The sequence below is a fragment of the Acinetobacter sp. YH12072 genome (assembly GCF_013419565.1).
Classification (GTDB): domain Bacteria; phylum Pseudomonadota; class Gammaproteobacteria; order Pseudomonadales; family Moraxellaceae; genus Acinetobacter.
In genome coordinates this window covers 57,672-112,255 of the sequence record NZ_VOZV01000005.1, presented here as the reverse complement: position 1 = coordinate 112,255, position 54,584 = coordinate 57,672, and the positions used below count along the sequence as shown (strand labels likewise).

Below are 54,584 nucleotides of genomic sequence, written 5' to 3'. Positions count from 1 at the left end.
CCAGTACAACCAGTACAACCAGTACAACCAGTACAACCAGTACAACCAGTACAACCAGTACAACCAGTACAACCAGTACAACCAGTACAACCAGTACAACCAGTACAACCAGTACAACCAGTACAACCAGTACAACCAACTAAACACGTTGAGTCTAGATTACCGCAGCACTTACCACCAGTGACACAGCTTCAAACCCCTGAACCTGTCATTCAGGCAGTACCTGATCCTGTTCAAAAACAGGGTTTCAGTCAGATTGAAGGGGTGGAATATGTGGATAGTGAATATCTGGAAAATAAAGAATTTAATCTGGAAGGTAAAAAACGTTTCTATAGTATGCCTGAAGGGATAGTTGATAAAAATATTGGGTCAACACGTGTACAGACGATTGAGCGTGAAAAAGGAGTTGGACAGTCGATTATAAAATCCTTGTTTCAACAACCTGTCATAGATTCTGGTCCTGTTGTACTGGCCCAAACCTACTACCGTATTTCTCAGCCTGAATCTGTAGAAAGCTTAGGTAAGCAGTGTTTTAAAGATAAAAAAGTTAAGAATGCGAAAGAGATTAGTGCAGGTAAATCCATTAATCTGTGGCCACGGGCACCGCTGAAATCAGATGAGTTTGATTATGAAATTGTGAAGCTAAAATCTGATATTAAAAATATTCAGATTCAGTCTTATGCTTCCCGTCAGAATAATCCTGCCTATTACTGGCCATTTGTTGTATTTCTGGATGAACGAGGCTGTGTTTTAGAAGGGGCGGGCGGTTTTAAAAATCAGGAAGCACAAGCCAATATTATTCAACATGAGAAGATACAGGGAATTATTCAGATTCCTGCGCAAAGCCAATATGTATTAATGACCCCACTCGCTTCAGCCATAGATGTTGAAGACAAGATGCTGACAAATTATGGACAACTAAAACTAGTCGCCATTCGATAAGGACGATTCGAGTAGAATAAGATGAAAAATAAAATATTATATCCATTTGCTTTCACTGCTTTATTTGCCGCCCTCAGCGGATGCGGAGGTGAAAGTGCGAATGTCATACCAGAACAAAATGATGAAGCCACCACGAACGGTTCATGCTCTGCTACTGCAACGAATTGTCTGGAATGGGGGCTTGAATATCCAATTGATGGTCTTAACTTTAATTGTAGTGGTGATAAAGAAAATACCTTTATTACTTTATTTGACCAAAATGATGGGGTGGCGTCAGGTACTTGTCAAAAAGCAGATAGTATTGAATTTTATCTAAAAAGTTTTAGTGATACCAAAATCAAATTGGGTACTGTAAAGCTTTCAGAATATATGAACCTCAGTACATCGAGCCAATTACCCCGACTCAGTGTACTTGATATTGCCAAGGGGATTACTGGTCGTAACATTGCCAGAATCGAACAGACAGATCCAACCGTACAGGTGGCGATGAAACTGGTCAAAATCTGGCAGACCTTGGCACTGGAAAAAGGTCGTATCTATAATCCGACAGATGTACAGCCCTTGTATATCACAGAGGATATGCGAAAGAATCTGGGCAAAATTAATAAAGATATCAGCCTGACAGATGCAAATTTAGCAGAAACCCTTAAACCTTTTATTGATATTAGCCAGATTAGTGATGATCAGGCCTTTGAAGTCGTAAAAAAACTGGCCAATATTGCCAGTGCAGCAGTATATCAACCAGAATTTTCTCTGTTCTCAACCTCAGGCATTATTAGCAGTAACTTGACTGGTTCCGATGGTCTGGCGGGTTGTAATAAATCTGTATGTGACATTAAAGATAAAACGACTAAATATTTATTTGGACATTTTATCCTGATTACAGACCGCCAAGGTTATACCTTCGGTAGTGGACTACAGTGGCGTGATACTCAGCTAAAACTGGGCTCCAATAATCTGGGATCTTTGGGTGGCATTAATGCGGAATTGATCCGTAAGGTCAAACCACAGCAAATTACTGCAGTACCGCAAACCAGCTGGATTAGCCCTGCCACGAGAATGCTTTCATCAAATGCACCATATAAAATGAATGTGGCTAACAACAGCAATCCATTAGAAATTTACCAAGGCCGTTTGCTGAGCGATTATGTGATTGCTGGTAAAGAAGCATTTTATAAGTTGGCCACAGGTAAAACTGAACTCAGCGATGCTGATCGTGCCAGTCTTGGCTTATGGCGTTTTAATGCCGATGATGACAACTATAGTGGCTCAATTGATCTTTATAAAATTTTCCCGATTAGCTATCTGGATCGTCAAGTCTTTAGAACAGCTGAAAATGTAGAGCCAGGTGAAGAATATATTTTCCCAATGTATGGCAACATGGAGTTTAAATTTAGCGAAAACTCAATTAGCCCTGTTACAGTGGGTGTTGTGATTGATAGTAATGGTGATGTGCGTACCAATATGCAGTCCGCGAGCAATCTTGCAACTGATAGTATTAATGGTTGCCAGGGAGATATCTTACCGGCTGGACTTAAAGACAATAACGGCGTTCAACAATATCGTCTGGGTACATTAGGCCGTGCATTTATAGATGAAAAAACAGTATCTATGCGACTGGTCTTCGCTGATCCTGTATTTGGTTCATTAAATGGTGCCTTGGTAGGTATGAACTCCACTATTCAGGCTTCAACCAATACAGATGATAAGATTGTGATTGGTGGAGCATTACTCAATTTATCTAATGTACTGAATGGAACCAGTCGTGTGGGCTTTACCAACTCAGCTGGAGAAAGCGTAGGTTGGGCGAATACTTATGCCAGCTTCCAGAAAATCTATAACAACAATAATACTGATGAAACGACGGAGGAGACCAATCTGGCCAAGCTAAGTGGCGGAAGTGTTTCGTTTAAATTAGCGGATTGTTATAGCATCAAAACCAAATAATAAAAAAAAGCCCATCAAATGATGGGCTTTTTTATAAAAAGACATTTTAACCTGTGTGATCCAAACGGGTTCCCAAGGTCTCTAGGTGCATCGGGAAGTTATTGGTTTTACGGTCTTCAAAATAATGACGAAGCGTATGCTCTACACTCGGGAAAGCCAGTTCACTCCAGGGAATTTCATCTTCGTTAAATAAACGTGCTTCAATGGTTTCTTCACCTGCACCAAATTTTCCATCAATCAGTTGAGATTTGAACAGGACATAAATCTGGCCAATCCGCGGAATATTGTACATGCAGTACAGCTGTTCAATATCCACTTCAGCTTCGGCTTCTTCACGGGTTTCACGTGCCGCGCCCTGTTCCATGGTTTCAAACAGTTCCATATAACCGGCAGGTAAAGTCCACAGTCCATAACGTGGTTCAATTGCACGGCGGCAGAGCAGGACCTTATCTTCCCAGAGCACCAATGCACCGCAAATCACTTTTGGATTAATGTAATGAATATATCCGCATGTAGTACAAACCTTGCGAACCTTCTGATCGCCTAAAGGAATTTTCTCTGTTGTTTTATGTCCACAGTTCACACAGAAGTTCATATTCATCATCAATGATAACAGTAAGGTCAGGATAACTGAAAAATCAAAATTTGGCATCATTTCTATCCCGCCAAATCAAAAATCAGCTATGATGAAATTACAGTCGCATAGGGAGCTGAATGAATGGATGAGCTGGGATTAATACAACGCTTGCAGAAACATTTACGATTTTCCAAACGGATTCAAACTGCACAGGCTGCTGTATTAATTGCGATCACAGATGAAGCTGATCCCAAAGTTTTGCTGACACGCCGTTCAGCTTATATGAATAATCATGCAGGAGAAGTCTCTTTTCCAGGTGGTAAACGCGATCCGCAAGATACCAGTAATATTGTAGTGGCTTTGAGAGAGGCGTATGAGGAAACGGCGCTTAATCCATTTGATGTGCATCTGATCGGGGATCTGCCGATGCAAAAGGCACGTAATGGAATGCTGGTCAAACCTGTGGTAGGTATAATTCCGCCTACCATTCAACTCATTCCTCAGCCGACGGAAATTGACCGGATTTTCTTTGCTTCCTTGCAGCATTTGCTGGAAGCCCAGCCGATGCCTTATGAAGTGCGGTTTGCCCAGCAGTCTTTATATTTTCCAAGTATGCGGGTGGAAAATGAGATTGTCTGGGGACTGACCGCACGTATGCTAATTTCATTATTTCAGTACGGGCTTGACTATAAAAAAGACTGGCCATTTTTACTTAATTCACCTGCGTTTAAACGCTCAAAATTTTTTAACCGTTGAACAGGATTTCAGCCATGTTATATCAGTTTCAGGGACATTCACCAAAAGTAACGCATCAGCCATGGGATGGTTGGGTGGCACCTACAGCGACGGTCATTGGGCAGGTTGAATTAGGTAAGCAGGTGAGTGTCTGGTTTGGCGCCGTTATTCGTGCCGATAACAGTAAAATCCGTTTAGGTGACTTCACCAATGTTCAGGAAAATGCGGTGCTACATACCGATGCTGGAATTGAAATGAACATCGGGAATTATGTGACCATTGGTCATCAGGCCATGCTGCATGGCTGTACCATTGGCGATAATAGCCTGATTGGAATTCAGGCAGTGATCTTGAATCATGCCGTGATTGGCAAGAATTGTATTATTGGTGCCAATGCTCTGATTCCAGAAGGGAAGGTGATTCCTGATAATTCGGTGGTAATGGGCTCACCAGGCAAAGTCGTGAAAACTTTAGATGAAGCCAGTATTCAGAAACTGAAAATGAGTGCCATGCACTATGCCGAGCATTTCCAGAAATTTCAAAATCTGGAAGAAGTACAGCTTTAGGCTGTTATCTGAATAATGTCCTCAGTTAAGCCTAGAATTTTCTAGGCATTTTTGTATCTGGCTTGGGAAAATCTCGCCTAGAAGATATGAGTGGAGTATTATATTCGACGTTTTTTATATTCTCTGAATTAAGGTTGTGCATGAAAGTGCTGGCATTGGAGACTGCCAATGAGCAGTGTTCCGTCTCTGTGATCGATGATACTCAAGAACTATTTTTTCAGCTTGATGCGCGCGCCAAGGCACAAACGCAAACCATTCTCCCAATGATTGAACAAGGTCTCAATGATCTGGGCTGGGCTGTATCTGATCTGACAGCGATTGCCTTTAGTCGTGGCCCGGGATCGTTTAGTGGTGTTCGCATCAATGCGGCTGTGACCCAAGCTTTGGCTTGGTCAAATGATCTGCCTGTAATTCCGGTATCCACTTTACAAGCTTTGGCGCAAGCGGCATATCGTTTGCATGGTTTAACTACAGTAACTGCCGTACTGGATGCACGGATGAATGAAGTCTACGTGGCCAGTTATCAGTTAGATGCTCAAGGGATTATGCAGGCTGTTGATGAAGAACAGCTTTTGAGTTATGAACAAGGTGCTGAAGCAGTCAAATTTACTGTGGTGGGTTCAGGTGCCAATCTAGTTCAAGAAACAGCATCTGAATATAAAAATGTCAGTGCAACAGCGCAGGATATTGCCATGATTGCGCGTGCAGCAGCAAAAACAGAAAATTGGGTCAGTGCAGAATTGGCACTTCCGGTATATTTACGTGATAACGCATGGAAAAAAATTCCAGAACAAGGCAAAGCATAATTAATCAGGATTAAGCATGGATCTTTTACTGCTGCTGAAAGCAGCAATTATGGGTATTGTTGAAGGTATTACTGAGTTTTTGCCTATTTCCAGTACTGGGCATCTGATTTTGGCTTCAGAATTAATGAATTTCTGGACTAAACAAAAAAGCGATGTTTTTGTCGTCGCAATTCAGATGGGGGCAATTGCCGCGGTTATTTATGAATATTGGGCACGGCTTTGGGGTGCAGCAACCGGGATCGTAAGTGGTGAACCGCAAGGACGCCGTTTAGGGATTGGCCTGATTCTGGCCTCTATTCCCATTGTGCTGATTGGTCTGACCCTAGGGCAAACTGTAAAAGAACTGCTATTCAATAATATTGCAATTGCCATTGGCTTGATCGTCGGTGGTCTGATCATTATCTGGATTGAAAAGAATCCACCTAAGGTACGTGCCCAGGAAGTTGAAGATCTGACCGTAAAAGATGCGATCTGGATTGGTCTGATTCAGGTCTTATCCCTGATACCGGGAACTTCACGTTCAGGTGCGACCATTATCGGGGCGATGTTCCTTGGCGTATCACGTAAGGCTGCAACTGAATTTTCATTCTTCTTGGGGATTCCGGTTATTATCGGTGCAGGCCTGCTCGATCTGTATCAAAGCTATGATGTTTACAGTACCACAGAAGACTGGACGGTTCTGGCAGTCGGTATCATCGTATCGTTCATCTCGGCGCTTTTATTAATCCGTGCCTTGGTAGCCTATGTGGCAAAACGTGATTTCATGGTTTTTGCCTGGTATCGCATAGCCTCAGGTTTACTGATTTTATTATTTGCCTTTACAGGTTGGAGATTATGGTAAGCACGATTCGCTTATATACCGAATCTGAGTATCAAGAGAAAGCACAGCACTTCGAGGCTGTGCTTTCTTCTCGTGGTGTAGAGGTTAGTATTGAGGTTATTGAAAAGCTGAATGCACGTTTCTTGCGTTTACATCCCGAACTGGCCCTGTGTGTTGATGCTGACGGCCTATGGCTCTGTGCCAATGGCATGAAAATGCAACCAGATTGGCAAGCAGAAGTAGGGCGTTTAAAACGTGCCTCTTTAAAATCGGAAATGATTGCTCGTGCTTGTAACCTCGGAGAAAAGCCGACTCTTATCGATGCGACAGCTGGGCTAGGTCATGACAGTCTGTTGATGGCACATTTGGGTGCTCAGGTGACCTTGGTCGAACGACATCCTATTTTATTTACCCTGCTTGAAGACAGTCATCACCGAGCCAAAAAGGATGCTTTCCTAAGTCCGGTGGTTAACCGGATTCACCTGGTTTTTTCCGATTCTGCGGATTATCTAAAATTACAAGCTGAGCAGAATGCGGTCGTCGATGTGGTTTATCTGGACCCGATGTTTCCACAACGTGACCAGAATCAGCAGGCACCGAAAAAGCAGGCACAGGTGAAAAAACAAATGCAGTTATTACATTTGCTTTTACCGGAAGATGGTGAAATGGATCTGGGGGATAATCTCTTAGAATTAGCACAAAAAATTGGCAAGCGGGTGGTGGTGAAACGTCCTCGTCTGGCCGTATTTTTAGCTGGAAAAGAGCCAAATCATCAATGGTCTGGTGATGCTTGCCGTTTTGATGCCTATTTTCAGCATGAACTGGTTACTTAATATGAGAATTGCTTCAAAATAGATCAAGGATTTGTTATATATTTAAAAATTGGCATTGATAAAACTTATATCAAGCATAAACTTATTGGGCACATTAGCGAGCCACTCATCTCCCTGAAATCATATGATCGACTTTAAACCCTCCATCAATTTTTGGCACGATTTTAAAAGCAACCAAATTGCCGGGATGTGGTTATTTCTGGGATCTCGGCGTTCGCTGCAACTGGTGCGTCCCTCTATTCTGCAACTGGTATTCTGGGGGATTTTGGGCGGCTGTGCTAACAGTCTCTTTAGCTGGCTCAGTTCTGGTCGTATGGGAGATTTCAACTCTCAGGGTCTGATCAGTTATGCGCTTTGGCCCTTTATTGCCTTGATTGTCGGGATCTTTTTGTCCCAACGGGTGAATAATCCTCGTCTGATGCTGGTACCCGCATTGCTCTGGCTGGTGCTGGATACGCATATCATGCTGTTCCAGAGCTTGATCCAGTATCTGGGTGATCTGGATTATCTACCCTATATTTTCTATGCCTATATTCCGACCCTGTTTGTCATGCTGTTTGTCTGGCAAAGTCTGGCTGTGGTCTGGGTGATTTCACGTGAATTAAAATGGCCGTGGTGGGAACGGGCACTGATTATGCTGGCCACCTTGTTTACCTTGGTGGTGTGGCAGATTTCGGTGAAAGATCAGCCCATCTGGAAAGTTGAAGAAATTCCACCAAGTTTTGCTGAAGATGCTTTCTATGCTCAGCCGATCTTGCTGAATAAGGCGCTGGATGCAATTGAATATGGTGAATTTGCACAGTCGCATTGGTACTTTATGGGTGTGGCTGGCGCGAGTTATCAGGATGTGTTCTATTCAGAAATAGAGCGGATTAAAAAGCAGTTTGATACCCGGTTTGGGACTTTTGGCCGTTCGATTATGCTGGTGAATCATCCGGCAACACGGACTGAGATTCCACTTGCTTCCAAAACCAGCATGGAATTGGCCTTGCGCCGTATTGGCCAGCAGATGAACCGGGAAAGTGATGTGCTGTTCCTGTATATGACCTCACATGGCTTGCCAAATGAATTTGAAATGGAAAATGCCCCGCTAGACCTGGCATCAGTTGATCCAAAATGGTTGCGTGATACTCTGGATGCCTCAGGTGTACGCTGGCGAGTGATTGTTATTTCTGCCTGTTTCTCAGGTAGTTTCGCTTCGGCTTTGCAGAATGATAATACTTTAATTATCACAGCCTCTGCTGCTGACCGTCAGTCTTTCGGTTGTTCAAACGAAGCTGATTATACCTATTTCGGCCGTGCTTTCTTTGATGAGGCCATGCGTGAAAATAACAGCCTGAAAGCCTCTTTTGAGCAGGCCAAGACTACAGTGGCTAAATGGGAAGCAGCTCAGGGATTTGAACCGTCAGAACCACAATGGGTGATTGGCAAAAACATGGAATTGATGTTGCCACAACTGGAACAGCGTCTTTTCCCTCCAGCGACGACCACTTCAGCATCTCCGTCTGTCGCTTTGACTCCATAAACCAATCTACAACTTTAGAAAATAGAAAAAGGAATGATGATGGAACTGGTACAGAATAATCGAAGCTTTGAGGGTGAACAGCGGATTTATAGCTTTGAGTCTAAAATATTAAAAAAACCAACCAGATTTGGAATCTTCCTGCCGCCACAAGCTCTGGAAGGCCAAAGTTGTCCTGCTTTGTTCTATTTAGCTGGCCTGACCTGTACTGAAGAAACTTTTGCAATCAAGGCACATGCCCAGCGTCTGGCGGCCCAGCTTGGTCTTATTCTGATTACACCAGACACTTCTCCGCGTGGAGATGATGTTGCCAAAGGGGATCACTGGGATATTGGGCAAGGTGCCGGATTCTATATTAATGCCACTCAAGCACCGTGGGCTGAACATTATCAGATGGAAAGCTTTATCGTCGATGAGTTGTATGAACTGGTGTGTGAAGAGTTCGTAGTTCAGGCAGATAAGATCGGGATTTTCGGTCATTCCATGGGTGGACATGGCGCTTTAACTTTGGCTTTTAAATATCCGGAAAAATTCTGTTCAGTTTCGGCATTTGCACCGATTTGTGCACCAAGCCAATGTCCATGGGGTGAAAAAGCATTCTCAAATTATCTGGGCGAAAACCGCAAAGAATGGTTGAAGCATGATGCAACTGCGCTGGTTCAGGAAAAAGGTGCACTGTTTAGCGATATCCTGATTGATCAGGGCTTTTCTGACCAGTTCTATAGCCAGCTGAATCCGGCTTTATTTCAGCAAGCCTGCGATGCTGTGAACCAGAAATTAACCTTACGTGAACATCAAGGTTATGATCATGGTTACTATTTTATTCAAAGCTTTGTAGATGACCATCTACAATTCCATGCTGTGCAATTAAATCCATAAGCCAAGCAGCAAAAGCCAAGCAAACTTAAAAGTACAATGAAACTCCAAGAATAGGTCATATTTTTGGAGTTTTTTATATGAATATCAAATAAATATAATAAAAATGGCATATAAGTTGCTATTCAAAAATCAGGTAGAACCAGTTGCAGTTAAGAACACGATGCACAATAAGCCTGAACCAGAGATTGACCAACCATCACCTCCACTAGAAAAACACAGCTTCCGATTTCATGGCAGTGCCACTGAATATTTTGGAATCTGGATGGTGAATCTGATGTTAACCATCATTACGCTATACTTTGTATAGCCCTTGGGCAAAGGCACGCCGTATCCGCTATTTCTACGGTAATACCCAATTGTTAAAACATCGCTTTGACTTCATCGCCATGCCAAGCCGAATTCTGCTAGGTCGTCTATTGGCATTGGAGTTGTATGTGGTGACACTGATCTTGACCAATTACTCCATTCTTGTCACCAGTTCATTATTTCTGATTGCTGCGATCTCTCTATCTTGGTTAATTCGGATGACCCTGAAATTTAAGGCCCGGAATAGTAAATATGGCAATGTCCGGTTTCATTTTAGTGGAAGCAATCGGGAAGCCTATAGGGTTTTATGGCTCGCGATATTGGTCAATATTTTCACCCTGTTTCTTTTCAGCCCAGTGGTGATCTGGCTATACAAACGTTACTGCTTTAATCATTTATCGATCGGCCAACTTCAGTTCAGCTTGGGGATCAAATGGTCTAAATTTATGTCAGCAGTCTATGTTCCCTTATGTCTGTGTCTGCTAATTGGTATCGCATGGATCGCAGCAATCGTTTACTGGGTCGATTTGATCGGTACAAACCTGTTTACCTTGGGTGTTGTATTGAGCTATCTGTTTTGTCTGGCCTTGGTCTGGCCGATGATATCTGCACGCTTATATATGTATACCTGGAATCATGTAGAGCTTGGTCAAAGCTACTTTAAAACCCGGGTAACGACATGGCGTTATAGCTGGATTGTACTGAGTAACTGGATTGTGCGTGCACTCAGTTTGGGACTCATGACCCCTTGGGCGAGCATTCGTTTATATGAATATCAACTGGCTAACCTGGAGCTTTATCTAGCAGAGGACGAAACTAATCTAAAAAATATCTTGCAGCGTGATCCAAATGCTATAGCCAATGAAGTACTGGATATCTTTGATTTCAATGCATCGTTATAGAGGCAAGTAGGATGAAGCGACCTGTTGAAGTCAGATTTTATGATGGGGTTTTGGCCGAAGCCCAGCGTGCATGGATTGTCCCTGATCAGCAACGCGGGATTGCCTTGAAACTCAGTGAAGAAACACCCAAGCAAGTGAGCGAGGCTGACTTTTATTTTACTTATCCCGATATGGCGTATATTGGCGGGGTCGGGGGACGTAAACCGATTATCGAATTACCTGAAGATCGCCGGATTGAATTTTTAACCAAAGCGCCGCACTGGCTGAAGATTAAATCCAAAGAAATCTATCATGCCATATGGAAATTTGAACGTTCTCCACTCCTGATTTTCTTCTCGATGATTATCGTGATATGTGCGGTAATTTTTATTCTTAAATGGGGAATTCCATATACGGCCCAGCAGCTCGCTCAATTACTTCCCGAACAGACCTTGATCGAGGTGGGAAATCAAACTGAGCAGAAATTAATTGAGCAAACTGAGCCATCCAAGCTCTCCGCAGAGCATCAAGCACATCTAAAAAAATTGTATGAACAAAAAATCGCGGTAGGGCAACCTGCAAAGATTATTTTCCGTCAAGGCGGAGAAACCATGGGACTTAATGCAGCTGCGATTCCGAACAATACCATTATTGTCACCGATGAACTGGTCAAGCTTAGCGGTGCAGATGAAGAGGTTCTTGCAGTACTGGCGCATGAACAAGGTCATCTGGTACAAAAACATAGCATGCAAAAAGTGATTTCCAACCTGGGTGCAGCAGGATTATTTGCCTTGGTAACGGGAGACTTAAGTGATGTCGTGGCGGCATCTATAGCGGTACTCGCCGATGCGGGATATTCACAGGCGCTTGAACTTGCTGCGGATGATTATGCCATGCAACATTTACATCAACAGCAGATCTCCAGTATCCATTTGTCGAACTTTTTGCAGCGGGTTGAAAACGCTAGAATCTTGGCAGAGCAGAGTAAAACGATAAAAATGAAAAACTTTACCCTGAATATTGATGGAAAAGAACGGCAAATTACCGAGTCTGAACTGAAATGGTTGCGTTTGATTGGAAAACTCAAAAAATATCTGGAATCGCATCCCGAGCTGGACAAAAGAATTGAACGGATTCACGCATTTGAAGAAAAAATGAGCCAACCTGTTTAGCCCTGATATTGAGTATAAAAATTCATATCTCTATATCCTGAGGATCGAGGCGTGTTTAGCCTCGATTTTTTATTGATGGATATGCGAGTTTTCCTGTCTTAATCAATCATTTTCATCCAGGCCAAGTGATATTAAGCATAAATACTGTCCAGCGTTACATAGCATTGTATTCACATAACATCCAAGTCACAGTAGCAGGACTGGATTTGGTATAATGAGAAAAATCCAATTTCAGTTAGCCAGGTCCTTTCATGTCCAAGCCTTATTTAATTGCACCTTCTATTTTGTCTGCCGACTTTGCCCGTTTAGGTGAAGAAGTTGAAAATGTACTTCAGGCTGGTGCAGACGTTGTGCATTTCGATGTTATGGATAATCACTATGTACCCAATTTAACCTTTGGCGCAGGTGTATGTAAGGCATTGAAAAAATATGGTATTCAGGCATCTATTGATGTGCATCTCATGGTGAAACCTGTAGATCGCATGATTGGTGATTTTCTGGAAGCAGGCGCAGATATTATTACGTTCCATCCGGAAGCATCTGATCATATTGACCGTTCTTTACAGTTGATCAAATCGGGTGGTGCTAAAGCCGGTCTGGTATTTAATCCAGCAACACCATTGCATTATCTGGATTATGTACTGGATAAGGTTGATCAGGTATTGCTAATGAGTGTGAACCCTGGCTTTGGCGGACAGAAATTCATTCCAATGACTTTGGATAAATTACGTCAGGCGCGCAAGATTATTGATGCTTCAGGTCGTGATATCCGTTTAGAAGTAGATGGCGGTGTAGGACCAGCAAATATTCGTGAAATTGCAGAAGCTGGTGCAGATATGTTTGTGGCCGGTTCAGCGATTTTTGGCAAGCCGGATTATAAAGCTGTGATTGATGAAATGCGTAGTGAGCTGGCTAAAGTCGGTCAAATCCAGCTTTAATCGCTAGAATGTTTAAGGTGCATAAATCTGTGGATAACTTTATGGATAAGTGTGTAGATATCTATGTTGATAACCATATGGATATGTTGCATATTTTGTAATCGTTTGTAGCTTGATTGATTGCATCTTAGACAAAATTTGTATAAAAAGAACTCAATTTGGGTTCTTTTTAGATATGTCAGCCCTTGATTTTAGTGATCGTTTATTCATCAAAGTTAATAATCAAGCCAAACAAAAAGTGATCAATGGGTCTTAGTTTTGTGTTTCATTGTGTAAGATCTCCACGCTATTTTTAAATTTAATTCATGTGCATAACTTAATAATACGGACTTATTCCTTGTTTGTTTTTCTTACTCAAGTCTCTGTAATGTCATAACACGATGTCCCGTGTTGGCGTTCCTTAAGATAGGCTGAAATCTTCAAGTTGTCCTGAGCATTTGAGTAAGACATGGTTAAGTTAATTCTCATTCAGTCAAATTTTGTAAACGGCAGTTTGGTTTTGTCATCTGTTTTATAAGATGTTTATTTTTTTAGGGGGAACGACCTCCCTTGTTGATTAAATTTATAAAATTCAACAAGAAAAATCGTCAGGACGGCCTGACTCTGTTAATTAGGAGGAGGGCAATATGGCCTGGATTATACTTGTATTCGCTGGACTATTTGAGATTGTCTGGGCCTATTCCATGAAGCTCTCAGAGGGTTTTACTAAACTCACACCGAGTATTTTTACGATTGTTTTTATGGTGCTCAGTTTTGTATTACTGGCCTATGCCATGCGTACTTTGCCTCTAGGAACTGCCTATACCATCTGGACGGGCATTGGCGCAGTCGGCTCATTTCTGGTCGGTGTTATAGTTTTAGGTGAACCTGCTTCTGCTATGCGTATGCTGGCTGCGGTGCTGATTATTTCCGGACTTGTTTTGATGAAATTATCCTCCTCCTAAGAGCTGTTGAGCAGTTCTGATTTCGAGTAAAATAAAAACTGCCAAGCTTGATTCTGTAGGAGTAGGGCCATGCAACTCAGTTATATTTATATGGACTCGCCTGTAGGACAGTTGCAGCTGGTCGCCAATGAAACGGCACTGGTAGCTGTACTCTGGGATTGTGAAAAACCTAATCGGGTCAGGTTGGCAACTCTGGTTGAAGATCCACAGCATCCTGTATTGATAGAAGCTCGGCGTCAGCTTCAGGAATATTTTGCCGGTCAGCGCAATGTTTTTGAGTTGCCTTTGGACTTTGCTGGTACAGATTTCCAGAAAAAAGTCTGGCAGGCTTTGCTGAATATTCCTTATGGACAGACCCGAAGCTATCGGGAAATCGCTGAACAGGTCGGTAATGTTAAAGCAGTACGCGCCGTGGGTGCTGCCAATGGTAAAAACCCGATCTCGATTATTGCACCTTGTCATCGGGTGATTGGCAGTAGCGGTAAGCTGGTAGGCTTTGCGGGTGGTCTGGATAAAAAAGAAATTCTGTTAAATATTGAGCGAACCCATTAAGATCAAAATCATAAAATTAATGAAAATTAAAATATGGATCAGTTCGCAACACAAATCTTAGGCCAACTCTGGTCCAGTTTATGGTGGGTTCTTCTACTTTTTATTGGTTTAATCGTTTTTAAGTTATTTAAACCATTTATAAAAGGAAAGATGGGAGAGTTCGCTGTTACCACGCATGTCAAACTTTATCTGAAAGACCTTGAGTATCGGTTATTAAACGATTTGACTCTTTCGGATGGAGAAGGAAGCACAACCCAAATTGATCATCTCTTATTAAGTCCTTATGGCCTGTTTGTGATTGAAACCAAGAACTATAAAGGCTGGATCTTTGGTAGCGAGCGACAAAAAACCTGGACGCAAAAACTTTATAAAAATAGCTATAAATTTCAAAATCCGATTCATCAGAATTATAAGCACATCAAAGTTCTGGAGCAGTTGCTGGCTGATATTATCGAGCCAGACCAGCTGCATTCTGTGATTGTATTTATGCCAGATGCGGTATTCAAAACCCCAATGCCGAATTATGTATTTCGGGGTGCAGGTTGGACAGATTATGTAAAAAGCTTTAATCAGCGAGTTATTTCTGATACCAAGATTAAACGTATCCAGATTCGATTGGAGAAGGAAGTACTAGAAAAATCCTGGAAAACCAACCGTGAACATGTTGCAAATTTAAACAGGCGAGAATCCGAACAAAAAAGCCTTTGAATCATTCAAAGGCTTTTTCTTAATTTTTCGAGGCTTTTAGCTTTTCAGTAATTTCAACCAGCTGTTTAATCCGTTTGACCTCATCCCAAAGTGTTTTGGCCTCAGGATAATGCTTGGACATCATCCCCAGCCATTGTTTGTAACGGCCGACCATATTCATTTCCTTTTTATAGGAACCATTCAGGAAACGGATTTGCAGTTCCAGTAGTTCATTCCAGGTGATAAGCGGCTCATCAGAATTCTGGCGAATACATTGGGTCAGATCAGGTGTAGTGACCGCACCACGGCCAATCATCAAGTCTTCACAGCCTGATTCTAGCTGACATTGCTTGGCATCGGCATTGGTCCAGATTTCACCATTGGCAATCACATTGATCTTTAAGGCTTCACGGATCGGTTGCAGTTGGTCCCAGAAGGCTGGCGGAGTATAGCCATCGGCCTTGGTCCGCGCGTGGACGGTGACCCAGGCCGCTCCAGCATCTTCAATGGCATGGGCATTTTCCATCATGAAGTTGCGATCCATATAACCCAGACGCATTTTCGCCGAAACCGGGATATGTGTGGGCACTGCATCACGAACAGCTTTGACCAATTCATAAACGACTTCAGGTTCATCTAGCAGCACTGAACCACCACGGTGACGATTCACGGTTTTGGCTGGACAGCCAAAATTCATATCAATCACAGGAGCACCCATGGCAGCGACTTTCACTGCATTGGCTGCCAGCATTTCCGGATTATTTCCCAGAAACTGTACATGCACCGGCGTACCGGCAGCAGTTTTGCCCTCATTTAACAGTTCAGGGCAGTAGGTGTGATAGATATGATCTGGCAGCACCGAATCCGTGACACGAATAAACTCGGTTACACACCAGTCGAAGCTCCCGACGGATGTCAGTACATCGCGCATAATCGGGTCAGTTAAGCCTTCCATGGGTGCAAGAACAAGTTTCAATGGTCAACACCTGTTAATTCGAAAAACGGTGTTATACGGCTTTTTGGTGGGAATGTCCAGGCAGTTTAATTTTCATATGAATTGCAGAAAAAGATTGAGTGTGAATGAGTATCTATTGATCTTTTGCTATCGAAATAAAAAAACCTTAAATCGACTGATTTAAGGTTTGGATTTAAATCTTAAAAATCTAATATTGTCTTAATCGATTAGTTTTTCGACTTTCATACTTTCACGATAATACTGACAGCCTTTATACAGCAGGAATACACCGATTACACCAGCTACAGCATTGACGATAGAAATCGAATTACCCACCATTAAGGTATTTTCATAATATCGGTCTGTAATCAGCGCCACAGCAGTTGTACCCACACCGAGTGCAATCAGGTTAGAAATCAACAGGAATTTGGCTGATACCTGAGAGCGCAACTGGTTCGGTGTCAGCATCTGGGTAGCAGCGGCTGATGCTGGAATCGGGAAGGTGGAGAAGAACATGGCGACAAAGATCAGTGCGAATGAAAGCTGCATATTGTCGACTTGGGTAAACAGCACGCTTGGAATGATCAGGGCAGCACAGCCAATTGCACCGGCACGGATTGCTGCATCGCTATAGCCACGTTTAGAAAAGAAGTCGATGAGCCAGCCACAGAATAGGGCGCCTGAAGTATTTGCGACAAGAATAATACTTCCAAGGATATATCCGGTCTGGCTTGCATCCAGGCCAAAGTGACGCATGTAGTAGGCCGGTGCCCAGCCGAGCAGGGAATACAGCATCATAGTATAGAAAGAGAAGCCAATAAAATGACAGAAGAAAGTCTTTTTATGGGTTTTAATAAAACCGATGGAATTCTTAAAAGATGCTTTAACGGCGACACCATTCGCATCCATTTTGAGGCCTTTACGCTCGGGTTCCCGTACGGTCAAAATCATGAGCAGCGCCAGCAATACACCCGGTAAACCGACAATCATAAAGGTCAGTTGCCAAGTCTTGATCTCACCAATTACCGGTAAAGTAACGAAACTAACATCCTTGAGCAGACCGATGACATAACCGCCGATCAGGAAAGCCAGTCCTGAACCGATAAAAGCACCAATGGCATAAACACCCAGCGCACGGCCTAGTTTATGTTTAGGAAACAGATCCGCCACGATTGAGTAAAAAGCAGGAGATAGGGCTGCTTCACCTGCACCGACACTGAGGCGAGCCAGGAACATCTGGATAAAGTTTTTACTGAGGCCACAGGCTGCAGTGGCCAGACTCCAGAAAGCGATCCCAACCGAAATAATTTTCACACGTGATTTCTTGTCGGCCAGTGCGGCGATCGGTACGCCCATAAAGGCATAAAACAGCGAAAAGGCCAGCCCCTGCAATAGGCTGAACTGGGTATCACTGAGCATCAAGTCGGCCTTAATCGGCTCAATCATCAGAGATAAAATCTGACGGTCTACGAAAGACAGAATGTAGGCCACCATACAGATGATTACCACATACCATTGATAGCTGCTACGTTCCGGAGTTGCTGGTGGAATTTCTGTATCTACCTGTTCAGGGATAGGCGTAGTAATTTTTAGATGAGAATCGAGTGGTTGGACGTCATTGTCAACCTTGTCTATGACCAATGTTTTTTCATTCATCATGCAACATCCTGTGCAAGTTATAGTGATTGGTTTATTTGATACAAATTTAATTATTTTTATTTTTAATGTGTATCAATTAATCTAATCTAGGAGTAATTTGCATAGCCGTCAATATGTCGGGATTAAAAAGATACAATTATTTTTAAATCAATAAAAAAAGGGAATCAAATAGATTCCCTTTTGCTTTAAATATCTGAAAATAGTGCTTAAGCGGCTTTTTCCACGAGAGTCAGGATGTCATAAGTCGCGACCAGTTCATTGCGCTGGTTTTTCACTTTGATATCCCAAACCACGACACCGTGCGGTTTCTGCTCATCACGCAGTGGTTTAGGGGTTTTCTGCTTGCAGGTCAGTTCTACCTGAATGGTATCGCCAATTTTCACCGGTTCTACGAAGCGAAGGTTATCCATACCGTAGTTAGCAATGACAGGACCCGGAGCGGCATCAACAAACAGACCAGCAGCGGCAGAGACAATGAAGTAACCATGTGCGACGCGTTCACCGAACAGGGATTCCGCAGCCGCAATCTTATCCATATGTGCATAGAAGTAATCACCACTTAAACCACCAAAGTTGACAATATCAGCTTCAGTAATGGTACGGCGTGCAGTCAGCAGGCGTTCACCGATCCGCAGTTCATCAAAGGATTTCTTGAATGGATGCACGCGGTCTTCAAATACCTCCGCACCCGCGGTCCAGCTATGACCGACCTGAGTCAGCACATTTGGTGAGCCTTGAATAGCAGTACGCTGCATATAGTGTTTCACTGCACGCAGACCACCGAGTTCCTCACCACCGCCAGCACGCCCCGGACCACCATGCACTAACAATGGCAGTGGTGAACCATGACCGGTACTTTCCTTAGCGCTTTCACGATCCAGAATATGCACACGACCATGCCAAGGCGCGATCTTGCTGAGTAGCTGTTCAATATTTTCATCATGGTTACGCACGATTGAAGCGACCAGACTGCCTTCACCACGAGCTACTAATGTTGCCAGTTGTGGTAGGTCACTATAGGGCATCAATGTAACCACTGGGCCAAAGGCTTCGATATTATGAATCTGTTGGGCCTGTACCGGATCTTTACATAACAGCACTGTTGGCGGATAGAAAGCAGATTTTTCTGGGTGTGCGACCTGAATGCTAAAATCCTGGCGCAGGTGGCTACCCATGATGATTTCAGCTTCCTGTGCCAGCTGTTCTACCTTGGCAGCAACATCATGCTTCTGTTTAACGCTGGCCAGAGCTCCCATGGTCACACCATCCTGTGCAGGATCACCGATGACCACTTTCTGTAGTTTTTCAGTCAGGCGTTGCTGTACGGTATCGAGCAATGCTGCTGGCACAAAGGCACGGCGTATTGCAGTACATTTTTGTCCGGCCTTGGTTGTCATTTCACGGAAGACTTCACGCACAAACAGGTCAATGGTTTCATCGTTGGCTTGCTGGGTCAGGATGGCGCTGTTCACCGAATCGGCTTCCATGCTGAATGGAATGGAGTGGGCATTCAGGTGTGGATGCGCACGCAGTTTCTGGCCGGTAGCAGCCGAACCTGTGAAGGTAACGGTATCCTGTGCATTCAGGTGATCAAACAGGTCGTAAGTCTGCCCGCAGATCAGCTGCAGAGCACCTTCTGGCAGTAAATTACTGGCTAAAATGTCTTTAACGACTGTATGTGTCAGTTCTGCACCTTCTGTTGCTGGCTTGACAATACAAGGTACGCCGGCTAGTAGAGTAGGTGCAATTTTTTCCAGCATGCCCCAGATCGGGAAGTTAAAGGCATTAATATGCACTGCTACACCAGCTTTCGGGCTCAGAATATGTTTGGCACCAAAGCTGCCCTGTTTGGATAATGGAATCCAGGCATCTTCCACCAGTGCCGTTTCATCGCTGAGTTCACGGCGAACCAGACTTGAATAGGCAAACAGAGTGCCGATCCCACCTTCAATATCAATCCAGGCATCTTTGCGGGTACAGCCGGTTGCGGCTGCCAGGCGGTAATAATCTTCCTTACGTTCCAGTAAATATTGTGCCACCTGTTTCAGAGCATTAGCACGCTGGTGGAAAGTCCAGTGGGCAATGGCTGCACCCTTCTGTTTGGCATATTGCACCACATTATGCATGTCGATACCGTGACTGCTGACCTGATAAATCGCTTCACCGCTAATAGCGTGATAAACCGTACGCAAGTCATTTTGTGCGCTATGTTCACCACCTAAAACCAGTGAACTCAATACTTTAACTTTAGCTGAGTAATTCGCCTGTGTGTCGTCCTGAAGATCCGTGCTCTGGGTAGTGCTGTCCAGTTCCAACATTGTATAACTCCATTTATGATACGTTATTGAGTTTATTTTTACTTTTGATGTTTCATAAATTGCAATCAAAAAGCTTAAATGTCAATCATAATCCGCAAACAAAAAAGTAATTTTGATGTAATTAAAAAATTAAAAACAATAAATACAATAACTTAATAAAAAATGCTTTTGAAAAATATATGATACTTAAAAAATAGTATTGATTTTATATTTGTATCGTTTTAATTTGAGTGTATCAGCACTTGGGATAAGTGAGACAAACATGAATAAGCAACAACAAACATTCGATCAGAAGATAGAGCAGGACATTTCTATTGAAGCGAAGGACTGGATGCCGGATGCCTATAGAAAGACCCTGATCCGCCAGATTGGCCAGCATGGACATTCAGAAGTAATTGGCATGCTGCCAGAAGGCAACTGGATTACCCGTGCACCGACTTTGAAACGCAAAGCGGTATTGCTGGCTAAAGTACAAGATGAAGCAGGACATGGCCTGTACCTGTACAGTGCAGCAGAAACGCTTGGTGCAGACCGTGATGACATGATGGAAAAGCTGATTGCTGGCCGCATGAAATACTCATCCATTTTTAACTATCCAACTCTGACCTGGGCAGATGTAGCGGCGATTGGCTGGCTGGTAGATGGTGCTGCAATCGTCAATCAGGTGGCGTTATGCCGTACCTCTTATGGTCCTTATGCACGTGCCATGGTGCGTATCTGTAAAGAAGAAAGTTTCCACCAGCGTCAGGGCTTTGAGGCCATGATGCAACTGGCACAAGGCACGCCAGAACAGAAACAAATGGCACAGGATGCAGTGAATCGTTTCTGGTGGCCGGCATTAATGATGTTTGGTCCAAGTGATGACAATTCTCCAAACAGTGCGCAAAGCATGCAGTGGAAAATCAAATTATTCAGTAATGATGCATTGCGTCAGAAATTTGTCGACAACACCGTGCCGCAAGTATTGCAGCTTGGCCTGACTGTGCCGGATCCAGACCTGAAGTTTAATGAAGAAACAGGCCACTATGAATTTGGCGAAGTGAACTGGGATGAGTTTTTCGATGTACTGGCAGGCAAAGGTCCATGCAACCACGAACGTATTGAAGCACGTCGCAAGGCTTGGGAAGACGGCAAATGGGTGCGTGAATCAGCAGCAGTTTATGCCAGCAAGCAACAGCAGCAGTCAGATCAACGAAAAATCGCTTAAGGCAACGGAATAGCACAAGGATATGTAAATGAACAAGAATAACTGGTCTTTATACGAAGTATTTATTCGCAGCAAACAGGGTCTGAGCCACCGTCATGTCGGCAGCCTGCGCGCCCCTGATGATGAAATTGCCCTGCAAAATGCCCGTGACGTCTATACCCGTCGCAATGAAGGTGTAAGTATCTGGGTCGTGAAATCTGAACTGATTACCTCATCTCAACCAGATGAAAAATCGGAGTTTTTTGATCCTTCATTGAACAAGGTCTACCGTCATCCGACCTTCTATCACATTCCAGATGGCATCGAACACATGTAAGGTGGAGGAAAGAGCAATGACGAATCAGGTATTGGCACAATTTTTACTGCATGTTGGCGACAGCCAGCTCATCCTTTCACACCGTCTGGCAGAGTGGTGCGGTCACGCACCGGAGCTGGAGCTGGATATTGCATTGGCAAATATCGGTTTGGACCTGCTGGGTCAGGCACGTACCGCGTTGAGTCTAGCCGGTGAAATTGAAGGGCAAGGTCGTGATGAAGATAAACTGGCCTATTTCCGTACCGAGCGTGAATACCGTAACTTACTGCTATGCGAACAGCCAAATAATGACTTCGGTCAAACTATCGTACGTCAGTGGTTGATGGATCATTACCATGCTTTGCTGTTTGCAGCCCTGAGCAATAGCAGGAATGAAGAGATTTCCTCATTCGCCATCAAGTCGCTGAAAGAAGTGAAATACCATTTGCGTTTTTCAACCTCATGGATGGAACGCCTGAGCTTAGGTACAGCAGAAGCTCATGAAAAAATCCAGAATGGTCTGAATCAGCTATGGCGTTTTACCGAAGAGTTGTTCAGCCTGACTGCAGATCAACGTCAGCTGGTTGATGCTCACCTGATTCCGGATGTGGAACTGCTGAAACCGAAATGGTTGGAAAGCATATCTGCTGAGTTGCAACGTTTTGAACTGAGCTTGCCAGAAAGTGGTGCTTACCGTAGTGGCGCCAAGCAGGGACTACATACCGAACATCTGGGTTATGTACTGGCGGAACTGCAATATATGCAGCGCAGCTATCCAGGCATGAACTGGTAAATCCAGCACATCACAGGGAGTGAGTGGCATGAACTTGATTAGACATGTAGAAGATCAATGCTGGGAGGTCCTGGCACAGGTTTCCGATCCGGAAATTCCAGTCCTGTCAGTCCTTGACCTGGGCATGATTCGTGGAGTGGAGATCAACCCACAGGATGAAATCGTGGTTCGATTGACCCCCACTTATAGTGGCTGTCCGGCAACCGATCTGCTCAAGGCGGAAATCACCCAGGCATTTGCAGCACATGAGCTGACGCCGGTCAAAGTCGTGGTCGATCTGTCAGAAGCATGGACCACTGACTGGATGAGTGAGGAAGGTAAACAGAAACTGCAGCAATACGGTATTGCTCCACCTAAAGGCGAATCGAATAGCTGCGGCACTCATGTTGCACTCAGTGATGGTATCCAGTGTCCACATTGTCAGAGCCATCACACACGACTACTCAGTGAATTCAGTTCAACCGCTTGCAAGGCGCTGTACAAATGTCAGGAATGCCTGGAGCCGTTTGACTATTTTAAATGTATTTAAGGGCTTAAGCGCACAAGCCATAACAATAAAGCGTGAGATCGCCACAGCTTAAGAAGGATTTTGAAATGAGCCAGTTTATTCCGTTAACCATTAAATCTATTCAGCCTCAGACTGAACAGGCAATTTGCATTGCTTTTGAACTGAGTCCAGAACATGCCGAAAATTTTCAGTATCAGCCGGGCCAACACCTGACCATCCGTCATATGACAGGACAGGAAGAATTGCGCCGTTGCTATTCGATCTGTAGCGATAGTGATGAAGACATGAGTATTGCGATCAAGAAAATTGATCAGGGCCAGTTCTCGACCTGGGCCAATGAAAATCTGAAAGTCGGCGATGTACTGGAAGTGATGCCACCACAAGGTGTGTTTTTCCAGAAAGCGGCCAAGACTGGTGGTAAACATTATCTGGGTTTTGCTGCAGGTAGTGGCATTACACCAATTTTGTCTATTGTCAAAGCAGTGTTGAGCCGTAAGCAAGATGCCACTTTTACACTGGTTTATGGTAACCGTTCCTGGAAACAGACCATGTTCTCTGAACAGATCATGGATCTGAAAGACCGCTTTAAAGAGCGTTTGCAACTGATCAATATTTTCTCGCGTGAGCTAAATGACAGCGAGATTTTAAATGGTCGTATTGATGAAGAAAAATTGCAGCAGTTGTTCCAGGCGGGCCTGATTCCAGCAGAAACTGATCACTGCTTTGCTTGTGGTCCTGAAGAAATGATGAATGCGGTAGAAACCGTATTGCCAACCCTTGGGATCGAACGCAGCAAAATTCACACCGAACGCTTTAATACCGGTACTGCACCAAAAGCCTCTGCGCAGCAGATCGAAAGCCGTACCGAGGAAAAGGTCAACATCATTCTGGATGGTCGTGAGCTGATCATTGAAGTGTCCAAACAGGATGACAGCATTCTGGATGCGGCTTTACGTGCTGGTGCAGATCTGCCATATGCCTGCAAGGGCGGGGTATGCGCAACCTGTAAATGTAAGGTGCTGCAAGGTGAAGTGGAAATGGCAATCAACTATAGCCTGGAAGAAGAAGAAATCCAGAAAGGTTATGTGCTGAGCTGTCAGGCGCGTCCAACCACTCAAAATGTTCGTCTCAGTTTCGACGAGTAAAGATTTTAAATTAAGCACCATGCAGATAAATGCATGAACTCAATAGAACTTAAAAGGTGTGTAATGGATTACCAAACAATTATTGTCGAAGAAAAAAATGCAGTGGGCTATCTGACTTTTAACCGTCCAAAACAGCTCAACAGTTTTAATGAAACCATGCATCAGGAAGTATCTTCTGTCGTAAAGCGCTGGGCGCAAGATTCGGCAATTCGCGCTGTAGTGATTTCTGCAGAAGGTCGTGGTTTCTGCGCTGGTCAGGACCTGAACGATCGTGTGGTTGATCCAAATGCTGATGCGCCAGATCTGGGGCTATCGATTGAAAAATACTACAACCCGCTGATTAAACTGATTACTGAAATGCCAAAACCGGTGATCTGTGCCGTAAATGGTGTAGCAGCGGGTGCAGGTGCCAATATTGCTCTGGCTTGTGACATCGTGGTAGCAGCGAAATCTGCTTCATTTATTCAGGCCTTCTGCCGTCTCGGTCTGGTGCCAGATTCAGGGGGTACCTGGTTCCTGCCACGTCTGGTTGGCCGTGCTCAAGCAATGGGTCTGGCGATGCTGGGTGACAAAATCTCGGCTGAACGTGCGCTGCAACTCGGCATGATCTGGCAGGTAGTTGAAGATGATCAGTTAAAGGCAGAAACTGAAAAAATGGCTGAACATCTGGCGACTCAGCCGACTTATGGTCTATCCCTGATCAAGAAAGCGATTCATGCCGCTGCAGACAATAATCTGGATGAGCAACTGATTCTGGAGCGGGATCTGCAACGTCTGGCGGGCCGTTCTAATGATTATCGTGAGGGCGTTCAGGCCTTTATGCAAAAACGCACACCACAATATAAGGGCTGCTAAATCTGCCGGAGATGGATTTGACTCGGCTCAAAGTTGTTGGATTTTTTCCTTTCAGTTATCGCTTAGCAACTTGGTCGAGTTGAATTATTACTGACAGGTATGAATATGATACCTATTTGGTCTGATGGTTAGCTAGGTCCTATGTTATATGTAGTAGTACCCTGATAGTAAATGAAATCTGAAAATATAGATTTATGCACTATTTTTCTACTCAAGATGTTGATTTTTGAATTATTTTTTATTTTTTTTATTCAAAAAAATGATTTGGATGAGTAAGTGGAATTTAATATGTCAGGAATTTACAAATATTAAAAAATATGTATCGTATTTTTGGTGAAGAGTGATACAACCTGGTATATATTGAACTAAGCAGACAGCGCTAGGACAGGCGCAACAAGTATCGCCAACAGACTAAGGGATGGCGAGCTAAGGAACAAGAACGATGGAACATGTTTATATTTTTGACGGTATTCGTACCCCAATTGGTCGTTACGCAGGTGGTTTGAGCAGTATTCGTACTGATGACCTTGCTGCTTTACCGATCCAGTATTTAAAACAGCAGCATCCCAACCTGCCATGGGCAGAAGTTGATGAAGTGATTTTAGGCTGTGCTAATCAGGCCGGTGAAGATAATCGTAATGTCGCGCGTATGGCAGCACTGTTAGCGGGCCTGCCGGAAAGTGTACCCGCGATTACTGTAAATCGTCTCTGTGCTTCCGGTCTGGATGCGGTCGGCCTGGCAGCACGTGCAATTAAATCGGGTGAAGCGCAATTTGTAGTGGCCGGTGGGGTAGAATCCATGAGCCGTGCGCCATTTGTACAATCCAAGCCAACCACAGCATTTAGCCGTACTCCGGAAATTTATGACACCACCATTGGCTGGCGTTTTATCAATCCAAAATTCAAGGCAGGTTTCGGCGTAGATAGCATGCCGGAAACGGCAGAAAACGTAGCTGAAAAATATCAGATTAATCGTGAAGATCAGGATCTGTTTGCTTATCACAGTCAGCAAAAAACTGCACAGGCACAGCAGAATGGCATTTTTCAGGCAGAAATCCTGCCAGTAGAAATCAAAGGTGCTAAAGGTTCTACTCAGGTGATTACTGAAGATGAGCATCCACGTGCCGATACTACTTTAGAAAAGTTATCTTCTTTAAAAGCACCATTTCGAAAGGAAGGTGGTTCGGTAACTGCGGGTAATGCGTCTGGTGTCAATGACGGTGCAGCCTGTGTGCTACTGGGTAATAGATATTTCGCAGAACAATATGGACTGAAACCATTGGTACGAGTAGTAGGAATCGCCAGTGCAGGAGTGGAACCACGTTATATGGGTATCGGTCCAGTGCCCGCAGTGCAGAAAGTATTAAAACAGACAAACTTAAGTCTGGAACAGATGGATGTGATTGAGCTGAATGAAGCCTTTGTCGCACAAGCACTCGCAGTATTACGTGAGCTAGGCCTTCAGGATGATGATCCACGAGTCAATCCAAACGGTGGTGCTATTGCCCTTGGACATCCACTCGGAATGAGCGGTACACGACTGGTGATTACCGCCATGAAAGAATTACAACGCAAGCAAGGAAAATATGCCCTTTGTACCATGTGTGTCGGTGTTGGACAGGGTGTCGCACTGATTCTGGAAAATGTGGCTTAAGGACTGAATCAAAAGAGAAATCATCAGCAGTCAGGATGACTGTAGCAGGAGCAAGAATATGAATAACAATGCAATGGAACAAATTGAAACCGCTTCAGTAGATGAATTACGTAGCCTGCAATTGGAACGTATGAAAAAAACACTGCAGCATGCTTATCAGAACAGTACGGTTTACAAGAAAAAGTTTGATGAAGCCGGTGTCCATCCGGATGACTTAAAATCACTGGAAGACCTGGCAAAATTCCCGCTCACCACCAAGCAGGATCTGCGCGAAAACTATCCATTTGGCATGTTTGCTGTGCCTCAGGAGCAGATTGTCCGTGTACATGCTTCTTCAGGTACTACAGGTCAGCCGACTGTAGTCGGTTATACCCAGAATGACATTAATACCTGGTCAGATGTGGTGGCACGCTCGTTACGTGCAGCAGGACTCAGTAGTAAAGATACGATTCAGGTATCTTATGGATACGGCCTGTTTACTGGTGGCCTAGGTGCACACTATGGCGTAGAGCGTTTAGGTGCCACCGTAATTCCAATGTCAGGCGGCCAGACCGACAAGCAGGCCCAGCTGATTCATGATTTCAAGCCAACAGCTTTAATGGTCACGCCATCATACTGTCTGAACATTATTGAATGTCTGGAGAAAAAATTCGGAACTGCCAAGGACTGTTCCATCAAGACCGGGATCTTTGGTGCAGAGCCTTGGACCAATGAAATGCGCCGTGAAATCGAAGAACGTCTGGGTATTGATGCACTGGATATTTATGGCCTTTCTGAAGTGATGGGGCCGGGTGTGGCGATGGAATGTCTGGAATCCAAAGATGGTCCTACCATTTGGGAAGATCACTTCTATCCTGAAATTATCCATCCGAAAACTGGTGAAGTATTACCTGACGGTGAGCTGGGTGAACTGGTATTTACCACCATCACCAAAGAAGGTATGCCGGTGATTCGTTACCGTACCCGTGATCTGACACGCTTATTGCCAGGTACAGCACGTACCATGCGTCGTATGGATAAGATTGTCGGTCGCAGTGATGACATGATGATTATTCGTGGTGTGAATGTGTTCCCATCACAAATTGAAGAGCAAATCCTGCATATTCCGCAGCTTATTCCAAATTATCAGATTCAGATTTGTAAACAGGGTCACCTGGATACATTGCATATTCGTACCGAAATGCGTAAAGATAATGCTATAAATATGACACACCAATTGGCAAATCAGCTGAAAGTACAAATCAAGACCATGGTCGGGATTAGTGTCAGTGTGGAAGTTTTACCGGAAGGTAGCTTGCCACGTTCTGAAGGTAAGGCTCAGCGGGTGTTTGATATCCGAAAGTCCGCTTAAATACATCTGGATGACAGGCTCAGGTCTGTCATCCGGCTTTGACAAGGTAAATTGAACATAATGAATCCGAAATTAAAACAAGTAATTGATGATTTCATTCAGAATGAGACCCTCAGTGGAACCTCATTGGTAATGACGATTTTTGGTGACAGCATTTATCACCGTGGGGGAGTCATTAGTCTTGCCAGCCTGATTCAGCTGATGGATGTATTTGGCTTCAATGAGCGTTCTGTGCGTACCGCTGTATTCCGTCTGGTACAAAATGGCTGGCTGAGTTCAGAAAAGATTGGCCGCACCAGTTATTACCGGATTACCGAAAGCAGCCGTCAGCGTTTTATTACCGCAGACCAAAAGATTTACAGCTTCCAGCATAATGAATGGGATCAGAAATGGGATCTGGTTCTGCTCAGTTCAGTTGAATTGGAAAATAAACAGATACTAAAAAAAGAACTGGAATGGTTAGGCTTTGCCAATATCGCGACCAATGTCATGGCCTATCCGGGTTGTGATCAGCAGAAACTGCAAAACCTTTTACTGAATAACAAGATGACTGATCAGGTGGTAGTATTCCGTGCTGAAACTTTACAGCTTTGGCAGGAATCTTATCCGACCATTAAACGCATGGTTGAAACCAATTGGCCAATCCCGGAATTGCATCAGCGTTATGAAAAATTTATTAGTGATTTCCGTGAATTTTTCTATCTGGTGGAAAATGAAGAGGAACTGGATCCAGTACAAGCCTTTCAGATCCGTATCCTGCTGATCCACCAGTATCGCCGTATTTTACTGAAAGACCCGAATCTGCCATTTGAACTGTTACCAACAGACTGGTTGTCACTGATTGCACGTAACTTAAGTACCAATCTATATCAGGCAGTATTTGCAGCAGGAGATGAGTTTTTCCTGGAGACTGCCCGGACAGCGGAAGGCCTTATGCCACCTGCACATCCACAATTTTATAAACGTTTTGGTGGCTTAAAGCAGCCGGAATTGACTTTTTAATATTTTAAAAAATCATGAATGTAATAGCTCAAGGAGGAGTCTATGCCATGTTATGCGATTGATGGGGTGATTCCTGTCGTCAGCCCTGAAGCTTATATCCATCCTACGGCTGTGCTGATCGGTGATGTGATCATTGAAGCCGGAGTTTATATTGGTCCGTTCGCTTCGCTGCGTGCCGATTTTGGCCGGATTCATATCCAGAAAAATGCCAATGTCCAAGACTCCTGTACCATCCATGGATTTCCGGACAGTGTGACCTTGGTTGAAGAATATGGCCATGTCGGTCATGGTGCCATTCTGCATGGCTGCGTGGTACGAAAAAATGCCCTGATCGGTATGAATAGTGTGATTCTGGATGAGGCCGAAATCGGGGAGAATGTCATTGTTGGGGCCAACAGTACAGTTAAGGCCAAATTCAAAGTGCCAGCAAATAATCTGGTACTTGGCAGTCCGGCAAAAGTAGTTCGGCCCTTAGAAGAAAAAGAAATTGCCTGGAAAAGCCATGGCACCGAGCAATATATCCAGCTCACTGCACGTTGCTTGAATACCATGCAGGAAGTAAAAGCTTTAACCGAAAATTCCGCAGAGCGACGTAGTTATCAGAACTTTAAAGCGGATTATCAAATCAAGCAAAATAGTTAAACTCGCTGATTTTTAAAAAATTTAGATAATTAAAATACGCTAATTTTTTAGTTTTAAAAATTATTGGAAATGAAACCAAATTCCTATTGTCGCCTTTCCGGATCGAGTTAAGCTGTTAGAAAACAGGTCAGGAAAGTGCAGATGGAAAGGCGGGAATTTAAAGACCATTTCTCCCAGCAGTCCCAAGATTATGCCTTGTTTCGCCCGCATTATCCGGACACTTTGGGGAAGATGCTGGCAGAGCTATCAACGAGTACCAAATTGGCTTTAGACGTCGGCTGTGGCTCAGGACAGTTTTCAGAGGTTTTGGCGCATTATTTTGATCAGATCATTGCCATTGATGCGAGTAGCGAACAAATCGCACAGGCCAAACCTCATCCGAAAATTCAATATCATCAGGCCTTAGCCGAAGAAATCCCATGTGTTGACCAGAGTGTAGATCTGATTTCAGTCGCACAAGCTGCCCATTGGCTGGATCTGGACAAGTTCTATGCGGAAGTTCGCCGTATTGCAAAATCCAATGCCATTCTGGCTCTTATTAGTTATGGGGTATTCAGCATTGATGAAGAACATCTGAATCATTATTTCAGACATTTTTATGAAGTGACGATCGCACCCTATTGGGCACCTGAACGTCGCCATGTCGATGAAGGATACAAAAATCTGCCATTTCCATTTCAGGAAATTTCTGTACAGCCGCCGGTATTACAAGTCGAGTGGAACTTTTACCAACTGATAGGCTATATGAGTACCTGGTCAGCCGTAAAAGCAGCCACCCAGGCACTCGGACATAATCCGCTGAATGTACTGGCAGATGCCTTATTGCCAGAATGGGAAGATCCAGAATTGCCCCGGGTGGTGAGTTGGCCGCTATCGCTACGAGTGGGAAGGATAAATCCAGATCAAGAAAAGGATAATTAAATAAAAAGCCCAGTCTTAGCTGGGCTTTTATAATACCGATCGAAGATCAATCAGCTTATTTGTTTAACAGCATTTCTAGCACAAATTTGGAACCGATAAAGCCGAGCGCCAGCAGGCCAAACCCAAGCAGGGTAAAGCGCACTGCTTTCTGACCACGCCAGCCAAATTTCCAGTGGCCGATCAGTAATGCACCATAAACCAGCCAGGACACAATACTAAAGGCAGTCTTATGGGCCAGATGCTGGGCAAAGAAATTATCGATGGTAAAGAAGCCAAAACCCAATGCCAGTGTCAGTAAAATGAAACCGGTCATCAGCATATCGAACAATAAAGATTCCATATCCTGATAGGAGGGCAACAGATTCACCCAAACCCGACGTTTCTGTTTTTTCTTCAGTTCACGATCCTGAAACCGCAAAATGACGGCCTGAATCGTCGCCATCAATAACACAGCATAAGCGGATAGGGACAAGATAATATGAATATCCAGGCCTAGAGAATTCTGTGCAATGACTTTCGCTGGCTGGGTGAAACTGAAACCGAGAATTAGGCCGGTTGCAGCGACGGGGATACCAATCAGGTTTAAAGCAATAATCGGCCGATAGGTACTGTAAATGATACTTAGCAGCAGCATTAGCCCTGACGTAAAGGAAAGTAAGGCAAATACATCATAATTCATCCCCATCGGGGTATACATGTCACCTGATAAAACCAAAGCATGCAGTACCAGTCCAACTAAAGCTGTTAAGCCGACAAACCATTGATTTGGAGTACGTTTAGTCATTAAATGAATGAACAGATACCAAAAAGAGGAGGTATAAGCGATTAATGCTAAGATCGTGTAAACCAAGGGTAGGCTAAGCATGTCAAACCTTTTTAAGGGTGATGAATATTCATTTATATAAATTCAGTGCGAACTACAGTATCCTATAGCATTCTATGCATAAATTTTCTATTTTAAGAAACAATTTTTTGCTACTGGCTATTTTAAGCGGATTTTGCAATGTTTGATACCTTAACAGAACGACTCACGCAGAGTTTAAGAAATGTTACTGGCTCAGGGCAGCTAACCGAAGACAATATTAAAGATACGTTACGTGAAGTACGTATGGCACTTCTTGAAGCCGACGTTGCGTTACCTGTAACTCGTGAATTTATCGCGAAAGTTAAGGAAGAAGCATTAGGCCAGGAAGTGATGACTCAGTTATCACCAGGGCAAGCCTTCGTCAAAATCGTCTATGACGAATTGACCAAAATGATGGGCGAGGCCAATGAGAGCCTCGACCTTGCAGCAAAACCACCGGTGGTGGTACTGCTTGCCGGTTTGCAGGGTGCGGGTAAAACCACGACTGCAGCCAAACTTGCGCGCTTCCTGCAAGAGCGTCAAAAGAAAAAAGTAGCTATGGTGTCTGCCGACGTTTATCGTCCGGCTGCGATCAAGCAGTTACAGACAGTGGCTGGCGAAGTTGGCGCGATTTTCCTTGAATCGAGTGCTACTGAAAAACCGATCAGCATCGTTAATCGTGCAATTGAACAGGCAAAAATCCAGTTTGCCGATGTACTGATTGTCGATACCGCAGGTCGTCTGCATATCGATGACGATATGATGGAAGAGATTAAAGAGCTGCATGCAGCGATTAATCCGACTGAAACCCTGTTCGTGGTCGATGCCATGACCGGTCAGGATGCGGCGAATACAGCCAAAGCATTTAACGATGCGCTTCCTTTGACGGGTGTGATCCTGACTAAAACCGATGGTGATGCGCGCGGTGGTGCAGCACTGTCTGTTCGTGCGATTACTGGCAAGCCAATCAAGTTCCTCGGTATGGGCGAAAAACTGGATGCGCTGGAACCTTTCCATCCGGAACGTGTGGCACAGCGTATTCTGGGTATGGGTGACGTGCTTTCTTTGGTCGAAGAAGTTGAACGCAAAATCGACAAAGAAAAAGCCGAGAAAATGGCGAAGAAATTGCAGAAAGGCGGTAGCTTCAACTTTGAAGATATGCTGATGCAATTCGAGCAGATGAACAAGATGGGCGGCATGATGGGCTTCCTGGACAAACTTCCAGGCATGAGCAATTCTGGTATTCAAGACGCAATTGCGCATGCGAATCCTGAAAAGCAAGTGAAGAAAATGGAAGCGATTATCCAGTCGATGACTATCAAGGAGCGCCGTAACCCTGACCTGATGAATCCAAGCCGTAAAAAGCGTATTGCAGCAGGTTGCGGTATGGAAGTCTCAGAAGTCAACAAGCTGATTAAACAGCATGCGCAAATGGCGAAGATGATGAAGAAATTTGCTAATCCGTCGGGTATGGCAAAAATGATGAAATCACTGAGCGGTCTGCAAAAACAGTTTGGCGGTGGCGGTGGTATGGGCCCACTGTTCGGCGGCAACGACAAAAAATAACTGTTTTAAATAAAAAAGGCGCGTACAGCGCCTTTTTTATTGTCTGTATTTTCTTTTATATCCAGTTTAAACAAAACAACATTTGCTTACCCAAATTTCTAGAAAAATCAGGCAGACTCGAAAACATTCGAAATAAAATAATACAGAAGGATGTATCTAATGACTCAAGTGATTGTGGTGCATGGCTATACCGCAAGTCCTGAAGAAAACTGGTTTCCATGGATTCAGGAAAAAGCCCAGCAGGAACATGTCAGCTTGAAAGTACTCAGACTTGACCCGTCAACTACGCCAAAACTGGAGGTCTGGGAACAGCAAATGCGTGAACAGATTGACGGGATTGACGAAAACAGTATTTTTATTGCGCATAGTCTGGGTTGTCTGGCTGCATTACATTATTTAAGTCGCGAATTAAAAAATCAGAGAATCAAACAACTGGTTTTGGTGGCCGGTTTCAATGGCCGACTGGGACGTCTGGAAGAAGTTAATCCGTTCATTGACGCGGCTGAAGTAGATTTTGATTTACTGAAACGTCAGATTGATGAACGTGTAGTGATTTATTCGGAAGGTGATGATCGGGTTCAGCCTGACTTCAGTCTGGAGCAAGCGGAAAGTCTGGATGCAATCGTAGTCTGTGCCGAACATCAAGGGCATTTTATTAATTCGCAGGGTTGTACTGAACTGCCGGAAGTCTGGCGAGTGATTCAGCCTTATTTGATCCAATCTTCAACTAAATAGGGAGGATGATGAACAGATTGGTTCAATGATGACAGGGTGAAGTTGAATAAGGAATATTGAATTTCATCCGCTAATAAATAATTAAAAACTTAATTTTTTTCGGAGCATTTTGCTCTCAATATAATAAGTACAATGCTATGAAAAATATAACGAAGAAAGTCTATATCGTGCCTGACTATCAGGCGACCTCAAATGACCACTGGTATCCGTGGTTAAGCCGGCAGATCAAAGACGCCGGGTTCGAGGCCAAACGGATCATGCTGGCCAATCCTTTTCAACCCGATCTGGAAGAATGGCAGCACAACCTGAAACTGCAGATTCCACATCTGGATGAGCATAGTTTCATTGTTGCGCATGGCTTGGGTGGCTTAAGTGCTCTAAAGTTTCTCGAAGAACACTATAACCGTACACAGTTGAAAATTGGCGGGCTAATGCTGGTCGCAGCTTTTGATACACCACTGGTGGCCTGGTCGGAACTAAACAAAATGGTGCAGGCAGTAAAGCTAGATCTGAACAATTTATCACTTGGCGCCAAACGTTTTGTAATGCTGCTTTCCAGCAATAATCCTTATGTGCCTGCACCGATTTCACTGCGTTTGGGCCATAGCCTGAATGCACAGATTTTTGAAATCAAAAATGCAGGGCATTTTAACAAGCTGGATGGCTATGCAGATTTTTCAAAGTTGCTCGAGCTGCTCAAACTGTGTTTGGCAAATGATCTGCAAAATGCTGCAGGCCTTTAAGCAATAAATCGGGTTCAATAATAGGCTGAAACCGTTCGAGATGCTGGGCAAAGAGTGCAGCATCTCCACCGGTCAGGATCAGCTGTGCCGGAAAATCTTGCAGTACTTTTTCAATGGTGCTGAGCAGACCGAATAAAATGCCATGGTGTACAGCATCAATGGTATTACGTCCAGGACTGAGTTCCTCGAAAGCCGCATCCGGGATTTTAATGCCTTTGGTATTCTGGATCAGGGAATCGCGTTGTAAATACAGATTCGGCAGGATATAACCGCCGAGATGTTTCTGACCTTGGGCTAGATCAATGGTCAGGGCAGTCCCGCAGCTGATGACACAGTAATTTTGCTCGGTCGACTTGGCAACGGCCAGCACCTGCAACCAGCGGTCAATCCCAAGCTGGGAAGGATCATCATAGCCACAGATCAAACCGGCATAGCGTGCCTGTACCTTGGCAAAAACTACAGGAATGTTCAGGCAGGTCAGAATCAATTGAATTCGGGTATTATTTGCTTTGTCCAGCACGGAAGAAATCCCGACCTGATGCAAGCCTAAACTCTTAAAGTGCTGAATCAAGCCAAGAAGTAAGTCGGCAGGGGATTGCAAATGCATTTCCGCGGCATGTTCAATGATCTGGTTCTGCTCCGTAATCCAGTACTTGAGCCGTGTATTGCCGATATCCAACCATAGTTTTTTCATTGAATGATGCCTGTTCAGCCACCGTTTTTAAGACGGAGTTGCCCCTGATAAAATGTCTGCGTACCTGCATTCGTTTCGATAATGACCGCACCATCGTCTTGAATGCCGAGGAAAGTTCCGGAATATTGGCCTTGAATATCGGTAAATTCAACTGTTTGCTGGAAAAATGCAGCATATTGGTTAAACCGTGCCGGCAGATTCTGACTGCCATAATTAAACCATTCCCCCGCTTGCTGAATAGCCAGATACAACTCGGCAATCAGATCTACACGTGAAGTATGTGGTAGTCCCAATTCAGTCAGAGAGGTGACCTGCTGGTCTGGAATGCTTTCCATGAGTGGGCTGATATTGATCCCGACACCAACCACCACCTGTTGAGTCGAAATCGGTTCAATCAGAATGCCACCCCATTTCCCCTGCAGGCTGTACAGGTCATTGGGCCATTTCACCTGCAAGTCCAGTCCTTTTAGGCTTGGCATTTGCAGGATATTTAATGCAATTTCCAGTGCCAGGCGACCATCGATTACTTTTTGTGTATGCAGCAATGTGCTTAAATAGATGTTCCCCTCAGGAGAAATCCACTGACGTTGACGCTGTCCACGTCCCTGGGTTTGCACGCGGCTACACACTAGTACCTGTTGTACCCCTTTGGTTGCCAGTTCCCGGACATCGTCATTGGTCGATGTGGTGATCGGCTTGATCAGCAACACTTCAGGGAGTTGGCCTGCTTGACTTAAACGTTGCTGCAGTTCGCGAGTTTCTACATCCATTTGAATCTAAACGTGGTAAATGTCGTTATGGAGTTAATCATATATTTATTGATTGGTGCAATTGCAGGATTTGCCGCAGGCCTGTTTGGCGTTGGTGGTGGTCTGATTATCGTGCCAATTCTCTACATTGTTTTTACCCAGCTCCAGTACGATCCAAGCGTGATTATGCATATGGCAGTCGGAACTTCTCTGGCCACAATTATTGTAACCTCAATCAGTTCGGTGATGGCACATCATCAGAGAGGGGCAGTGTTATGGGATGTAGTGCGTAATCTGGCACCCGGCCTGGTCATTGGCTCATTCTTGGGAGCTGGAATTGCAGATTATTTATCGGGCCAAGGCCTGCAATTGCTGATTGGCTTCTTTGCAGTCTGGATTGCATTCAGAATGTTTAGAGGCGCGCATTATCAGGTTGATCCGAATCAGAAATTGCCTTCAGCCGCATTACAGTTGGCAGCGGGTGGTGGCATTGGCGTGGCATCGGCCATATTCGGGATTGGTGGCGGCAGTTTGACTGTGCCTTTCCTGAATCGTTGTGGTGTCGTCATCCAGAAAGCAGTAGCCACTTCTGCTGCCTGCGGTTTGCCGATCGCAGTGGCTGGTGCCTTAGGTTTCATCTGGTTTGGTCAGAAAGCTGAAGTCGAAGTACCAAATACGATTGGTTATATTCATATTTATGCGTTTATTGGTATTAGTGTGATGAGTTTTATCACTGCAAAATTTGGTGCAAAAGTGGCGCATTTATTATCACCAGTTCTATTAAAAAAATGTTTTGCGGCCTTATTGACTACAGTTGGTCTGTATTTTATCTATCAAGGCTTTACTGCCTGAACTACTCATTTTTTATCAGCTAAATTTTTTGAGGAGAATAGGTCACTATTCTCCTTTTTCTTTGACTGGGTTGGCTGTATAGACACAAGATTGTCTGACAATGTCAAAGTATTTTCTGCAAAAAAGCCGTTTAATAACTGAAAAGTCATCCAGAATGACTGCACTTGCATCAATAAAAATAAGACAGGAACAGTATGCAACAACAAGAAGCACACAGTTTGTCTGAACAGATTGCCAAGTATATCAGTGAACAGATTATCCGGGGTGAACTGGTTGAAGGCGAACGCATCCAGGAACTCAGAATTGCATCGGAACTTGACGTCAGTCGGGGATCAGTCCGTGAAGCCTTGCTCTTGCTTGAACGTACCCAGCTGATTGAAATCTTCCCGCGTCGTGGCGCCATTGTTTCGGAAATGTCGGCCATGCAGGTTCGTGCCCTGTTTGACCTGACCTCTTTATTGCTGGGGCAGATGGTACATCGCATGGCAGAGACCTGGCGCAGTCATGAGGCAGAGCGCATTCAGCTATTATTAGAACAATTAGAAGCCGAAACCCGCCAAGGCCATATCGAAAAGTTTTATGATTTGATCTTTCAGGGAATGGCCCAGCAACAGGAGATGGTCGGTAATCTTTACCTGATGCGCTACTATCAGGAACTGCTGCCATCTTTACGCCGTAGCTATTTTCTGACCCTGAATATTTCAAGACGTGAGCTACAGGAATCTTTTGAATTATTTAAACTGGTGACGGAAGCGATTTTAATTCGTAAATCCCATCAGGCGACGTTATTTATGGAAGATTTTTGTCGACACTTGCGCAACCTTGTGTTGGAATCTCTGATACGGATGAAACAAATTGAACTCGCGTGGGCCAGACGCTCACGACGTTAAATCAGGACACTATGCGTTTAAGCAGTTTAAAACTTTCAGGCTTCAAATCTTTTGCTGACAGTACTACCTTACACTTCAAGGATAACCGGACTGCAGTGGTGGGACCCAATGGTTGTGGTAAATCAAATGTGATTGATGCCATACGCTGGGTGATGGGTGAGTCCAGTGCGCGCCAACTACGTGGTGGCAGCATGCAGGATGTGATTTTTACCGGAACAGCCAAGCGCAAACCGGTGGGCATCGCCAGTGTAGAACTGCGTTTTGATAATACTTATGGCAAGCTGGGCGGTGCGTATAATGCCTATAATGAGCTGGCAGTGCGTCGTCAGGTCAACCGTGATGGCAAGTCTGAATATTTCCTGAATGGCACTAAATGCCGACGTCGTGATATTACCGATATTTTCTTGGGAACCGGTCTGGGGCCGCGTTCTTATGCAATTATTGAACAGGGCATGATTAACCGTCTGGTAGATGCCAAGCCGGAAGAAATGCGGGTTTTTATTGAAGAAGCTGCCGGGGTTTCCCGTTATCAGGCACGTCGCCGCGAGACCATGCTGCATCTGGATCACACGACGCAGAACCTGTCGCGTCTGGAAGATATTGCCTCTGAACTCAAGTCTCAGCTTAAAACCTTGAAACGCCAGTCAGAAACTGCCATTCAATATAAGGAACTGGAAGGCCAGATCCGTACCATCAAGATTGAAATCCTGTCGTTCCAGTGTGAGCAGAGCCAGCGTCTGCAAGAAGAATATACTGTGCAGATGAATACGCTGGGCGAGAATTTTAAGCTGGTACGTTCTGAATTGACTACTGTTGAGCATGATCTGGGAGTGACCAGTGAACTGTTCCAGCGCTTGATTCAACAGTCCACACCGCTACAAACTGAATGGCAACAGGCTGAGAAAAAGCTCAGTGAACTGGAAATGACGTTGCAGCAAAAGCAGTCCTTGTTGCAGCAGAACTCTAGTAGTCTGGTGAAGCTGGAAAAACAAAAAGCTCAGACTAAAGAACGTTTACAGCTGATTGAATTGCAACTGGACACCCTGCATCAGCAGCTCGAAGATCAGACTGCACAATTACAGCAGCAGGAAGGTCAAAGTCAGGAACAAAATCAGAGTCTGACTGATCTGAAATCCCAGCAAGGCACGATTGCTGCCCAGTTTGCTCAAATTAAAACCCAGGTTGAGCAACAGCAACAACGTAAACAGCAAATGCTGGCGCAAAGTGAACAGCTGGCTAAAAATATTGTCCGGATTGAACAGCAAAAAGAAACCTTGCAACAGCAGGCAGCACAAATTCAGCAGCAGGCGCAGCAAGATGAGCTGGAACAGTATCAGACTGATAGAGCTGAAACTGAACAGCAAATCACTGGCTTTGAGGCTCAACTCAAAACACTGAAAACTGAGCTTGAGCAGCTACAGGCAGAACAGGCAAGTCAGCAGCAAATGCTCATGCAGCTGAAATCAGAAATTCAGGTACTGCATTCAGAACGCAAAAACCTGAGCCAGTTACTGACCAAAGCCAATCCAAACGCCAAAGCGGATGCGGTGCAGTTAATGCAAGTGCTGAAGCTGAATCCACAGGCCAAAGCTTATGCCAGTTTGATTGAAAAGTTCCTGGCGAAATGGCTTTCTGCACAAGTATTAGAAGAAACTGAGCATTTTTTGGAAAATAGTGCACGCCAGCTCAAAGCTCAGACGACACAGGATAATATTCAGCTTGATGGACTCCCTTGTTTAGCAGACTGGATTGAAGCGCCTCAATATTCGCTCTGGCAACAGGTGGCCGTAGCTGAGAACTTTAAACAGGCGCTTGGTTTACAAACGCAGTTGCATACAGGCCAGTCGATCTTAAGTCTGGATGGCTATCATGTCGGACCCGACTGGATGATTGCACTGGACTATGATGAAGCCAGTCAGGCGGGACAAGGAGCACTGAGTCATCGTATTCGTCTGGATGAAATCGAGCAGCAACTGATTCAGCTTGAACCAAAATTCGCAGATCTAGAGCAACAGCTTCCTGAGTTAAATGCTCAAGTGAAAGCTTTACAGAGCCAGATTCAGAGCATCAATGAGCAGCAGAAGCAGGCACAAAAGCAGTTACAACAGCTTGATCTGAATATTGCTAAAGTCCAGAGTGCGACACAGGCCTTTGCAGTACAGAAACAGCAATTGCAGAACCAGTTACAGCAACTGGACGAGCAACTGGAAGAAGATGCGATGCAGAAAGATGATCTGGAGATTGATCTGCATGCGCTGAATCTGAAACTGGAACAGGCACTGCCAAATTACAAAACCTTGCAATTCCAGCTGGAAGAACTCAATGCCCAGCTGGAAGACTCACAGCTAGTCACTCAGCAGGCGCAGCAGGAATTAGAAGTACTGCGCCGTCAAACAGTACAAAGCCAGCAGCAGGCTGAACTGCTGGAAAAAGACCAGCTGTTTTTAAAAGAGCAATACCAACAGATTATTGCGCAAATAGAACAGGCCAAAAAGTTTGTCGATCCGGTACAACTGGAATTACCTGCTTTACAGAGCCAGTTCAATGAACAGGCACTGATCACGGAAAAACTGCAAAAAACCTGGGCAGACTGGCAGATCGAGCTGAATCAGATCCAGAGCAAGCAGCAGCACCTGACTGAGCAGCGCCATACTTTCCAGCAGCAAGATGAACAATTGCGTACTGAACTTGAAGCCAAACGTCTGGCTTGGCAAGCTGCCAGATCTGATTTACAGCATTATTCAGAGCAGCTGAAAGAGTTGAATAGTGAAGTAATTTCAGGGCTAAATATTGATGTAAAAGTACATCAGGCTAAACTGGAAAAAGCACAGGCTCAATTCGATAAACTGGGTGCGGTGAATCTGGCAGCTTCTGAAGAGTATGAAGAAGTTTCGAAACGCTATGGCGAACTCAGCCATCAGATTCAGGACCTGGAAAATACCGTTGAACAGCTGCAGGCAGCAATGAAAAGTATTGATCAGGAAACCCGTAAGCTGTTTATGAATACCTTCGATCAGGTCAATGCCGAGCTGCAAAACCTGTTCCCGAAAGTATTTGAGGGCGGTGAAGCGAGTTTAAGTCTTGAAGATGGATGGCAATCGGGTGTAAAACTGATGGCACGCCCACCAGGCAAGCGCAATAGCTCACTGGCATTGCTTTCTGGTGGTGAAAAGGCTTTAACCGCATTAGCACTGGTCTTTGCAATTTTCCGACTAAATCCGGCACCGTTCTGTGTACTGGATGAAGTCGATGCACCGCTGGACGATGCCAATGTGGGACGTTTTTGTAATTTAGTCAAAGAGCTTTCTGAACAAGTGCAATTTATTTATATTACCCATAACAAACTTGCAATGATGATGGCGACTGATCTTTTAGGTGTAACCATGCCTGAACCGGGAACCTCAAAATTAGTGACAGTAAATTTGGAACAGGCAAAAGAATACGGCTTAGCTGCGGAGGTATAACATGGAAATCACCACAATTATCGGGATTGTTATTGCAATTGTGATTATGCTATTCGGCATAAGACTGATCTTGAAAAAACCTGCGGAGGCTGTACCGTCACTGGATGCAGACCTGCATATTGATCCTGACAGCCAGACTCCGGTTATTCCAAGGCATGTACGATCTCAACTGTCTAAAACAGAAAGTCCGGCAGCTACACGTGTTGAACCGAGCCTGAATGAAGAAGCAGTAGACAACATTGCACCTGTGGCAGAACAACAAGAAGCCAAAGTAGAGCCAACTTTGGCTGAAACCGCCCAGCCAGAAACCAAAGCAGCAAGTCCACTCGACACACCGGTGGTTGCAGAGGAGGCAGAACCAGAAGTAGCCAAAGTAGAAGAAACAGCAAAAGAGCCTAAAGCCGCTGAATTTAGCCTGAATAGCAATATTGAAAAAGCTGAAATTTCTGATTTCAATGATGAAAGCAGTATTCTCGATGCACATCTACATGAGCAAAAAATTGTGGATGAAGAATGTTCGCTAGCCAATGCTGAAACGATTATTTCTTTGCATGTTTATCCACAAGGCCGTGCACTGTCAGGTGAAAAAACCTTAAAAGTTTTACTGAAATATGGCCTGCGTTATGGTGAACTGGCATGTTTCCATCGTTATAGTGAAGATGGCTCAAAATTGCTATTTTCGGTATTACGTATGGCAGATACAGGGATGGAAGGTTTTGACTTAGAAACTCTGTCGACTGAAGAAGTCAAAGGTTTGGCGTTCTTCCTGGCTTTACCGCATAGCGATGTGCAGAATGCTTTCGATACCATGGACAGCATTTCACGTCTGATTGCGCGTGAAGTGGATGGTCTGGTTTATGATCAGAACCAGCAGGAAATGACCCCGCAATTACGTGAATTCTGGCGTCATCAGGCGATTGATTATCGTGCTGGACAGACTGCAGAAGTTTAATATTCCAATATTGAATCTGCAGAATCCGATTTTTATAATAGCGAAAAGCTGAATATTGTATAGGGCGGATTTTCCGCCCTTTTTTATGGTGAAATTATGACCCAAGATGCCACTGTCATTGCGCAAATGCGTCAATTGATTCAACTGCTTGCCAAGCATAATCATGCTTATTATGTGATGGATCAACCTACGATTGAAGACAGTGAATATGATCAGCTCTTTCATCAGCTCAAAGCTTTAGAAGAACAATATCCACATTTACAACAGCCAGACACACCGACAGTTAAAGTAGGCGGTCAGGCACTTTCCAAATTTCTGACCGTAACGCATGCGGTGCCAATGCTGTCTTTAGGCAACGTGTTTAATCAGGATGATCTGTTTGCTTTCGCACGCCGTATTGAAGAGCGTTTACCCAATCAAAAGATTGAATACGATGTTGAGCTGAAATTTGACGGTCTGGCAATTTCCCTCTGGTATGAACATGGCGTACTGGTTCGTGGTGTCACCCGTGGTGATGGGGAAACTGGAGAAGATATTACCCAGAATGTCAAAACCATCCGTAACCTGCCGAAATTTCTGTCTCCAGTGAATGGCGTGATTCCAGAATTACTGGAAGTGCGTGGCGAAGTGCTGATGCCGAAATCCGGCTTTGAACGCCTGAATGCGGCCAATGCAGCGAAAGGTGAAAAAACCTTTGCTAATCCACGTAACGCTGCGGCTGGCAGTTTACGCCAGCTTGATCCGAATATTGCAGCTTCTCGACCTTTGGCTTTCTATGCCTATGGGATTGCCCAGTGTGTACCGCATCATGGTCAAACCACGATGTCAGCCAGTCTGGAATGGCTACAGCAGTTTGGCTTTGCTGTTGGTGAGCGGCATTTTATCTGCAGTAGCATCCAGGAAGTGCAAAAAGTTTACGAGCAGATCATTGAAGAACGTTCAAAGCTTAGTGTCGAAATCGATGGTATGGTCATTAAGGTCAATGACCTTAAACAGCAACAGAAACTGGGTTTCTTGAGCCGTGAACCACGTTGGGCAACGGCTTATAAATTCCCGGCAGTGGCTGCATTGACCACTGTTGAAAATATTGACTGGCAAGTGGGTCGTACCGGGACTCTAACGCCTGTAGCACGGTTGAATCCGGTTGCTGTGGGCGGCGTGACCGTTTCCAATGTGACCCTGCATAATATTGGTGAAATTCATCGTCTGGATGTGCGTATTGGTGATACCGTCAGCGTTTATCGTAGTGGTGACGTGATTCCTAAGGTTGAAAAAGTCTGGCCAGAATTCCGTCCTGCCGATGCGGTAGAAGTGTATTTGCCAGAGAACTGTCCAGTGTGTGATTCTCCTGTGGTCATGCCAGAAGGTGAAGCACTGGCACGCTGTTCAGGTGAGCTGTATTGTGCAGCGCAGCGCATTGAGACCATCCGTCACTTTGTTTCACGTAAGGCCATGGATATCGAAGGTTTGGGCGATCGCTGGGTGGAGTCACTGTTACATCTCAATCTTTTGAAAGATGTGTCGGATATTTATCACTTGCATGAGCATCGTGAGCAATTACTGCAAATCGAAAAAATGGGTGAAAAGTCCGTTCAAAATCTCATTGATTCGATTGAGAACAGCAAGAAAACTACATTGGCAGCGTTTATTTATGCGCTCGGGATTCGTGGCGTAGGTGAAACGACAGCACGTATGCTGGCCAATACTTTCCAGACTCTCGACGCTTTACGTAGTGCTGATGTAGACGCTTTAAAGAAAACACCGGATGTTGGTGATATTACAGCAGAGTGGATTGTTGATTTCTTCCAGGCACCGCATAATCTGGAAGTATTGGATCGCTTGTTGGCTGCCGGTATTCATTGGGATGCGCCAATTGCACCAACGCGCCAACCACTGAATGGCGAAAGCTGGGTAGTGACTGGAACTTTAAGCTCTATGGGACGTGATGAAGCGACGCAATTACTGCAAGCCTTAGGTGCACGGGTCAGTGGGAGTGTCTCTAGCAAGACCAAATGCGTGGTGGCGGGTGAAAAAGCCGGTTCTAAGCTCGATAAAGCAGAAAAACTCGGTGTGCCCGTGATCAATGAAGCGCAATTTATTGCTTTGATGAAGGAGCATGGGCAAATCGAAGAATAATTAGCTCTAAACAATGACTCAAATAAAAAAGACACCCAGGATGATGAATCTTAAGGTGTCTTTTTTATTGCTAGTTCAAAACTATAGGTGAATGAGAGGGGAGGATAGACAAATACAAGGACGGGTTCGGTAATGTAAGTTGAATTCACGTACAATAGATTCATTTGCAGGTATAGATCCTGCCTGATTGATTCTGTTCTCCCTTTGATGATTGGCATACACATGGCGCAAGCAAAGAAATCTTTTCCGCAACAAAAATCGCAATTACATGCACGAAATCTGCATCGCAGTCGTTACGATTTTCCTCAGCTGATCAAGAGTTGTCCGGAACTTGCACCTTTTGTCAGCCTGAATCAATACAACGATCTTTCAGTCAACTTTTCTGATCCACTGGCTGTGAAAATGCTCAATAAAGCATTGCTCAAGCATTTTTACGGCATTCAATATTGGGATATTCCTCAAGATTATCTTTGCCCACCGATTCCGGGTAGAGCCGACTATATTCACTATTTGGCTGACCTGTTAAGTGACAATAATAACGGCCAAATTCCAACAGGGCGTGCAGTTCAGGTGTTAGATATTGGGGTAGGTGCGAACTGTATTTATCCGATCATTGGGCATCGTAGTTATGGTTGGAAATTTGTTGGCTCAGACATTCATCCTGCATCGGTTAAAAGTGCTCAATTTATTGTGGAGGCAAATCCAAATCTCAGGAAGGGGATTCAGATTCGATTGCAGAAGACACCGAGCAATATTTTCAAAGGTGTGATTAAACCTTCAGATCGTTTTGATTTGACCCTGTGTAACCCACCATTTCATGCTTCACAAGATGAGGCAAATGCCACAGCAACGCAAAAATTACGCAAACTTGGCAAACCGGTTGATCGGTCTAAAGTGGTGTTAAACTTTGGTGGACAAAAGAACGAGCTGTGGTGTGACGGTGGAGAAGAACGCTTTGTTTGCCAAATGGTACAAGAGAGCACACAGTTTGCTGAGCAATGTCTTTGGTTTAGTACACTGGTTTCTAAGAAAACCACATTGCCTATGCTGTTAAATACCTTGCGTAAGTGCGGTGCAGTGGATGTAAAAACTATTAAAATGACGCAGGGGCAAAAAGAGAGTCGTTTTGTGGCTTGGACTTTTCTAGATACAAAGCAACAGCAAGCGTGGAAAAATGCGCGTTGGACTTCTGCTTAGCTTGTTTTTATGCAGGAATAGTGAGCTTGTGGGCGCATAAGTCGGTGTAGTAGCTCAAATTTAATCTGACAGACACCATAAAAAATCGGTCACTGTCAGATCAGGTTTGAGCTCGTACAATTAAGGAATATATTTCTTCACCACACCATCATCCAGCAATTGCTGGAAATGTTCGACCAAGCTTTCTTTTACTGGACGATATTCCAGACCGAGTTCATCCTTACTTTTTTGTGCATTAAAGAAAATTGGATAACCCATATTGAGTTCAACAAATTTACGGCTAAAGCCGGCCAGAGGACCAAAAATCTTGAAAGCCGTTTTTGGCAACTGGTTGCGCGGAAACGGGAATTTTGGACCAAATGCTTCACGCAGGATTTTACCCATTTCTAGCAGGCTCAAAGTCTCACTACAGATAATATAACGGCCATGCGCTTCCGGATTAAAGGCGGCACGGATATGGGCTTCCGCAACATCCTGAACATCCACCACACCATTCCACATTGGTGGAACACCCAGCAAGGTCATGCCATTGGCAAACTGTTGCAGAACTTCCACACTGCCTGATTGAGTATTAGGCGTTAAGGATTCCCCAAAGACCAGTGCCGGATTGATACAGATCAGGTCCCAGCGATCCTGTGCTTCCGCCATTTCCCAAGCTTTGCGTTCTGCCATGACTTTGGAATATGGATAAGGCTGATGGGTTTCTGAACTGGTGGTATTCCAGTGAGATTCATCAAAACTGGTGTGCTCGGTTTGCAAAATATCAATCGCATCGCCATACGTTGAGGCAATACTTGAGGTGACAATCACACGTTTGACAGATTCAGTTTTATTGACGCTATTCAGCACATTTTGCGTACCCAGAATTGCCGGTTCAATAATGTCTTTGAGCGCATCTTTATAATTGGTGACCACAAAAGGCGAGGCCATATGAAAGACAATTTCACAACCTTCCATGGCCGCATCAAAAGAACCGGGCTTGAGCAGGTTAGCTTCAAACAGCTTTAAGGTCCCCGGGCTGCTGTCTGCAATTTGTTCAAGGTGTGTATAACTCTGGGTTTTATTCAGGTCACGTACAGTGGCGTGTACGGTATAACCTTGTTTTAAAAGTTTCTGGATCACCCAACTGGCGATATAGCCAGATGCGCCGGTGACCAGAACAGGTGCTGTGCTATGTTGTAATGTCATATTTAAACCGTTGTTGTTTTGACTTCTTTCATCGTAGGTACAATTATGCATGAACCAGGCCAAACAGGTGAGTCCAAGATAAAAATAAGCAACAAGATAAGTGCTTATTAATATTTACAAAAATTAACGTTTGAATATTCCAGCTTGCTGGATTGAATAAAAACGGAATGAAAAATGCAAGATGTTGTTTTATAAATGGGATTTGTCCGAACAGAGAGCGTAAATGCAAGTGCTTCTCATTTTAATTATATAAAAATCAGATATTTACCATAATTTTGCTTTTGCAAAACAAACATCTTTTCTCCATAATAGGATGATAAAAGCAGGGAGTAATTCAAATGCGCGGTAATCCAGAAGTCGTAGATTATTTAAATATGCTGATCGGTGGCGAACTGGCTGCTCGTGATCAATACCTGATTCACTCTCGTATGTATGAAGATTGGGGTCTGACTAAAATCTTTGAACGCATCGACCATGAAATGCAGGAAGAAGCACAGCATGCAGATGCCCTGATCCGTCGTGTCCTTTTTCTTGAAGGTACGCCAAATATGCAGCGTGATGACATCGAAGTTGGTGAAGATGTAGTGACCTGCCTGAAAGCTGACCTGAAGCTTGAGTATCATGTCCGTGAAAAGCTGGCTCAAGGGGTCAAACTTTGTGAAGAGAAGGGCGATTATGTGACCCGTGACATGCTGCGCCAGCAAATGTCGGATACGGAAGAAGATCATACTTACTGGTTAGAAAAACAGTTACGTTTGATCGAGCTGATTGGTCTACAAAACTATATCCAGTCACAAATGTAAGATATTGAATAATAAAAAACCCAGCAGATGCTGGGTTTTTTGATTCTATAGACTTAAGAATTGTTGTTACTGACAATTCCGATTTTTTTCACTTCCAGACGCTGAGCCGCAGCCATCACCATCGCGATATGCTTGTATTCAGTTGCACGATCAGCCTTGATTTTAATCTGATCCTGATTGGCTTTTTGCGCTACGGTCTTGAATAAGGCCTCCAGCGCTTGAGCATTGGCCACCGGCTGATCATTCCAGAAGATCTGGCCTTGAGCATCGAGACGCAAATTCACAATCTCTGGCGGTTTTTCCTCAGTCGGTGGTGGTGTACCATTCGGCAGGTTGATATTAATCGAATTATTCGGCAATGGAATAGTGATAATAAACATAATCAGCAAGACCAGCATGACATCAATCAATGGTGTCATGTTGACGTCCAGCATTACATCATCATCCTGATTTGAGCCAACATTCATTCCCATAACTGGATTCTCCCTCAATCTTAAGGTGAAGCGGGCGGGGTCGTGACAAATGCAATCTTGCCAATACCTGCTTGCTGGGTAGTACTGATGACCTGATCAATCGCTTCAAAAGCTGTTCTTTGATCACCGCGAATATGCACCTCAGGCTGAGGACGTTTCTGGGCTTCTGCCTGTAAACGGGTCAGTAAAATTGCCTTGTCCGGAATATAGGATTCATTCCAGAAAATATCGCCATTTTTATTGACTGCCAGCTGGATATTTTCCGGCTTGGTTTCATACGGGACATTACGTTCTTCAGGCAGATCGACCGGTACGGTATGAATTGCAACCGGTACTGTAATCAGAAAAATAATCAGCAGTACCAGCATCACATCAACCAGAGGCGTGGTATTAATGGTACCAATGACCTCATCATCGCTGTCGTTTGAATTGACCATCATTCCCATGGTTGACCCCCATTTTTATTTTGTGTCGCGGTGAACAGGATTGTTTGAGCTGATTTCGCCGCTCAGTAGTACAGCATGCAGATCAGAACCGAAGGTACGAACTTCTTCCATTACAGCTTTATTACGGCGAGTTAACCAGTTGTAACCAAGTACTGCCGGAACTGCCACAGCCAGACCGATTGCAGTCATGATCAGTGCTTCACCGACCGGACCAGCAACTTTATCGATTGATGCCTGTCCTGAAATACCAATTGCAGTCAGTGCATGGTAAATACCCCAAACGGTACCAAACAGACCTACGAAAGGTGCTGTAGAACCGACTGTAGCAAGGAAGGCCAGACCACCACTCAGATGGCTTTGAATCTTGTCGACTGCGCGTGAAATAGAAATCGTAACCCAGGTATTAAAGTCGATACGCTCTAGTAAAGTACCGCCATGGTTTTTGGTTGACTTGATGCCTTTTTCAGCGATAAAACGATATACGCTGGCTTCATCCAGATTTTGCGCTGCATTATCCAGAGAAGAAGATTCCCAGAACTGATGCTCTGCTTCTTTGGCTTGTTTGCGAATCTTGCCTTGTTGCAAGCACTTGGTGATCATGATGTACCAGGTACCGATCGACATGATCACCAGAATGAACAGGGTCACTTTAGACACCATGTCGCCTTCTTTCCACATGGCTTCCAGACCATAAGGGTTGCTGGCAGGTTTTTCAGCTGCAGCAGGTGCTGGCGGTGTAGGCTCAGCGACAGTCGCAGGAGTTGGGGTTGCCGTTTCAGTGACTGTCGTTGCAGGTGTAGGGGATTCTTCAGCAAATACGGTTTGCAAAGGTAGTAAAGTACTTGCCGCAATGACACTTGCAGCAGTGATATTTTTTAAAGTGTGTCGTGCGTTTTTCATAATGAATCTCCTCATTTTGTTTTTAATCTGTTGTCTGGATCAGTCCAAGATAAATTCGTAGGGAATGTCGTACCAAGATTCTTGTGGTTCACCATTTTTCATTGCAGGTTTAAAGGTACATAAGCTGAAAGCCTTGGACGCTGCACGGTCAAGTGAACGGCTGCCACTGGATTTTTTTACTTTGGCCTCTTTCACTTTGCCGTCGGTATTCACAAAGACAGAGATCAGCACATTACCTTGCTCTTCATTCATTAATGCATCACGTGGATAATCTGGACGCTTACAGCCAGCTTCACCTTGAGATACGCCGCGTGTAACGCCAGTTGGTTGCGGTGGAGCAGCAGGTGCCGCTGCAACAACTGGAGCTGGTGCAGCCACCGGACTTGGGGATGGTGTTGCTGCAGCTACAGGCGTTGGTTCTGCAACCGGTTGAGTGACTGTTGGTGTAGGCTGTGTTTTCTGTACCGGAACCACTTTTTCTACCGGTTTAACCTCAGGCACTTGTGCCACTTTTTCTACAATTTTCGGTGGTTCTGGTGGTGTTTCTTTTGGTGGCTCAGGTTCAGGCGGCTTAATATCTTGAATAATCATTAGCTCAACTGGCTGTTCCGTTGGTTTAATAATGTCTTTTGCCATACCAGCCATGAGTACCAGGCCAACCAGGATATGCAAAAAAACAACGACCCCAATACCAGTCAGTTTTTTGGCGGAGTTTTTTTCTAAGTCTTCAAACTTTGTGCCCATCATGACTCCTAGAATTTAAGACAAACAGGAAATAACGGTTTATTTCGAAGGTGATTTAGCTGCATTATTTTTTGTTTGGCTAAAATGATATGAATACTGCAAATACAGCATGGCGCTGTATTTGCAAAAAGCTTGTCTTAGAATTTGTAAGTACCACGGATGTAGTAAGTACGACCTGTAGGATCTGAGTAACGAGGGTCATAACCGTATTGGAAGTTATCCAGAACATCAGATGCAGCAGGCTCTTCATCAAAGATGTTGAGGATACCGCCAGTCAACTCCAGGTTTTTGAAGCCTTTATAAGTTGTTGCGAAGTTATAAAGTGTGTAGTCACCCACATCACGTTCGCCAGAGTAGTCTTCATAACCACGAGTGAACTGTTGTTCAAAGATCATTTTCCAGTCTTCATAAGACCAGTTCAGGTTGGCAACATGTTTCCAGCGAACTACTGCCGGGTCTTCATATTTGCCTACCAGACCAGACCATTCACCGCCTGGTTCACTTTGGTAGTCCAGATTGATCACGTAAGTACCATCAATACCGAAACCGAAACGACCAGTAGATGTTTTAGGTGTCAGGTAGTTCAGGCTCAGGTCTACACCTGAAGTTTTTAAACCGCCAGAGTTCATCAGGGTAGTACGGATGTGCTGGATACGGCCTTCGCTATCACGTATGAAACGGTCTGCATAAAGGTCTGGATTACCAAAGATTGATGATTCACCCACTGTACCTACCAGACCATCGATCTCGATATTGAAGTAGTCAGCAGTGAAGACCAGGTTTTTGATTGGTTCAAATACTAAACCAGCAGTGAATGATGTAGATTCTTCTGGTTGCAGGTCAGGTGAACCACCTTGGGTACGCTTAAACTGGGTATTACATTCAACCTGATATTTAGGTTCGACTGGCGTGCCACCTGGACATAACACAGGGTCATTGTATTTCGCACCTGTCCAGGTTTCACTGATTGGCGCGTTGATTTCGTACAAGCTTGGTGCACGGAAACCGGTGCTATAAGATGCACGGAACATGACTTCCTTCATTGGTTCCCAACGAAGACCAACTTTCGGGTTGAAGGTATCACCGAAGTCGCTGTAGTCATCATAACGGGCAGCAATTTGAGCTTCCAGGCTTGGCAAGATTGGGATCTGGAATTCAGTAAAGAATGCTGTGATGTCACGATCACCCTTACTGATTGGTTTGCTCGGATCAATACCAGAACCTGGTACTTGAGCCACGATTTCAGAGTTTACTTTTGCTTCCCAGTCTTGAGTCGTGAAGCTACCACCGAAGGCAAAGCCAACATCACCTGCAGGTAATTCAAAAATTGGACGGCTGATTGTAAAGTCTGCAGTTGTAGACTCTAAAGAGGCGATGTTAGTTTCGCCATTAATCACAAATGATTCCCAAGGGGTATCGCCTGGACGTGCTGGACCGAATGGGTTAATACGACCTTCATTCAATGCAGTTTGCAGGTTGCTACGATGTAAGTAACCCCCTGTAAACTCATCAGTTGCTTCACTTTTCGCGTATGACACGCCTGCGTTGATATCCCAGCCTAATGCCTCACCTTCAATACCTGCAAAGAAGCGGTGAGAGTCATTGGTTGACATACTTTGACGGTTGCCTGCCTGAGAACGGAGGTAAAGTTGAAGTGGGTCACCGCTTAACTCGCCATCTGTAATAGCTGGAGTAATACCATTACCTGGATAGTATTGGCTGCTTGAAGGTAAAGTCACGGTACGGCCATAAACGTCTGGTGCAATTGAAGTGGATACTTCAGAACGTGTAAACACGTATTCACCAACCGCATTTAATGAATCATTAAGCTTGAATGTCCCTTTCCCTAATGCAGACAGGGTTTCAACCTGTGGTTTGATCGCAATTAAAGCCTGCGTATTTAGATAACAGAAGCCGTCATCTGGAGAAGACCATGGAACATTATTACAGTCATCTGGGTATGGGTTACCTAAGTAACCAGTGGTTGGATCATAGATGTTTGCCGGGAAGCCGCTTGCAGAGCCGGCATCAATACCTAATTCAGGAATTACACCACCACGGCGGCTGACTTTACGCTGTTGAGCATGGATCTGGTTAGATTTACGGTAGTCCAAGACACCCATGACGTTAAAGCCATTTTCATCCAGGTCACCGAAACCACCGAAGATCGCAGCTTGTTGTTTCTCACCACCTGAATGTTCAGTTTCATGTAAGGCTCCGGTAACGCCTAAGCCATTGTATTCAGATTTGGTGATGAAGTTGATTACCCCCGCAATCGCATCTGCACCATAAACTGCAGAAGCACCATCACGTAAAATCTCAATACGGTCAATCATCGCCATAGGGATGATGTTTAAGTTGGTACTATCTGTACTGAATGCACTATAGGCAAGACGGCGGCCATTTAAAAGCACAAGCGTTTTGTCTGAGCCTAGACCACGTAAGTTGGCTGTAGAACCTGAAGTATTACTTGCACCTACGTTTTGAGCAGTAGAGAAACCAGCCTGGTTGGCGCTGACTTTTACTAAAGCTTCTTCAACAGTAGTTACACCCTGGTTCGCAAGATCTTCACCTTTGATGACGGTGATTGGTGAAGAACTTTGTGCAGCAACCCCCTTGATTGATGAACCCGTCACTGTCACTTTCTGAACTTTAGTTGGCTGTTCAGCAGATGCAGCTTCTTCGGCATGGGCTAGCGGCAGACACATCATACTTAAGCTGAGTGCGCTTAACTTGAGTAGTCTTTTGCTGACGGTTGGAGCCCCCATAGATCCGACCAATTTATTTTTTTTCATCGTAAATTTCACCCTTTTGTTATGTGAAGTAGTGCTGGGTTGATCTAAGCAAGGCGGATGCCAACTTATAAAATTTTATATTTTTATATTTTTAAGTAATTGAAAAATATTAATTTAATTGAATTTGGTTTGATTTAGTCGAGTTATACTGAAGAAAAATTAAGAAGTCTGTGTATCGAATCTGAAGAAAGAAGGAAGTGAGACCCCTGTCAAAGCAATAAATAAATATTTAATGAATAAGAAAGTAGTCCAAAAATGAGAGGGAAATTGAATAAAGTTTAATCATGGTGCATAATTTTTACATAAAATATACAATATTTTTTTAAAATAAATTATTTATAATACAAGTACTTGTGTTTATTTATTGTTTACCTAAAGGTATACAATAGTGCAATAAGATGAAACAGGGTTGAGTTATTTTTGTGCGAAATGAACTTTAGTGAGAATTTTAAGGATAAAAATTTAATTAATGATTCATGGAAAATATTATGTTATTCATAATGTTTTAAATAATTAATAAAAATAAACTTTTTTCAGTTAAAAACAGGAAGAAATCCCTATTTTTTGCAAGGATGGCATGAAATTCGCTTTGTTCAGTTTATTCCATCTGTCCAGCTTTGACCCATCCATTGAAGCAAATATGGGATGATGTATTTAAAACTTCCTATAGCAATAAAACTTCAAGATAAAGAATAGGTACAAATTTGAAATCAGCACTTTTTAGTATGACGATTTTGGCCTTGGCTATGAGCTCGGGGCAAACTGCCTGGGCAAAATCATCTGCACATCCGGATAAAATTTTAAACCTGGCTTTCGAAGCACCTGATGATGGTTTTGATATGGTCAAAACCTATAATTTTTATAGTGGTAGCGTAGCTGAGGCCATTTTCGAGCCTTTGTTGCGTTATGACTATCTGGCCCGGCCTGCAATTTTGGCTCCGAATACCGCCGAGTCTTTACCCGTGGTTAAACAGGATGGCAAAGTTTATACTTTTAAAATCAAGCCAGGAATTTATTTCAGTCCGGATCCGGCCTTTCAGGGCAAGAAGCGTGAACTGGTTGCCCGGGATTATATTTATTCCATGCAAAGGGTGATGGATCCGAAAAATCATTCGCCTTCTTTTTCCTTTATCGAAGGCAAAATTCTTGGCGCGGATCAAGTTATCCAACAAGCCAAAAAAACGGGCAAATTTAACTATGATGCTCCGATTGCCGGTTTAAAAGCCCTAGATAAATATACCTTACAAATTACCCTGACCCGTTCAGACCTGAACTTTCCTTACATTCTGGCCTATGTCGCTTTTGCTGGCACTGCACGCGAAGTCATCGAACATTATGGCGATCGGGTAGGTCAGCATCCAGTCGGAACAGGGGCATACCAGTTACACAAATATGTGCCGCGTAGCCGCATTGAGTTAACCGCTAATCCAAATTATCGCGGTTTTGTCTGGAACTTTAAGGGGGATGGTTCAGAGTGGGATCAACGGATTGTTAAAGCCATGCAAGGCAAGCAGATGCCGCAAATCGGCAAGGTCAAGATCAGTATCATTGAAGAAGAACAATCACGTTGGCTGGCTTTAAAATCTGGACAATTAGACTATGACAAACTGACTGCAAGTGGCGCTGAACAGGCACTGGAAAATAAGCAGCTGAAAAGTGAATACAAGAAAAAAGGCATCCTGCATTATCCGAATAAAGAACCGGAAATCACCTATACCATCATGAATATGCGTGATCCGGTGATTGGTGGAGACTCACTGGAAAAAATTGCACTACGCCGTGCCATTGCCTTGTCCTATAACCAGAAAGAAGCCATCCAGCAGCTATATAAGGGGCATGCTGTTAAAGCTGAAATGATTCTTCCTGAAGGCGTGGGCGGATATAACCCGAATTATAGAAGCAGTATTGCCTATAACCCATTACTCGCCAATAAACTGCTCGATCGTTTTGGCTACAAGAAAGGCGCCGATGGTTATCGTACCTTGCCTGATGGCAAACCAT

General features: G+C 44.2%; 49 protein-coding genes and 1 pseudogene (1 of these 50 only partly in view). 37 read left to right on the top strand and 13 right to left on the bottom strand.

What is annotated here, in order from left to right:
* Together filE and FTU19_RS03915 are read left to right on the top strand one after the other, a co-directional pair.
* The coding region (gene filE / locus FTU19_RS03920) for a putative pilus assembly protein FilE (protein WP_180130160.1) at positions 1-942 on the top strand (942 nt) is incomplete at its 5' end.
* A 21-nt stretch (positions 943-963) separates the two neighbouring features.
* Positions 964-2,889 (top strand): hypothetical protein, encoded by a 1,926-nt coding sequence (locus FTU19_RS03915; protein ID WP_180025442.1) that lies wholly within the window; start codon positions 964-966, stop codon positions 2,887-2,889.
* A gap of 46 nt (positions 2,890-2,935) precedes the next feature.
* Here FTU19_RS03915 and FTU19_RS03910 read toward each other — a convergent pair whose 3' ends face one another.
* Positions 2,936-3,484 (bottom strand): NUDIX hydrolase, encoded by a 549-nt coding sequence (locus tag FTU19_RS03910; protein ID WP_122959126.1) that lies wholly within the window; start codon positions 3,482-3,484, stop codon positions 2,936-2,938.
* Positions 3,485-3,607: 123 nt separating this feature from the next.
* Between FTU19_RS03910 and FTU19_RS03905 the strand changes: the two genes are divergently transcribed.
* The 13 genes and pseudogenes from FTU19_RS03905 to FTU19_RS03845 all read left to right on the top strand — a co-directional run bounded on the left by FTU19_RS03905 (position 3,608) and on the right by FTU19_RS03845 (position 15,128).
* The gene (locus tag FTU19_RS03905) at positions 3,608-4,222 is read left to right on the top strand and encodes a CoA pyrophosphatase (protein WP_034705731.1); all 615 of its coding nucleotides are present in this window, start codon (positions 3,608-3,610) and stop codon (positions 4,220-4,222) included.
* Positions 4,223-4,236: 14 nt separating this feature from the next.
* Complete coding sequence (locus FTU19_RS03900; RefSeq protein ID WP_179993142.1) at positions 4,237-4,767, top strand: gamma carbonic anhydrase family protein; 531 nt, start codon at positions 4,237-4,239, stop codon at positions 4,765-4,767.
* 140 nt (positions 4,768-4,907) lie between these two features.
* Positions 4,908-5,573 (top strand): tRNA (adenosine(37)-N6)-threonylcarbamoyltransferase complex dimerization subunit type 1 TsaB, encoded by a 666-nt coding sequence (tsaB, locus tag FTU19_RS03895; RefSeq protein ID WP_179993141.1) that lies wholly within the window; start codon positions 4,908-4,910, stop codon positions 5,571-5,573.
* A gap of 16 nt (positions 5,574-5,589) precedes the next feature.
* The gene (locus FTU19_RS03890; protein WP_034705726.1) at positions 5,590-6,414 is read left to right on the top strand and encodes an undecaprenyl-diphosphate phosphatase; all 825 of its coding nucleotides are present in this window, start codon (positions 5,590-5,592) and stop codon (positions 6,412-6,414) included.
* Positions 6,408-7,226, top strand: coding sequence for a class I SAM-dependent methyltransferase (locus FTU19_RS03885; RefSeq protein ID WP_180025443.1), 819 nt, complete (start codon positions 6,408-6,410; stop codon positions 7,224-7,226). The genes FTU19_RS03890 and FTU19_RS03885 overlap by 7 nt, the downstream gene beginning before the upstream one ends.
* 124 nt (positions 7,227-7,350) lie before the next feature.
* Positions 7,351-8,751, top strand: a complete 1,401-nt coding sequence (locus FTU19_RS03880; protein ID WP_166136755.1) for a C13 family peptidase — start codon at positions 7,351-7,353, stop codon at positions 8,749-8,751.
* A gap of 39 nt (positions 8,752-8,790) precedes the next feature.
* The gene (gene fghA / locus FTU19_RS03875) at positions 8,791-9,627 is read left to right on the top strand and encodes an S-formylglutathione hydrolase (RefSeq protein ID WP_179993140.1); all 837 of its coding nucleotides are present in this window, start codon (positions 8,791-8,793) and stop codon (positions 9,625-9,627) included.
* A gap of 160 nt (positions 9,628-9,787) precedes the next feature.
* Positions 9,788-10,835, top strand: a pseudogene (locus FTU19_RS03870) (YjgN family protein).
* An 11-nt stretch (positions 10,836-10,846) separates the two neighbouring features.
* Entirely contained in the window at positions 10,847-11,986 is a 1,140-nt protein-coding gene (locus FTU19_RS03865; protein ID WP_180025444.1) for a M48 family metallopeptidase, read from the top strand.
* A gap of 251 nt (positions 11,987-12,237) precedes the next feature.
* The gene (gene rpe / locus FTU19_RS03860; RefSeq protein WP_180025445.1) at positions 12,238-12,924 is read left to right on the top strand and encodes a ribulose-phosphate 3-epimerase; all 687 of its coding nucleotides are present in this window, start codon (positions 12,238-12,240) and stop codon (positions 12,922-12,924) included.
* A 626-nt stretch (positions 12,925-13,550) separates the two neighbouring features.
* Complete coding sequence (gene sugE / locus FTU19_RS03855) at positions 13,551-13,868, top strand: quaternary ammonium compound efflux SMR transporter SugE (RefSeq protein WP_034170625.1); 318 nt, start codon at positions 13,551-13,553, stop codon at positions 13,866-13,868.
* Between the two features lie 69 nt (positions 13,869-13,937).
* A complete protein-coding gene (locus tag FTU19_RS03850; protein WP_034170626.1) occupies positions 13,938-14,420 on the top strand; it encodes a methylated-DNA--[protein]-cysteine S-methyltransferase in 483 nt (160 codons plus the stop codon).
* 33 nt (positions 14,421-14,453) lie between these two features.
* Positions 14,454-15,128 (top strand): nuclease-related domain-containing protein, encoded by a 675-nt coding sequence (locus FTU19_RS03845; RefSeq protein WP_179993137.1) that lies wholly within the window; start codon positions 14,454-14,456, stop codon positions 15,126-15,128.
* A 19-nt stretch (positions 15,129-15,147) separates the two neighbouring features.
* Here the strand turns inward: FTU19_RS03845 and FTU19_RS03840 are convergent, their stop codons facing one another.
* From FTU19_RS03840 to paaZ, 3 genes are all read right to left on the bottom strand, one after another.
* Entirely contained in the window at positions 15,148-16,083 is a 936-nt protein-coding gene (locus FTU19_RS03840; RefSeq protein WP_179993136.1) for a tRNA-dihydrouridine synthase, read from the bottom strand.
* Between the two features lie 198 nt (positions 16,084-16,281).
* On the bottom strand, positions 16,282-17,721 hold the full coding sequence (locus FTU19_RS03835) for an MFS transporter (RefSeq protein WP_034701536.1): 1,440 nt from the start codon (positions 17,719-17,721) through the stop codon (positions 16,282-16,284).
* Between the two features lie 206 nt (positions 17,722-17,927).
* On the bottom strand, positions 17,928-20,039 hold the full coding sequence (gene paaZ / locus FTU19_RS03830; RefSeq protein ID WP_180025446.1) for a phenylacetic acid degradation bifunctional protein PaaZ: 2,112 nt from the start codon (positions 20,037-20,039) through the stop codon (positions 17,928-17,930).
* A 262-nt stretch (positions 20,040-20,301) separates the two neighbouring features.
* Between paaZ and paaA the strand changes: the two genes are divergently transcribed.
* From paaA to FTU19_RS03775, 11 genes are all read left to right on the top strand, one after another.
* Positions 20,302-21,246, top strand: a complete 945-nt coding sequence (gene paaA / locus FTU19_RS03825; protein WP_004783375.1) for a 1,2-phenylacetyl-CoA epoxidase subunit PaaA — start codon at positions 20,302-20,304, stop codon at positions 21,244-21,246.
* A 28-nt stretch (positions 21,247-21,274) separates the two neighbouring features.
* A complete protein-coding gene (gene paaB, locus FTU19_RS03820) occupies positions 21,275-21,562 on the top strand; it encodes a 1,2-phenylacetyl-CoA epoxidase subunit PaaB (protein WP_004783374.1) in 288 nt (95 codons plus the stop codon).
* A 16-nt stretch (positions 21,563-21,578) separates the two neighbouring features.
* The gene (gene paaC, locus FTU19_RS03815; RefSeq protein WP_180130157.1) at positions 21,579-22,334 is read left to right on the top strand and encodes a 1,2-phenylacetyl-CoA epoxidase subunit PaaC; all 756 of its coding nucleotides are present in this window, start codon (positions 21,579-21,581) and stop codon (positions 22,332-22,334) included.
* 28 nt (positions 22,335-22,362) lie between these two features.
* Positions 22,363-22,863, top strand: a complete 501-nt coding sequence (gene paaD, locus FTU19_RS03810) for a 1,2-phenylacetyl-CoA epoxidase subunit PaaD (protein WP_180130154.1) — start codon at positions 22,363-22,365, stop codon at positions 22,861-22,863.
* Between the two features lie 65 nt (positions 22,864-22,928).
* Positions 22,929-23,987: a 1,2-phenylacetyl-CoA epoxidase subunit PaaE gene (gene paaE / locus FTU19_RS03805; RefSeq protein ID WP_180130151.1), complete on the top strand. Its 1,059-nt coding sequence runs from the start codon at positions 22,929-22,931 to the stop codon at positions 23,985-23,987.
* Positions 23,988-24,050: 63 nt separating this feature from the next.
* Positions 24,051-24,842 carry a 2-(1,2-epoxy-1,2-dihydrophenyl)acetyl-CoA isomerase PaaG gene (gene paaG / locus FTU19_RS03800; RefSeq protein ID WP_179993131.1) on the top strand — a complete coding sequence of 264 codons (792 nt, stop codon included), beginning with the start codon at positions 24,051-24,053 and terminating at the stop codon, positions 24,840-24,842.
* A 442-nt stretch (positions 24,843-25,284) separates the two neighbouring features.
* Complete coding sequence (pcaF, locus tag FTU19_RS03795) at positions 25,285-26,496, top strand: 3-oxoadipyl-CoA thiolase (RefSeq protein WP_180130149.1); 1,212 nt, start codon at positions 25,285-25,287, stop codon at positions 26,494-26,496.
* 58 nt (positions 26,497-26,554) lie between these two features.
* Positions 26,555-27,847 carry a phenylacetate--CoA ligase PaaK gene (gene paaK, locus FTU19_RS03790; protein ID WP_180130146.1) on the top strand — a complete coding sequence of 431 codons (1,293 nt, stop codon included), beginning with the start codon at positions 26,555-26,557 and terminating at the stop codon, positions 27,845-27,847.
* Between the two features lie 60 nt (positions 27,848-27,907).
* Positions 27,908-28,849 carry a phenylacetic acid degradation operon negative regulatory protein PaaX gene (gene paaX, locus FTU19_RS03785; protein ID WP_034701554.1) on the top strand — a complete coding sequence of 314 codons (942 nt, stop codon included), beginning with the start codon at positions 27,908-27,910 and terminating at the stop codon, positions 28,847-28,849.
* Positions 28,850-28,891: 42 nt separating this feature from the next.
* Complete coding sequence (locus FTU19_RS03780) at positions 28,892-29,491, top strand: gamma carbonic anhydrase family protein (RefSeq protein WP_179993128.1); 600 nt, start codon at positions 28,892-28,894, stop codon at positions 29,489-29,491.
* Positions 29,492-29,632: 141 nt separating this feature from the next.
* Positions 29,633-30,412 carry a class I SAM-dependent methyltransferase gene (locus FTU19_RS03775; RefSeq protein ID WP_179993127.1) on the top strand — a complete coding sequence of 260 codons (780 nt, stop codon included), beginning with the start codon at positions 29,633-29,635 and terminating at the stop codon, positions 30,410-30,412.
* 55 nt (positions 30,413-30,467) lie between these two features.
* Here FTU19_RS03775 and FTU19_RS03770 read toward each other — a convergent pair whose 3' ends face one another.
* Entirely contained in the window at positions 30,468-31,277 is an 810-nt protein-coding gene (locus FTU19_RS03770; RefSeq protein WP_004783358.1) for an inner membrane protein YpjD, read from the bottom strand.
* A gap of 138 nt (positions 31,278-31,415) precedes the next feature.
* Between FTU19_RS03770 and ffh the strand changes: the two genes are divergently transcribed.
* The 3 genes from ffh to FTU19_RS03755 all read left to right on the top strand — a co-directional run bounded on the left by ffh (position 31,416) and on the right by FTU19_RS03755 (position 34,300).
* Complete coding sequence (gene ffh, locus FTU19_RS03765) at positions 31,416-32,822, top strand: signal recognition particle protein (RefSeq protein WP_180052848.1); 1,407 nt, start codon at positions 31,416-31,418, stop codon at positions 32,820-32,822.
* Between the two features lie 159 nt (positions 32,823-32,981).
* Positions 32,982-33,557, top strand: a complete 576-nt coding sequence (locus tag FTU19_RS03760) for an alpha/beta hydrolase (RefSeq protein WP_179992862.1) — start codon at positions 32,982-32,984, stop codon at positions 33,555-33,557.
* Between the two features lie 137 nt (positions 33,558-33,694).
* Positions 33,695-34,300, top strand: coding sequence for an alpha/beta hydrolase (locus tag FTU19_RS03755; protein WP_179992863.1), 606 nt, complete (start codon positions 33,695-33,697; stop codon positions 34,298-34,300).
* On the opposite strand, the gene FTU19_RS03750 is transcribed toward FTU19_RS03755, so the two are convergent.
* Together FTU19_RS03750 and FTU19_RS03745 are read right to left on the bottom strand one after the other, a co-directional pair.
* Complete coding sequence (locus FTU19_RS03750) at positions 34,254-34,994, bottom strand: type III pantothenate kinase (protein WP_180047941.1); 741 nt, start codon at positions 34,992-34,994, stop codon at positions 34,254-34,256. The genes FTU19_RS03755 and FTU19_RS03750 overlap by 47 nt on opposite strands.
* 14 nt (positions 34,995-35,008) lie before the next feature.
* Positions 35,009-35,764 (bottom strand): biotin--[acetyl-CoA-carboxylase] ligase, encoded by a 756-nt coding sequence (locus FTU19_RS03745; RefSeq protein WP_004783349.1) that lies wholly within the window; start codon positions 35,762-35,764, stop codon positions 35,009-35,011.
* 27 nt (positions 35,765-35,791) lie between these two features.
* Here FTU19_RS03745 and FTU19_RS03740 point away from each other — a divergent pair, with 27 nt between their 5' ends.
* The 6 genes from FTU19_RS03740 (at position 35,792) to rlmF (ending at position 45,234) form a co-directional block, all read left to right on the top strand.
* Positions 35,792-36,595 carry a sulfite exporter TauE/SafE family protein gene (locus FTU19_RS03740; RefSeq protein WP_004783347.1) on the top strand — a complete coding sequence of 268 codons (804 nt, stop codon included), beginning with the start codon at positions 35,792-35,794 and terminating at the stop codon, positions 36,593-36,595.
* A 194-nt stretch (positions 36,596-36,789) separates the two neighbouring features.
* The gene (locus FTU19_RS03735; RefSeq protein WP_180130143.1) at positions 36,790-37,485 is read left to right on the top strand and encodes a GntR family transcriptional regulator; all 696 of its coding nucleotides are present in this window, start codon (positions 36,790-36,792) and stop codon (positions 37,483-37,485) included.
* A gap of 11 nt (positions 37,486-37,496) precedes the next feature.
* On the top strand, positions 37,497-40,949 hold the full coding sequence (gene smc / locus FTU19_RS03730; protein WP_180130163.1) for a chromosome segregation protein SMC: 3,453 nt from the start codon (positions 37,497-37,499) through the stop codon (positions 40,947-40,949).
* Position 40,950: 1 nt separating this feature from the next.
* A complete protein-coding gene (locus FTU19_RS03725) occupies positions 40,951-41,901 on the top strand; it encodes a cell division protein ZipA C-terminal FtsZ-binding domain-containing protein (protein WP_180033587.1) in 951 nt (316 codons plus the stop codon).
* Positions 41,902-41,997: 96 nt separating this feature from the next.
* Positions 41,998-44,037 (top strand): NAD-dependent DNA ligase LigA, encoded by a 2,040-nt coding sequence (gene ligA / locus FTU19_RS03720; RefSeq protein ID WP_180130142.1) that lies wholly within the window; start codon positions 41,998-42,000, stop codon positions 44,035-44,037.
* Positions 44,038-44,259: 222 nt separating this feature from the next.
* Positions 44,260-45,234 carry a 23S rRNA (adenine(1618)-N(6))-methyltransferase RlmF gene (gene rlmF / locus FTU19_RS03715; RefSeq protein ID WP_180052851.1) on the top strand — a complete coding sequence of 325 codons (975 nt, stop codon included), beginning with the start codon at positions 44,260-44,262 and terminating at the stop codon, positions 45,232-45,234.
* Between the two features lie 120 nt (positions 45,235-45,354).
* On the opposite strand, the gene FTU19_RS03710 is transcribed toward rlmF, so the two are convergent.
* Positions 45,355-46,422 (bottom strand): aldehyde reductase, encoded by a 1,068-nt coding sequence (locus tag FTU19_RS03710; RefSeq protein ID WP_034170652.1) that lies wholly within the window; start codon positions 46,420-46,422, stop codon positions 45,355-45,357.
* Positions 46,423-46,760: 338 nt separating this feature from the next.
* Here FTU19_RS03710 and bfr point away from each other — a divergent pair, with 338 nt between their 5' ends.
* Positions 46,761-47,225: a bacterioferritin gene (gene bfr / locus FTU19_RS03705; protein WP_004783337.1), complete on the top strand. Its 465-nt coding sequence runs from the start codon at positions 46,761-46,763 to the stop codon at positions 47,223-47,225.
* 53 nt (positions 47,226-47,278) lie between these two features.
* On the opposite strand, the gene FTU19_RS03700 is transcribed toward bfr, so the two are convergent.
* The 5 genes from FTU19_RS03700 to FTU19_RS03680 form a co-directional block, all read right to left on the bottom strand.
* A complete protein-coding gene (locus FTU19_RS03700) occupies positions 47,279-47,698 on the bottom strand; it encodes a biopolymer transporter ExbD (protein WP_166136700.1) in 420 nt (139 codons plus the stop codon).
* Between the two features lie 20 nt (positions 47,699-47,718).
* Positions 47,719-48,144 carry a biopolymer transporter ExbD gene (locus FTU19_RS03695; RefSeq protein WP_005234255.1) on the bottom strand — a complete coding sequence of 142 codons (426 nt, stop codon included), beginning with the start codon at positions 48,142-48,144 and terminating at the stop codon, positions 47,719-47,721.
* A gap of 15 nt (positions 48,145-48,159) precedes the next feature.
* Positions 48,160-49,044: a MotA/TolQ/ExbB proton channel family protein gene (locus tag FTU19_RS03690; protein ID WP_179992868.1), complete on the bottom strand. Its 885-nt coding sequence runs from the start codon at positions 49,042-49,044 to the stop codon at positions 48,160-48,162.
* 39 nt (positions 49,045-49,083) lie between these two features.
* Positions 49,084-49,788, bottom strand: coding sequence for an energy transducer TonB (locus FTU19_RS03685; RefSeq protein WP_180130139.1), 705 nt, complete (start codon positions 49,786-49,788; stop codon positions 49,084-49,086).
* Positions 49,789-49,925: 137 nt separating this feature from the next.
* Complete coding sequence (locus FTU19_RS03680; protein WP_180011936.1) at positions 49,926-52,583, bottom strand: TonB-dependent receptor; 2,658 nt, start codon at positions 52,581-52,583, stop codon at positions 49,926-49,928.
* A gap of 725 nt (positions 52,584-53,308) precedes the next feature.
* Between FTU19_RS03680 and FTU19_RS03675 the strand changes: the two genes are divergently transcribed.
* Positions 53,309-54,584, top strand: the 5' portion of a protein-coding gene (locus FTU19_RS03675) for an ABC transporter substrate-binding protein (protein ID WP_159123547.1). Its footprint extends 482 nt past the window's final position; only the first 1,276 of its 1,758 coding nucleotides appear in the window; its start codon is at positions 53,309-53,311; its stop codon lies beyond the right edge, outside the window.

Coding starts and splice junctions, on each gene's coding strand:
- FTU19_RS03915 (WP_180025442.1), top strand. CDS start 964: ATGAAAAATAAAATATTATATCCATTTGCTTTCACTGCTTTATTTGCC.
- FTU19_RS03910 (WP_122959126.1), bottom strand. CDS start 3,484: ATGAACTTCTGTGTGAACTGTGGACATAAAACAACAGAGAAAATTCCT.
- FTU19_RS03905 (WP_034705731.1), top strand. CDS start 3,608: ATGGATGAGCTGGGATTAATACAACGCTTGCAGAAACATTTACGATTT.
- FTU19_RS03900 (WP_179993142.1), top strand. CDS start 4,237: ATGTTATATCAGTTTCAGGGACATTCACCAAAAGTAACGCATCAGCCA.
- tsaB (WP_179993141.1), top strand. CDS start 4,908: ATGAAAGTGCTGGCATTGGAGACTGCCAATGAGCAGTGTTCCGTCTCT.
- FTU19_RS03890 (WP_034705726.1), top strand. CDS start 5,590: ATGGATCTTTTACTGCTGCTGAAAGCAGCAATTATGGGTATTGTTGAA.
- FTU19_RS03885 (WP_180025443.1), top strand. CDS start 6,408: ATGGTAAGCACGATTCGCTTATATACCGAATCTGAGTATCAAGAGAAA.
- FTU19_RS03880 (WP_166136755.1), top strand. CDS start 7,351: ATGATCGACTTTAAACCCTCCATCAATTTTTGGCACGATTTTAAAAGC.
- fghA (WP_179993140.1), top strand. CDS start 8,791: ATGGAACTGGTACAGAATAATCGAAGCTTTGAGGGTGAACAGCGGATT.
- FTU19_RS03865 (WP_180025444.1), top strand. CDS start 10,847: ATGAAGCGACCTGTTGAAGTCAGATTTTATGATGGGGTTTTGGCCGAA.
- rpe (WP_180025445.1), top strand. CDS start 12,238: ATGTCCAAGCCTTATTTAATTGCACCTTCTATTTTGTCTGCCGACTTT.
- sugE (WP_034170625.1), top strand. CDS start 13,551: ATGGCCTGGATTATACTTGTATTCGCTGGACTATTTGAGATTGTCTGG.
- FTU19_RS03850 (WP_034170626.1), top strand. CDS start 13,938: ATGCAACTCAGTTATATTTATATGGACTCGCCTGTAGGACAGTTGCAG.
- FTU19_RS03845 (WP_179993137.1), top strand. CDS start 14,454: ATGGATCAGTTCGCAACACAAATCTTAGGCCAACTCTGGTCCAGTTTA.
- FTU19_RS03835 (WP_034701536.1), bottom strand. CDS start 17,721: ATGATGAATGAAAAAACATTGGTCATAGACAAGGTTGACAATGACGTC.
- paaZ (WP_180025446.1), bottom strand. CDS start 20,039: ATGTTGGAACTGGACAGCACTACCCAGAGCACGGATCTTCAGGACGAC.
- paaA (WP_004783375.1), top strand. CDS start 20,302: ATGAATAAGCAACAACAAACATTCGATCAGAAGATAGAGCAGGACATT.
- paaB (WP_004783374.1), top strand. CDS start 21,275: ATGAACAAGAATAACTGGTCTTTATACGAAGTATTTATTCGCAGCAAA.
- paaC (WP_180130157.1), top strand. CDS start 21,579: ATGACGAATCAGGTATTGGCACAATTTTTACTGCATGTTGGCGACAGC.
- paaD (WP_180130154.1), top strand. CDS start 22,363: ATGAACTTGATTAGACATGTAGAAGATCAATGCTGGGAGGTCCTGGCA.
- paaE (WP_180130151.1), top strand. CDS start 22,929: ATGAGCCAGTTTATTCCGTTAACCATTAAATCTATTCAGCCTCAGACT.
- paaG (WP_179993131.1), top strand. CDS start 24,051: ATGGATTACCAAACAATTATTGTCGAAGAAAAAAATGCAGTGGGCTAT.
- pcaF (WP_180130149.1), top strand. CDS start 25,285: ATGGAACATGTTTATATTTTTGACGGTATTCGTACCCCAATTGGTCGT.
- paaK (WP_180130146.1), top strand. CDS start 26,555: ATGAATAACAATGCAATGGAACAAATTGAAACCGCTTCAGTAGATGAA.
- paaX (WP_034701554.1), top strand. CDS start 27,908: ATGAATCCGAAATTAAAACAAGTAATTGATGATTTCATTCAGAATGAG.
- FTU19_RS03780 (WP_179993128.1), top strand. CDS start 28,892: ATGCCATGTTATGCGATTGATGGGGTGATTCCTGTCGTCAGCCCTGAA.
- FTU19_RS03775 (WP_179993127.1), top strand. CDS start 29,633: ATGGAAAGGCGGGAATTTAAAGACCATTTCTCCCAGCAGTCCCAAGAT.
- FTU19_RS03770 (WP_004783358.1), bottom strand. CDS start 31,277: ATGCTTAGCCTACCCTTGGTTTACACGATCTTAGCATTAATCGCTTAT.
- ffh (WP_180052848.1), top strand. CDS start 31,416: ATGTTTGATACCTTAACAGAACGACTCACGCAGAGTTTAAGAAATGTT.
- FTU19_RS03760 (WP_179992862.1), top strand. CDS start 32,982: ATGACTCAAGTGATTGTGGTGCATGGCTATACCGCAAGTCCTGAAGAA.
- FTU19_RS03755 (WP_179992863.1), top strand. CDS start 33,695: ATGAAAAATATAACGAAGAAAGTCTATATCGTGCCTGACTATCAGGCG.
- FTU19_RS03750 (WP_180047941.1), bottom strand. CDS start 34,994: ATGAAAAAACTATGGTTGGATATCGGCAATACACGGCTCAAGTACTGG.
- FTU19_RS03745 (WP_004783349.1), bottom strand. CDS start 35,764: ATGGATGTAGAAACTCGCGAACTGCAGCAACGTTTAAGTCAAGCAGGC.
- FTU19_RS03740 (WP_004783347.1), top strand. CDS start 35,792: ATGGAGTTAATCATATATTTATTGATTGGTGCAATTGCAGGATTTGCC.
- FTU19_RS03735 (WP_180130143.1), top strand. CDS start 36,790: ATGCAACAACAAGAAGCACACAGTTTGTCTGAACAGATTGCCAAGTAT.
- smc (WP_180130163.1), top strand. CDS start 37,497: ATGCGTTTAAGCAGTTTAAAACTTTCAGGCTTCAAATCTTTTGCTGAC.
- FTU19_RS03725 (WP_180033587.1), top strand. CDS start 40,951: ATGGAAATCACCACAATTATCGGGATTGTTATTGCAATTGTGATTATG.
- ligA (WP_180130142.1), top strand. CDS start 41,998: ATGACCCAAGATGCCACTGTCATTGCGCAAATGCGTCAATTGATTCAA.
- rlmF (WP_180052851.1), top strand. CDS start 44,260: ATGGCGCAAGCAAAGAAATCTTTTCCGCAACAAAAATCGCAATTACAT.
- FTU19_RS03710 (WP_034170652.1), bottom strand. CDS start 46,422: ATGACATTACAACATAGCACAGCACCTGTTCTGGTCACCGGCGCATCT.
- bfr (WP_004783337.1), top strand. CDS start 46,761: ATGCGCGGTAATCCAGAAGTCGTAGATTATTTAAATATGCTGATCGGT.
- FTU19_RS03700 (WP_166136700.1), bottom strand. CDS start 47,698: ATGGGAATGAATGTTGGCTCAAATCAGGATGATGATGTAATGCTGGAC.
- FTU19_RS03695 (WP_005234255.1), bottom strand. CDS start 48,144: ATGGGAATGATGGTCAATTCAAACGACAGCGATGATGAGGTCATTGGT.
- FTU19_RS03690 (WP_179992868.1), bottom strand. CDS start 49,044: ATGAAAAACGCACGACACACTTTAAAAAATATCACTGCTGCAAGTGTC.
- FTU19_RS03685 (WP_180130139.1), bottom strand. CDS start 49,788: ATGGGCACAAAGTTTGAAGACTTAGAAAAAAACTCCGCCAAAAAACTG.
- FTU19_RS03680 (WP_180011936.1), bottom strand. CDS start 52,583: ATGAAAAAAAATAAATTGGTCGGATCTATGGGGGCTCCAACCGTCAGC.